Origin of the sequence: Nocardia sp. NPDC002869, assembly GCF_046764065.1 — a bacterium.
Taxonomy (GTDB): domain Bacteria; phylum Actinomycetota; class Actinomycetes; order Mycobacteriales; family Mycobacteriaceae; genus Nocardia; species Nocardia rhamnosiphila.
On the sequence record NZ_JBKOOL010000031.1, the window covers coordinates 1 to 42,492 of the forward strand.

The window sequence follows — 42,492 nt, forward strand, 5'->3', positions numbered from 1 at the left end:
CCCACACACAACCCCCACACACCCTCCACCTCGCGGGGGGGGGGCGGCCCCCGCGCGCGCCCCCCCGCCACGGCCGTTTCAGCCGGGCAGAATCCCGTCGATCAAGCGGTGCAGGCCGTAGTCGAAATCTCCGGCCGGGTCACCGGGCGCCTGGTACAGCTCGCCGACGACCACACCGATCCGGGCGGACAGTGGGAAGGCGGCGGCCGGCATGACCTGCTCGAGCACCGGGCCGTGCGCCGCCCACCAGTCGGCGTCGGGTTGTTCCCGGACGCTGCGGGCCGCGGCGAGCGCGGTCCGCGCGTTACCGGTCGCGAACTGCGACAGCACCGCGATCACCCGGTCCATCTCGATATCGTCGAGCCCCGTCCCGTCCACCGCCGCCAGGTGCCGCTCGTACCGCCGCGTCCGGCCGGGTCCCAGCACCATCCGCCAGGACGGCACCTCGAACAGCCACGGGTGGCTCAGATATTCGTCCCGGATCTGCCGGGCGACGGCCACCATCCGGTCCCGCACGGGCAGGCCGGCGGGGATGGGAGCATCCTCCAGCGCGACCGCGTCGACCATCAGGACGGTGAGCGCGTCCTTGCTCGGGACGTAGGTGTACAGGCTCATGGGCCGCAGGCCCAGCTCCGCGGCGACCGCGCGAACCGATACTTTCTCGTAGCCCTCGCGGTCCGCGAGCCCGATCGCCGCGGCCACCACCTCGTCCACGCTCACGGTCTGCCGGGGACCGCGGCCGCCGCGCCGGGGTGGCAGCTCGTGCCGCCACAGCAGTTCGAGCAGGACACGGGCAGGATCGGGCGGACGGGTCACCGGTACCTCCGGCCGGCCGCAGCCGATACGGGTACCGGCCGGCCCGGGCACCGCGCTGCCGTCTGCACGCCGTCGCTGCTCATCGCATTCCCTTCACCACGTCGAGATACCACCCGGGCACTGCGTGGTGCGGCCCGGAACAAATCCGGTGCGGTGCGCGTTGGCCATAATACTCCGTACACTATACGCTGATCATAGGGGTGCACTCTGCCGACCATCGAGACCACCTATCTGCCCGACCGTCATATGTTCGCCCTGTGGACATGGACCGGCCGGGAGCCCGGCCCGGCACCCACCGGAATCGGCGATACCGCGACCCTCGCCCTGGCCGTACCCGGCGGCACTCGGGCCCAGGCGCGGGCGGGAAGCATCACCCTGCAGGTGACCCCGGTCGACTGCGCGCTGGTGGACCCCGCCGGTCTCGCCGGATTCGCATCTGCCGAGCCGGGCCACTCCACCCGCGCCTGGCAGGCGATCCTCGCCGGCGAACCCGCGGACCTCCCCCTCGCCGGGCACGCGTTTCCCAACGCGGCGGGGACCGCGATACTCACCGGTGACCACGCCCGCTCGGTGCTCCACGACACCACGGCCGTCGCCGCGGGCCTGCGCGACGATCTACTCGCCGACCTGCGGCCCTATCAGGCGCGCGGGATCGGCTGGTTGCGCGACACCGTCGCCCGCCACGGCGGGGCGATCCTCGCCGACGAAATGGGTCTCGGCAAAACCGTGCAGACCATCGGTCTGCTGGTCGGGCGGGCGGACCACGGTGCGCAGCTCGTCGTGTGCCCGACCTCGCTGGTGGGCAACTGGGTACACGAGATACAGCGTTTCGCTCCCGCCCTGCGGCCGGTGGCCTGGCGAGGTGGCGAGATCGGCACCGCGGCCGGCGATATCGTCGTGACGGGTTACCCCGTGCTGCGGCTGCACGGTCACCGGCTCACCGGAAACGACTGGGCGACCGTGGTGTTCGACGAGGCCCAAGCGTTGAAGAATCCCCGCACACAGGTGTCGAAGGCGGCCCGCGCTCTCGACGCCGCGGCCGTCGTCGCGCTGACCGGTACCCCGGTGGAGAATCACCTCGACGAACTGTGGTCGCTGCTGCACCTCGTGGCACCCCGCCTGTTCGGGCATCGCGCCCAGTTCCGGCGGCGCTTCGTCAAACCCGTCGAACAGGGCTCGGCCACCGCGGCCGCGCGCCTGCAGGACGCGATCGAACCGATCCTGCTCGCCCGCCGCAAGGCCCAGGTCGCCGCCGCGCTCCCGGCCAAGATCCACAACGATCTACTGTGCGATCTCACCCCCGAACAGGAGAAACTCTACGATCAGTTGCTCGACCGCGCGGTCGCCGACGGCTTCGGTACCGGCACCCAGCGGCAGACCCGGGTGCTGGCGGCGCTCACCGCGCTGAAACAGGTGTGCAACCATCCCGGCCTGGTGGACGGTGACCAAGGCGAATTAGGGGGCCGCTCGGGAAAACTCGACCTGTGCACCGATATCGTCGCCGCCAACCTCGACAACGGCGCACCGACGCTGATCTTCACCCAGTACCGGGCCACCGGTGACCTTCTGGTCCGGCATCTGGCCGAACAGTTCGACCTCACCGCCCCGTTCTTCCACGGCGGGCTGACCCAGGCCGAACGCGCGGCGATCGTCAGCCGGTTCCAGTCCCCCGGCGGACCGCCGGTTCTGGTGCTCAGCCTGCGGGCAGCGGGTACCGGGCTCACTCTCACCCGCGCCGCGGATGTGATCCATTTCGACCGGTGGTGGAATCCCGCGGTCGAAGCCCAGGCCTCCGACCGGGTGCACCGGATCGGGCAGACCCGCACGGTCACCGTCACCACACTGACCTCGGCCACCACGGTCGAGGAACATATCGCGGGGATGCAGCGCCGCAAATCCGCGCTCACCGATCTCGGCGACGGCAGCGGTATCGCCGATCTCGCCCGGCTCGACGACGAGCGGCTCCTGGAACTGCTGCGACGGAAGCGAGGAAACTGATGGCGGACAATGAATTCGGCTATACCCGCTGGGGGATGGACTGGGTCCGGCTGGCCGAGCCGCTACGGCAGACCCGCCCCGAGCCGCTGCTCCCCCGGGCGCGCAGTATCGCCCGCAACGACGGGGTCCGGTCCGTGGTGGAAGGGCGTATCGTCCGCGCGCACATCCATCGCGGGGGCCAGGCGTCGGTCGTCCATCTCGAACTGGCGCCGCTCACCCGGACCGCGCACGCGGCTCTGTCCGCGATCGTCGGCGCCGGACCCGCTCCGCTGACCGACGAGATGCACGCGGCGGCCCTCGCGGCGGGCGTCTCGGTGGCCCCGGAACCCGAGGCGATCGACTGCTCGTGCAGCGCACGCACCGCACGCTGTCTCCATGTACTGGCCACGTTCTACGATCTCGCCCGGCGGGTGGACGAGGATCCGCGCCTGAGCCTGGATATGCAGGGCTACGGCCACCCCGATCACAGTGCCGCGCCGGGCGATTCCGGCGACGGGTCGGAAATACCGCGCTGGATACCGCTCCACACACTGGATCCCGCGATGTTCTTCGACGTGTGAGCCCGGACACCGACGCCGAGGGGGCCGCGGCCGGTTCACATCCGGCGCAGCGCCGCGATCCGCTCGCCGAGCTGGTCGGCGGTGGCCAGTGCGGTGGGCGGCCCGCCGCACTGGCGCCGGAGCTCGCCGTGGATCACCCCGTGCGGCTTACCGGTGCGGTGGTGATGCATCGCGACCAGGCTGTTCAGCTCGCGCCGCAGTTCACCCAATTTGTCGGCGGTCGCCACCCGCTCGGCGGCATTACCCGCTGCCGGAGACGCGGGAGCCGGTGCCTCCGGTTCGGTCTTGGACCGGTCGGCGATCTGCCGGGCCTGCCGCTCGCGCAGCAGGGCGCGCATCTGATCGGCATCGAGCAGACCGGGAATGCCCAGATAGTCGGCTTCTTCGGCGCTACCGGCGAAGGTCGCGGTACCGAACGAGGATCCGTCGTAGATCACCTGGTCCAGTTCGGCGTCGGCGGCCAGCGGCACGAATGCCTTCTCCTCCTCGCCCGGTTCGTCCTGCTGCTTGTTCGCCTCGGTGAGCAGGTCGTCGTCGAGACCGTCCTTCTCGCGGTGCGGTTTCCCGATGACATGGTCGCGCTGCACCTCGAGCTGCGCGGCCAGATCCAGCAGCACCGGAACCGACGGCAGGAACACACTCGCGGTCTCGCCCGGCCGCCGGGCGCGGACGAAACGGCCGATGGCCTGGGCGAAATACAGCGGCGTCGAGGCGCTGGTGGCGTACACACCCACGGCCAGCCGCGGGACGTCCACGCCCTCGGAGACCATCCGCACCGCGACCATCCACGGCTGGGTGCCCGCGCTGAACTCACCGATCCGGGCCGAGGAGGTGGGGTCGTCGGAGAGCACCAGTACCGGCCGGTTACCGGTGAGATGCTCGATCAGTTCCGCGTAGGCGCGGGCCCGTTCCTGATCGGAGGCGATCACCAGGCCGCCGGCATCGTGCATACCGCCCTCGCGCAGCTGCGCCAGGCGCATATCCGCGGCGCGCAGTACCGCGTAGATCCAGTCCCCCGCCGGATCGAGCGCGGTGCGCCAGGCCCGGGCGGTCTGTTCGGCGTTCAGCGGTTCACCGAGCCGGGCGGTGTACTCCTCACCCGCGCTGTCACGCCAGTGCGCTTCGCCGGAGTAGGCGAGGAAGACCACCGGCCGCACGACCCCGTCGGTGAGCGCCTCGGTGTAGCCGTAACTGTGATCGGCCCGGGACCGCGGCAGCCCGGCCTCGTCGGGTTCGTAGGTGATGAACGGGATCTGGCTGTCGTCGCTGCGGAACGGGGTACCGGTGAGTGCCAGCCGGCGGGTGGCGTCCCCGAAGGCCTCGGCCACCGCGTCGCCCCAGCTCTTGGAGTCGCCGGCGTGATGGATCTCGTCCAGGATCACCAGGGTGCGCCGGTTCTCGGTACGCACCCGGTGCTTGAACGGGTGCGCGGCGATCTGAGCGTAGGTGACCACCACGCCGTGATAGTCCCCCGAGGTGCCGCCGGTGGTGTTGGAGAAGTTCGAATCCAGTGCCAGTCCCGAGCGCGCCCCCGACGCGGCCCACTGATGTTTCAGATGTTCGGTCGGCGCGACCACGGTGACCTGGTCGACCGTGCGATCGGCCAGCAATTCCGCGGCGACCCGCAGCGCGAAGGTCGTCTTACCGGCCCCAGGAGTCGCCACAGCGAGGAAATCACGCGGTTTGGTCGCGAGGTACCGGGTGAGCGCGCGCCGCTGCCACGCGCGCAGGGATGCGCCCGGAACCTCCGTCGCAATAGCACCGCTCGCATCGGTCACGGAGACAAACACTAGCGGCCGTGGCGGCGATGGCGCCAAACCGGAGTGGGCCGCGCGACCGGTGTCACACACCGTGGGGGGCGGTTTCCGGGGCGTGCTCGGTAACCGGCGATTCACCGATCGACCCCCGACACGTTGCCCGCCGCCATACCGCTGGGCGCCCGGGTGCGCGATGCTGGACAGACCATGCACAGTTACGGACGCGAACCCGGCGCGGACCCGTCGGGTACCGCGTGGGCCCGGCGCGCCCTCGCCCAGATCGGCCGGCTGGTGGTCCGGGTGGCCGTCAAGGCCTGGGACGACTCGATCTTCGCGAAATCCGCGGCCGCCGCCTTCTGGCAGACCCTGTCGCTGGTACCGCTGCTGTTCGGCCTGCTGGGCGGGCTGGGTTACGTCAGTGGCCTCTTCGGGCCGGACACCGTGGAGATCGTGGAATCGAAAGCACTGACCTTCAGTCGCGACCTGTTCAGTCAGAGTGTGGTCACCGATCTGATCGAGCCGACGATCCGCGATGTGCTCGGGCGCGGCCGGGCCGCGTTCGTCTCGGTGGGCTTCGTACTCTCGCTGTGGGCCGGGTCCTCGGCCATGGCGACCTTCGTCGACGCGATCGTGGAGGCGCACGGCCAGCAGGACGCCCGGAACCCGATCTGGCAGCGCATCTTCGCCCTGCTCCTCTACGTCCAGTTCCTGATCGCGGCGATCTTCATCCTGCCGCTCGTCGCGCTGGGCCCGGTGCTCATCGGGCGGGTACTGCCGGATTCGTGGCTGGAGCCGGGCCTGCGCCTGATCGACATGTTCTATTACCCCGCAGTGGGGTTGCTGCTCATCGTCGGGCTGGCCACGCTGTACAAACTCGCGCTGCACAGTTCGCTGCCCTACCACCGGCTGTTCTGCGGGGCGTTGCTGGCGGCGGTGTTCTTCATGGCGGCCAGCGATATTCTGCGCCACTACCTGGCCCTGGTGACCCGGACCGGGGTCACCTACGGTGCCCTGGCCACCCCGATCGCCTTCCTGCTGTTCACGTTCTTTCTGGGTTTCGCGGTGATCCTCGGCGCGGAATTCAACGCGGCGGTCCAGGAGTTCTGGCCGGCCCGGGCCACCCGGATGGAACAGTTCAAGGCATGGCTGGCCAGACGCCGCAGCGAAGCGCAGGGTGACGTAAAGGCCGCTCCGGCCGATCCGGGGGCACACCGGATCCCGCGCCGGGGCGGCGCGTGCCGCGGCGACGACAACGGCCCAGAAGGCGGTCCCGCGGGCGGGACACCGGCTCCGCTGGCCACCCGCTGACCTACCGGCCGGGCACCCGACCGACGGTGGACCGAACCGCGCCGGCGGACCGATGCTGCTTCCCGATCCGGGCGGGACAGGTTCAGGTCCAGCGAGTAGCCGCGGCGATCGTCCCGGATGCCGCGACACGCCCCGTCCGGCAACTCTGCCGGTGCGACCCCCACGACCCACCGTGTGGGCGAGCCGTCAGCACCGCGCTTGTAGTGACCGCCTGCTGCGACTCCGCGACGCGATGGCGCCGACCGGTCATGCCGAATGCACCACCGAACGGATCGGAGGCCGGTGGCTCGGCCGACGTCGAGCCGGGTGCGGTCAGTCGCCCTTACGGAGGCTCTCGTAGACCTTCTTGCACTCGGGGCAGACCGGCGAACCGGGCTTCGGCGAGCGCGTCACCGGGAAGACTTCACCGCACAGCGCGACCACCATGGTGCCCATCACGGCACTCTCGGCGATCTTGTCCTTCTTCACGTAGTGGAAGAACTTGGGGGTGTCGTCATCGGTGGTCTCGTCGGTGGTCGTATCGGGGCGGACCAGAGTATCGGTACTCACGCCCTCCATGATGCCGCATCACGGCACCCCGCTCTCGCGATCACCCCCGCGACCGGCCCGTACCGGCGTGTGGCGATGGCGGCCGCCCCGCGGTTCCGCCGGCCCGGGGCGGGCGGTCGACGCGACCGGGCGGCGCGAAAAGCGGTCGATGCGGCCGGAGAAGGCGCGGTCCCCCGGCCCACAGCCGACGGCGATCCGGCGCCTCCTGAAGGGGCCGGACCCGGCGGCGCGGCCGTCGTGCACGGTTACCGGTGGACGCGTTGTACACGGCGGCGGAGATAGTGCAAGACTCGAAGGTATGCAGCAGCACGGCGAAGACTCCGAGCGCGGCTCGGAGCACCTCGACGCCGGTGCGAGCGGTCCCGGTGAACCCCCCGGCACACCGCGGCCGGCCCGTCCCTCTCGTTCGCGCGGATACTTCCCCGGCGACGACGCCCGACACGCGGCGCTGATCACGAAGGCGGCCCCGTCCTTCGAGGAGCAGCACCGGGCCCGGGTTCGCCGGTACTCGATCATCATGGCGTTCCGGATCCCGGCGCTGATCCTCGCCGGGGTGGCCTACACGGTCTTCGGGAACGCCCTGATCTCGATCGTGATCATGGCGGCTTCGGTACCTCTGCCGTGGATCGCGGTCCTCATCGCCAACGACCGGCCGCCGCGGGACAAGAACGAACCCAGCCGCTGGGACCGCCCGCGTCCCGCGCTGGAGGAACGCCGGCACGACCAGATCGACGGCTAGACCGCTCGCCATCGCCGAGCCCGGCCACATCGCCACAGCGGTGCGGCCATCCGGCCGATCCCGCGAAGGTGGCAGAGTACCGCTGTGCCCACCTACGGATCGACCGTCCGATCACCGCTGACCGCCCTGTGCCCGCCCCTGCGCACCGCGCTGACCAGGGTCGGATACGACGCCGGCACCCTGCTCGAAACGCTGGGCGACGAAGCGCACAGCGCTTTGGGCCGCGGCGAACCGGTCCCGGTGCGCCGGGCCGCGCGCGCCGCCGGTGAACTGGGCGCGCTCGTCCGCCTGCTCCTCCTCGGTGACGCACTGGACGAGCGCGAGGCCGCCGCGGCACTGGCCCCGGTGCGGATCGATGAGGCCGTGGCGGCCGGACTGCTGACCCGCTCGGGCGGCGAGATCCGCGCGGCGCTGGACCTGCGCCCGGCCGATATCGGCGCGGGCAACCGCTGGATCCTGTCCGACCTCGACGATTCGATGCACCGGCGCACCCTGACCGAGGATCATGTACTCGGCGTAGGCCACGCCTCGCTCTCGCTGCTGCGGGCCACCCCGACAGCACCGGTCGGCTCGGTGCTGGATCTGGGCACCGGCTGCGGTATCCAGGCCGTGCACGCCGCGTCCTACGCCCGGTCGGTCACCGCCACGGATGTGAATCCGCGCGCGCTGTGGCTGGCCGAGGCCACCGCGGCGCTCAACGAGCTGGATATCGACCTGGTGCCCGGGTCGTGGTTCGAACCCGTCGCCGGGCGCCGGTTCGATCAGGTAGTGGCCAATCCACCCTTCGTGGTCGGGCCCGCCCGGGTCGAGCACACCTACCGTGATTCCGGGCTCGCCCTCGACGGCGCCAGTGAACTGGTGATCTCGGGTGTCCCCGAACTGCTGAACCCCGGCGGAACCGCCGCGGTGCTGGCCGCCTGGGTGCACACCGAGGACCAGGACTGGCGGCAGCGCGTCTCGAGCTGGTTGCCCGCGCACGGTATCGACGCGTGGGTCGTCCAGCGTGATGTCGCCGACCCCGCGCTGTACGTGGGCACCTGGCTGCGCGACGCCGGCCTCGATCCGCGCACCCCCGAAGCCCAGCAGCGGGCCGAGCAATGGCTGAGCGCGCTGCAACAGGCCGAGGTGACCGGTATCGGTTTCGGATTCGCCTACCTGCGCGCGGTGGATGCGCCGACCGAACTACTGGCCGAGGACCTCGCCCACGGCTTCGACGATCCGCTCGGCACGGAAGCGCTGGCCTACTTCCATCGATCCGCCTGGTTGCGCGATATCGCCGGCGATCCGGACCGGGCCCGGCGCTCGCGCTACCGGGTCGACCCGGCGACCGCCCTCGAGCGGGTTGCGCTGCCGGGTGCGCAGGGCTGGGAACAGCAGGTGATGCGCCTGCACCGAGGCAACGGGCCGCGGTGGCAGCACGAAGTGGACGAGACGACGGTCTCCCTGCTGGCGGGAATGCGGCCCGACGGCCTGCCGTTGTACGAACTGATCGAACTGCTGGCACTGTCACAGGGAGCGGAGGAGGTCTCCCGCGAGTTCGCGGATGCCGCTCTCGGAGTGGTCACCGGTCTGGTGAGGCACGGGTTGATCCACCCGGTACCGCACTAGGGGTACACCCCCACCGCGTGTTCCGCCACCTGCCGAGGGGCTCTCGTTCTCAGGAACTTCTCAGAACGTCACAGTGAAAACCGCAGTTCAGAGCGGTTTATTCGTGCCCGGCGAGGGAACTTTCCCTATGTCGGGTCCGTTGTTCGGAGTGAGACACCACCGACAGGAGGCAAGTCATGACAAGCCCCGCCACCACTCGTGTGCGCCCCCGTGATACGGACCTCGACGCTTCGAGCCCCGCCGCCGACCTGGTACGCGTGTACCTGAACGGAATCGGCCGGACCGCCCTGCTCACAGCTGCCGACGAAGTCGAACTGGCCAAGCGCATCGAGGCGGGTCTCTACGCCCAGCACCTGCTGGAGACCGGCAAGCGTTTGTCGGCGACCCGCAAGCGTGATCTGGCCCTTGTCGTCCGGGAGGGCCAGGCCGCGCGTTCGCACCTGCTGGAAGCCAACCTGCGTCTGGTCGTCTCGCTCGCGAAGCGGTACACGGGCCGCGGGATGCCGCTGCTGGACCTCATCCAGGAGGGCAACCTGGGCCTGATCCGCGCGATGGAGAAGTTCGACTACGCGAAGGGCTTCAAATTCTCGACCTACGCCACCTGGTGGATCCGGCAGGCGATCACCAGGGGTATGGCCGATCAGAGTCGTACCATCCGGCTTCCGGTCCATCTGGTCGAGCAGGTCAACAAGCTCGCCCGGATCAAGCGTGAACTACATCAGCAGCTCGGCCGGGAGGCCACCGACGAGGAACTCGCGTCCGAGTCGGGGATCGCGGTGGAGAAGATCGCCGATCTGCTCGACCACAGCCGCGATCCGGTCAGCCTGGACATGCCGGTGGGTAACGACGAAGAAGCGCCGCTGGGCGATTTCATCGAGGACTCCGAGGCCACCTCGGCCGAGAGCGCCGTGATCGCCGGCCTGTTGCACCACGACGTCCGCAGCGTCCTCAACACGCTCGACGAACGTGAACAGCAGGTGATCCGGCTCCGGTTCGGTCTGGACGACGGCCAGCCGCGCACCCTGGATCAGATCGGCAAGCTGTTCGGCCTGTCCCGGGAACGTGTCCGGCAGATCGAGCGCGAGGTCATGTCCAAACTGCGTAAGGGCGAGCGGGCGGATCGGCTGCGCGCCTACGCGAGCTGATAGCAACACCTCCCCAGGAGACGGTGACCGGCCGGTTTCGGCCGGTCACGCTGTATCGATACCCCGCGCCGCCCCTCTCCCGGCCGGACGATGCTTGCCGGTACCGGCGCCTACGCCCGCCGGCCGATTCCTCGCTATCGGCGGCCGTCACGGCCGGCGGCTCCGCGGGGAGACGGCCCCGGATGAGGTCCGGCGAATCGTTGCCCGATTTCCTACCCCAATCGACGTGGTCCGGTGTCGAAGCGGCTCGGCTGCGGGCCGATCCGGGCGCGGGCATAGAGAATCGCCGCCGATTCCGGGGCGGCCAGCACCGGCTCGAAGGACAGTTCCCGCATCTCGGTGAGATCATCGAACATCGCCGAGATACGCCGGGTGAGTTCGATGAGAGCCGCTTTGTCCACCCGGGGACTGGCCGGGGTTCCGTTCAGCAGCGGGGCAGCGCGCGGCGCATCGATCAGCGCGGCGGCCTCCTGGGCCGACAGGGGCAGCGCTCGATAGGCCCGATCACCGAGAAGTTCGATTATCGGCCCGGACAGCCCGAATTCGATGACCGACCCGAACGCCGGGTCGTCCTGCACCTTCAGTACACAGCCGACTCCCTTGGGCGCCATGCGCTGAATGTGCAGGAGCGGATCCCCGCACAGTTCGACCAGATCGCGATAGGCCTGGCGGACCGCGTCCGGGCGCCACAGGTCCAGCCGCACCCAGCTCATATCGGGGCGGCGCCGCCAACTCTCGTTGGTGGCCTTCGCCGCCACCGGAAAGCCCAGTTCCTCGGCCGCCGCCACGGCTGCCTCGGCGTCGCGGACCGCCCGGAACTCCACCACGGAGATGCCGTAGCAGTCGAGCAGCAGAACGGTCTCGTCGTCGGTGAGCCACCGCCCGGCCGGATCGGTCGTCCACTGCTCCATCAGCCGCACGGCCCGCTCGCTGTCGATACCGGCCGGTCGCCCGTTCTCGTCGCCGGTGTGGACGGTATCGGGGGCCGGGGAGGCGGGCAGATCGCGCCAGCGCGCGTAGCGATGCACTCTGGCCAGAGCGCGGACCGCGCGCGCCGGATCGGGGAAGGACGGAATGGATCCGCGGATCGCGGCCGCGCCGGCACCACGGACGGCCAGCAGATTCGGGATACCGTCTCCGTCGGCAAAGGTGGTGAGCACCGGTTTGGTCGCGGGCACCGAGGCCACAGCCGCCCGGATCGCCTCGGCATATCCTGTCTGCGGCAGCGGGATCGGCGGCGCGAAGATTACGATCACCGCATCGGTGTTCTCGGCTTCGAGTGCCGCGGCGACAGCGATCCGGAAGTCCTCGGGTGTGGCCTGCGGACCGAGGTCCACCGGTTCGACCACGGTGAGCCCCTCACTGCGCGCCGCGTCGGAGGTCAGCCAGTTGAGTGCGGTGCTGTTGCCCACAACGGCCGGCCGCGGCCCGCGGGGCAGCGGCTGATAGCCCAGCAGGGCCGCGCAGTCGAACATCTCGGATATCGAATCCGCCTGCACTACACCGGATTGCGCGAAGAGATCGCGCACGATGGACCGATCCAGCCCGCCGTCCGACATCCCGCGCGCGGCCAGCCGGCTGGGACTGACCGCGACGATCGGTTTGTTGCGGGCCACCCGGCGCGCGATGCGGGAGAATTTACGCGGATTACCGAAACTCTCCAGGTACAACAGGATCACATCGGTGTCGGCGTCGGTATCCCAGTACTGCAGCAGATCGTTACCGGAGACATCGGCACGGTTACCGGCGGAGACAAAGGTGGACAACCCCAGATTGCGCGTGGCGGCCTCGGCGAGGATGGCCACCCCGAGCGGCCCCGACTGACAGAAGAATCCGATCCGCCCACGGCCCGGCAACAGGGTGGCGAGTGTGGCGTTGAGACCGACCGCCGGGTCGGTGTTCGCGATGCCCAACGCGCTCGGCCCCACGACACGCATGCCGTGTCCCCGGGCGGCCGCGACCAGTTCGGCCTCCGCGCTGCGACCCTGCTCCCCCGTCTCACCGAACCCCGCCGACAGCACCAGTAGGCCCTTGACCCCCTTGGCCATACAGTCGTCGAGCACCGACCCGATGGCGGCCGCGGGGACCGCGACCACGGCCAGGTCCACCTCGTCCGGGATATCGCGCACCGTCGGATACGCGTGGACACCGCGGACCGAACGCCGCGCGGGGTTCACCGGGTACACCGCCCCCTGGAACGTTCCGTCCAGCAGATTGGCCAGCACCACACCACCGACGCGGGCGGTACTCGGGGTCGCGCCGATCACCGCCACCGACCGTGGAGCCAGCAGATTGCCCACACTGCGTGCCTCCGAGGCACGTTCCCGCGCGTCGCGCACCGAGCGCAACGCCTCGGTGGGGTCGATGGCGAATTCCAGATGCAGCACCGAGCCGTCACGGCTGCGCTCCACTTGGTAACCCGCCTCACGGAACACGGTGACCATCACCGTGTTCTCGGCCAGCACCTCGGCGACGAAGGTGTCGACCCGGTTCTCCGCGGCCGCGCCGGCCAGATGTTCGAGCAGGATAGATCCGAGCCCGCGTCCCTGGTGCTCGTCGGCCACCACGAAGGCGACCTCCGCCGCGCGCGAGCCGGTCCGGTCCAGAATCTCGTAGCGCCCGACGGCGATGATCGCGTCCCCCAGGACGACGACGAGCCCCACCCGGTCCCGGTAGTCGAGGTGGGTGGTGCGGTGCAGATCCTTCGGCGATATCCGCGGATAGGGCCCGAAATAACGCAGGTAGCGGCTGCGCTCGGACAGCGCGGTGTGGAATCGCTGCAGTTCGTCGGCGTCGCCCGGAGTGATCGGGCGCACCCGCACCACACCGCCGTCGGAGGCCAGGACATCGGACTGCCAGTGCAGCGGCGCCGGAGGCGGGTCGTCGGGAACACAGTCGGTGGGGTCAGTCACGCGGATCCTCCGGGTCGAGGCCGAGCGGGCCGAAGCACGCTCGGCGGGTGGCGAGAACGGCCGTATCGACGGCGCGCTGGGCGCGGTCGAACCGGGCGTCCCCGGTTTCGGCGGTCCCCCCGGGACCGTCCCAGCGCCGGAACGCGATATCCACCCCGTCGCCCATGGTTCGGGGCGGTGATACCCGCGGCCTGTCGGTGTGCACGAGATCGATCCAATCCTGCGGTATCGCGGTCGCCGGGTCCACTGGGCGGTCGAGTGCGATACCCAGGAGATGGGTCCAGGCCCGGGGCACCACCCGTACCAGGCCGTACCCACCGCCACCGACCGCCAACCACCGTCCCTCGGCATATCGGTCGGCCAGCTCCCGCATCGCCAGGAAGGCCGCCCGCTGCCCCTCGATACCCAACTCCAGCTCCGCGAGCGGATCCTCGCGGTGGGTGTCCACCCCGCACTGGCTGACCACCAGCTGGGGCCGGAATGCCGCCACCGCACCGGGTACCACCGCGTGGAAGGCGCGCAACCATTGCGGATCGCGGGTACCCGGCAGCAGCGGGAGATTGATCACGGTGCCGTCTCCGGAGCCGCTACCGGTCTCGTCCGGCCAGCCGGTATTCGGCCACAGGGTGGCGGGATGCTGGTGGATCGACACGGTGAGCACCCGCGGGTCCCGATAGAACGCATGCTGCACCCCGTCGCCGTGATGGACATCCACATCGAGGTAGGCGATCCGGTCGAAACCGTGGTCGAGCAGCCAGGAGATGGCCACCGCCGCGTCGTTGTACACACAGAAACCGGCGGCCCGGCCGGGCATGGCGTGGTGCATACCGCCGCCGATACTCACCGCCCGCCGCGTGGCGCCCGTGGCGATGGCACGCGCCGCGGCCAGAGTGCCGCCGACGATCACCGACGCGGCCTCGTGCATCCGGGGGAACACCGGATTATCGCTGGACCCGAGCCCGTACGGCGGATCGACCGGAAGGTCGCCCACCGTCTCCCGCGGCACCGCCGAGCGCACCGCCTCGATGTAGTCGCCGGTGTGTATCCGGAGCAACTCCTCGCGATCGGCCGCGCCGGGCTCCAGCAGTTCGATTCCGTCGAGTATTCCGAGCGAGCGCGCCAGCGCCATCGTGTACTGCAGACGGACCGGTTTCATCGGATGCTCGGGGGTCCACGAGTAGTCCAGGAAACGGTCGGTCCACACAACGGTCCCCGGTTCCCCGGAGCCGGAGTTCACGTCCGGCGGTGCAGTGGCCATGATCGCAACCGTATCGGGAAGGGTGAAACCCCCTCGCACGTTGTCATGCAGTAGAAATACATGTATGCGCGACTGCGGCGTCGGGCCGCGCGCCGAATGTATTCCCATCGCGTCAAGCGACCCGTTCGTTTCGACCGGGGTCGCTGGTGCGCAGGTAGAATTCGTGCCGACGAAGGGGCAACAGTGAAGGATCTGGTCGACACCACGGAGATGTATCTCCGTACCATCTACGACCTCGAGGAGGAGGGCGTAGTACCCCTGCGTGCCCGGATCGCCGAGCGCCTCGAGCAGAGCGGCCCCACGGTCAGCCAGACCGTGGCCCGGATGGAACGCGACGGGCTGCTGCTCGTCGCAGGTGACCGGCATCTCGAACTGACCGAGAAGGGCCGCAGTATGGCGGTCGCGGTCATGCGCAAACATCGGCTGGCCGAGCGGTTGCTGGTGGACATCATCGGGCTGGACTGGCAGAACGTGCATGCCGAAGCCTGTCGCTGGGAACATGTGATGAGTGAGGAGGTCGAGCGGCGGCTGGTCGAGGTGCTCAACCACCCCACGACCTCTCCCTACGGCAACCCCATCCCCGGCCTGGACGAACTCGGTATCTCCGCGGCCCAGTTGCTGGAGGAACCGCTGAAGCGGTTGTCCGAACTCCCGCAGGGCCGTACGCACGCGGTGGTGGTGCGCCGTCTGGCCGAACACATCCAGACCGATCCCGAGGTGATCGGCCGGCTGCGGGAGGCGGGCGTGGTGCCCGACGCCCGGGTCACCGTCGAGAGCAAACCGGGCGCCGTCGTCATCACGGTAGCGGGCCACTCGGGGTACGAACTGCCCGACGAGTTGGCCCACGCCGTTCAGGTGAAGCTGGTCTGATCGATGAAACTCCTGGTTACCGGCGGAGCCGGATATGTGGGTGGCGTCTGCGCGCTCGTGCTGCGGGAGCAGGGATACGAGGTGGTGGTCGTCGACGATCTGTCGACGGGTAATGCCGACGGGGTGCCCAAGGGCGTCGAATTCGTCGAAGGTGATATCGCCGAGGTCGCGCCGGATCTGCTGCGCACCCGGAAATTCGACGGAGTTCTGCATTTCGCGGCACAATCGCTGGTCGGTGAATCGGTACAGCGACCCGAGAAGTACTGGCACGGCAATGTGGTGAAAACACTCGCCCTGCTCGAAGCGATGCGCGAAACCGATACCCGGCGATTGGTGTTCTCCTCGACGGCGGCGGTGTACGGCGAGCCGGAACAGGTTCCGATCACCGAGGACGCGCCGGCTCGCCCCACCAACCCCTACGGCGCCTCGAAGCTGGCGATCGATCACGCCATCACCTCGTATTCCGTCGCGCACGGTCTGGCCGCCACCAGCCTGCGTTATTTCAACGTGGCCGGGGCCTACGGCGGTCTCGGCGAGAACCGGGTGGTGGAGACGCATCTGATCCCGCTGGTGCTGCAGGTGGCTGCGGGACACCGGGATTCGATTTCGGTGTTCGGCACCGATTGGCCGACCCACGACGGCACCGCGGTCCGCGACTACATCCATATCCTGGACCTGGCGCAGGCGCATCTGCTGGCCCTGGAGACCGCCGCGGCGAGCACCCACCGGGTGTTCAATCTCGGTAGCGGTACAGGATTCTCCGTACGCGAGGTGATCTCGGCGTGCGAACGGGTCACCGGTGGACCCATCGCCGCGGTCGACGCCCCGCGCCGCGCCGGTGACCCGGCCGTGCTGATCGCCTCCAGCCGGCGCGCGATCGACGAACTCGGCTGGAAACCGGAGCACAACGACCTCGACGAGATCGTCTCCACCGCCTGGAGCTATTTGCGGGGCCTCGGCTCGCGCGCGCACAGCGCGCGCTGATCCGGCCGCAGCCGACCTCACCACACCGCGGCCGGGTCGACGCCCAGAGCGGTGGCGGCGTCCCGGCCGCACTGCGCCAGATCGCGGAGGCGTTCGGGTCGCATACCGGCCTCCAGGGCGGTGTGCAGCAGTGCGGCCATGGAGTGGTGCGGCTCGGCATCCAGCGCCGCGTCCAAGGCGATCCCGGCGAACGGGCCGTCGCCCCGCACGTAGGCGAAATAGCCCAGCAGGGTCGCCGCTTCCGCCCGGTCGGCGCCGTCCAGCGCGCGGGTCAGCAGGGCCAGCAGGCTCTCGGCCGCTTCGGCATGCGCGGTATCGGCCACGGCGAAGACGGAATCGCGGACCTCCCGGTCACGCAGGGCCACCGCGATCTGGGCGAGCTCCCGGGCATCGAGTCCGGGGCCGGATTCGGCGTTCGCGATGAGCCAGAGCACGGTCATCAGTTCGCCACGCAGATAACCGGCCGGATCGCCACGCTGCGCGGCGGCCACATATCTGTCCTTGGCACGGCCCCTGGCCTCCGCCAGTTCACTCGACACTCGCGCGCGCAGGACATCGTCCGGGGCGACCAACGCGGTCAGTTCGTCCCGGCTGCGGCGGATCGGCCGGCCGTCCAGAACCCGTCCGAGGGTGACCGCCGAGGCCACCGGATCGGCGATCCGCCCGCGGCGTGGTGGACCCGTCACGCTCCACCACGGCTGTCCGGCCGCGATCGACCGAGCGGCCCAGGCGCCGCGCACCGGCACGGCGCGGGACGACAGTTGCCGTTCCAGTTCTCCGAATACCGGGATCCGTTGCGGTCCAGCGGGTTCGCCATCGGTGAGCGCGTCGTCCACCAGGACGACGAGCACTCCGACCACGCCCGGGCGGGCACACACCCGCGCGGCCGCGGCGGCCACCGTCTCGGTATCGGAGGGGGCACCGGTGCGGGGTTGCCGGAGGTCGAACCGCACCACGAGATCGATGACCGCGCTCTCCGCCGTGGGGGCCGCGCACAGGACGGCCAGTACCAGCGAACGCTCCGGCCGGAAGCCGAGCATGGCGGGAAGCGCCGCCAGCAGATCTCCCGGGTCGTCGAGCCGGGCGGGGCCGGTACGGAGCGGGCGGTCGTACTCGTCACCGGCCCGGTCGGCGCAGCGTGCCCGTGACGCCGCGGCGTACTCGTAGATACCCCGCCCGGGAAAGCGCGGGCGGGAAGCACACACACCGGGCGCGGCGGGCGCCGGAACCGGGCGGGGCACGCCGCGCGCGGCCAGCGCCCGCGCTGTGGGGCACCGTCCCGCGGCCCGGTCGGCGCTGGGTGGGCCGGGGGCCGGTCGGCCGGCACGGGGTGGGACCGACCGGGCGTCGGCGGCGGTGGGACGGGAGAACGGCGCAGCGGAGGTCATGGCCCGATCATGCGGTATCGGATCTCGCGCAGTACGGGCGTGAACTAGGAAAACACCGGTTCTCACGAAGTCTGTGGACAACTCGGGGTTGTGGACAACTCCGGTCGGCGGCCCGCCCCCGCGCCGAGACCGGGTTGCCGACTCGGAAATGGGGTACATCCAGGAGCGGAGTGTGCCAGACTCCCCGGTGCGTGCACCGGCCACAAGACCACACCGACTCCCCGACCCGCCGCCACCGGGACCGGGGAATTCACCGGCGGCGACCGCTGTTGTCAGCACAGAGAGCCGATGTACGGCCGCGTGTGGCCCTACATCTGCATGGGGGACAATGGAGGGCGATTCGCGGCTCGCGGCACGGCAGCGGATACCAGCAGTATTGCCCGACCCGCCCGCCACGGATCGCGCAGGAAGGAGTACGCGATGGACTACGAGTCGCGAATGTACGAACTGGAGTTCCCCGCTCCGCAGCTGTCGTCCGACGACGGCTCGGGGCCGGTCCTGGTGCACGGCTTGGAGGGGTACTCCGACGCGGGTCATGCGGTCCGGCTGGCCACGACCCACCTGCGGGAGAGCCTGGAGAGCGAACTCGTCGCCTCGTTCGATGTGGACGAGCTGCTGGACTATCGCTCGCGGCGCCCCCTGATGACCTTCAAAACCGATCATTTCTCCGAGTACGCCGAGCCCGAGCTGAACCTGTGGGCGCTGCGCGATACCGGGGGCACCCCGTTCCTGCTGCTCGCGGGCATGGAGCCGGATCTGCGCTGGGAGAAGTTCACCACCGCGGTGCGGTTGCTGGCCGAGCAGCTCGGTGTGCGCCGCAGTATCGGTCTCAGCGCCATCCCGATGGCGGTTCCGCACACCCGGCCGCTGGGGCTCACCGCGCATTCGTCCAACCGCGATCTCATCCCGGACAATCAGCGCTGGCCGGGTGAACTGCAGGTACCGGCGAGCGCGGCCACGCTGCTGGAGTACCGCATGGCCCAGCACGGGCACGAATCGCTGGGTTTCTCGGTACACGTCCCGCACTATCTGGCGCAGACCTCCTACCCGGAAGCCGCGCAGACCCTGCTCGAACATGTCGGTGAGAACGCGGGCCTCGAGTTCCCGCTCGCCGCGCTGGGTGAGGCAGCGGCGCGGGTGCGTGAGCAGGTCAACGAGCACATCGCCGGGAACGCGGAAGTGGAGACGGTGGTGCACGCGCTGGAGCGCCAGTACGACACCTTCGTCAGCGCCCAGGAACGGCAGTCCAGCCTGCTGGTCGGTGAGGGTGAGCTGCCCAGCGGCGACGAACTGGGCGCCGAATTCGAGCGTTTCCTCGCCGAGCAGGGCGGCTACTCCGGCGACGACGACGAACGCGGCTGACGCGCCGCGGCCGGTGAGACCCGGCACACGCCCACCGTGCCGGTGATCGGGGCGCGGCAGCCCGTAGGGTGTCCGGGGTGGATCTGACCGAACTGCTCGAGATACCGGGGACCGACGCCGACGCACTGTACGAGTCGTTCGCGATATGGGCCGCCGAGCAGGGTACCGCGCTCTATCCGGCTCAGGACGAGGCGTTGCTGGAGCTCGCGGCCGGATCCCATGTCATTCTCGCCACTCCCACCGGTTCCGGAAAATCGCTGGTCGCCGTGGGTGCTCATCTCTTCGCGCTGACCCAGGGGCTGCGCACCTACTACACCGCGCCGATCAAGGCGCTGGTGAGCGAGAAATTCTTCGCGCTGTGCGAAGTTTTCGGCGCCGAACGGGTGGGCATGGTGACCGGGGACGCCGCGGTGAACCCGACCGCGCCCATCATCTGCGCCACCGCCGAGATCCTCGCCAATCTGGCATTGCGGGAGGGACCCGACGCCGATATCGGGCAGGTGGTGATGGACGAATTCCATTTCTACGCCGATCCCGACCGCGGCTGGGCCTGGCAGGTGCCGCTGCTCGAGCTACCCCGCGCGCAGTTCCTGCTGATGTCGGCCACACTCGGCGAGGTCGATTTCTTCGCCGCCGACCTCGAGCGGCGCACCGGCCGCGCCGCCGCGGTGGTCGCGGGTACGGAACGCCCGGTGCCGCTGCACTTCTCCTACGCGCGCACGCCGATCACCGAAACGCTGACCGAGCTGGTCACCACTCATCAGGCCCCGGTGTATGTCGTGCATTTCACCCAGGCCGCGGCTCTGGAACGGGCGCAGGCGCTGACCAGCGCGAACTTCGCCAGCCGGGCCGAGAAGGACGCCATCGCGGAAGCTCTCGGCGCGTTCCGCTTCTCGTCCGGTTTCGGAAAAACTCTTTCCCGCCTCATCCGGCACGGTATCGGCGTCCATCACGCCGGAATGCTGCCCAAATATCGCCGGCTGGTGGAGCGCCTCGCCCAGGACGGGTTGCTGAAGGTCGTCTGCGGTACCGACACCCTGGGCGTCGGGATCAATGTCCCGATCCGCACCGTGTTGTTGACCGGTCTCACCAAATTCGACGGGGTGCGCACCCGGCGGCTCAAGGCGCGGGAATTCCACCAGATCGCGGGACGGGCCGGACGGGCCGGTTTCGACACCATGGGCACGGTGGTGGTGCAGGCACCCGAACACGAGGTCGAGAACACCCGGTTGCTGGCCAAAGCCGGTGACGACCCCAAAAAGATGCGCAAGGTCCAGCGCCGCAAACCACCCGAGGGATTCGTCTCGTGGAGCGAGGAGACCTTCGACCGGCTGGTCGCCGCCGCGCCCGAACCCATGGTGTCGCGTTTCGCGGTGACCAACGCGATGCTGCTGAATGTGATCGCCCGGCCGGGCAATTGTTTCCGGGCCATGCGGCATCTGCTGGAGGACAATCACGAACCGCGACCGGCACAGCGGCGCCATATCCTGCGCGCCGTCCGGCTGTACCGCGCGCTGCGGGATGCCGGCGTGGTACAGCAGCTCCCCGAACCCGACGAGCACGGCCGCTACGCGCGGCTCACCGTGGACCTGCAGCGGGATTTCGCGTTGGACCAGCCGCTGTCGCCATTCGCCCTCGCCGCATTCGAACTGCTCGACAGCGCGTCGCCGAGCTACGCGCTCGATATGGTGTCGCTGGTCGAGGCCACCCTCGAGGATCCCCGCCAGCTGCTGATGGCGCAGCAGCACAAGGCGCGCGGGGAGGCCGTGGCCGAGATGAAGGCCGAGGGTATCGATTACGACGAGCGGATGGAACTGCTCGAGGACATCACCTGGCCGAAGCCGCTCGCGGAGCTGATCGAAGGCGCCTACGAGACCTACCGGGCCGGGCACCCGTGGTTGTCGGAGTTCGCGCCGTCACCGAAATCGGTGGTGCGCGACATGGTCGAGCGGGCCATGACTTTCACCGAGCTGATCTCCTACTACGAACTCGCCCGCTCCGAGGGGGTGGTGTTGCGCTACCTCGCCGATGCCTACCGCGCCTTGCGCCGGACCGTGCCGGAGTCGGCGCGCAGCGAAGAACTCGACGATCTCACCGAATGGCTGGGCGAGCTGGTGCGGCAGGTCGATTCCAGTCTGCTCGACGAATGGGAGCAGTTGACCGGGGCGGGCGCGGAGACCGACGCCGAGCAGATCGCGTTCGGCGGGGAGAGCGTGCGCCCGGTCACGGCCAACGAGCGCGCGTTCCGGGTGATGGTGCGTAATGCCGTGTTCCGCCGGGTCGAACTGGCCGCCCGGCAGCGTTGGGACGAACTGGCGGAACTGTCCCCCGGCCCGGACTGGGCGGCCGATCTCGGCCCCTATTTCGACGAATACGACACCATCGGTACCGGGCCCGACGCGCGCGGCCCACAACTGTTCCGGGTCGAGGCGCGGCCCGGTTTCTGGCAGGTGCGCCAGACCCTCGACGATCCGGCGGGCGATCACGGCTGGGCCCTGGTCGCCACCGTCGACCTGGCCGAATCCGATGCGGCCGGTGATGTGGTCTTCGATGAGGTCACGGTGGTGTCGGGGTGATCCCGGGGACCGCCGCGAGCGAATGAGGCCGAAGGTGGCGCCGGAATTCAGCGGTCGGCACGTGCTGGCCGAGTTCGGTGGGGTGGACCGGGCGCTGTGCGACGATCTCGAGCGGCTCGAGGCCGTGCTGCGGCACGCGCTGTCCGCCGCGGGGGTGACCGTCTGCGAGGTCGTCGGTAAACAATTCGACCCGCACGGGGTGACCGTGCTGGCACTGCTGGCCGAATCGCATGCCTCACTGCACACCTACCCGGAGACCGGGGATATCTTCGTCGATGTGTTCACCTGCGGCACCGCCGCGGACAGTGCCGGTGCGGTGGCCGAGCTGCTGCGCGCGGCGCTCGCTCCCGAACACGTCCGGATCTCGACGGTGCTGCGCGGCCGGGCCACCGGCGGTCAGGCCAGCAGCATATAGGCCATACCGAGATCCATGATCAGATGCGGGAGCACGGCGACGGGCAGCCCGCGGCCCGCGGGCGGCGCGACCGGATGCGCGGCCCACCAGCGTGCCCGCCCGCTGCGCACCGAGACCAGCACCACGACGGCGTCCACCAGGAACAGAGCGGCGAAGACAGCGGCCGGCCCCGGGCCCGCGCTGTGCCCGCCATCACTGTGTCCCGCCATCGTGAACAGCATCACCGCGGCCGCGACCAGGTGGTACCCGATGGCCGCCGCACGCTGCCCCGCCCGTGGATACGCATCGCGGTACCAGCGCACGAGACGGTCGCCCAGCAGCAGGGTGAACACCAGCGTCATCGCGAGCAGCACACCGTGCAGGGCATGGCTGTGCACCCGGGTGGGGAACAGCACCATCACCAGCATGACCGCGCACATCAGCAGATGCGCGGCGTCGGATTCGTGATCACCGCCGTGCGCCGCGTCGCCGCAGCCCACGGCACCACCCTCGGACTCCCCCGTCGCGAGCACCGGTGCGGCGAACATCACCCGGGCCAGCACCACCAGCGCCGCCACGGCGAACGCCAGTGCCACCAGGGCCCGCACCCCGGCCTGGTCGAGTACGAATCCGGCCATGCCGCACCGCCTTTCACAAAAGCGCACCACGTCCATATTCGCACGACCGATCGGCCGCAGGGAGGTCTTCGATCCGCCGGACACCGCCCGCGTCACCGCCGGCCGCCGGGACCGGGCCGGGCCGCGACCCGGCCGGACGCCGGGTTTCGATAGGCTGGTCGATGCAATGACCAGGACCGCAGTCACGCACCGGGAGCTTCGTACCCGGTTGGCTTCTCTCACCCTCCGCGACGAACACCGGCTGCACCGGCAACTGGATCGAGTGCGCGGCGGCGACCTGTCCCGGATCGAGTCCGAGATCACGGCGGCCGAGGAACGTATCGCGGCCAGGCGGGCGGCGGTACCGGCGATCACGTATCCCGAGCAGCTGCCGGTCACCGGGCGACGCGACGATATCGCCGCCGCCATCGCCGCCCACCAGGTCGTGGTGGTGGCGGGGGAAACCGGCTCCGGTAAGACGACCCAGATCCCGAAGATCTGCCTGGAGCTGGGCCGGGGTATCCGCGGGGCGATCGGGCACACCCAGCCCCGCCGGCTGGCGGCGCGCACGGTCGCCGAACGGATCGCCACGGAACTGGGGACCGAGCTGGGCGACGCGGTCGGCTATACGGTCCGTTTCACCGATCATGCCGCCGAGCACACGCTGGTCAAGTTGATGACCGACGGCATCCTGCTCGCCGAGATCCAGCGGGACCGGCTGTTGCGCGCCTACGACACGATCATCATCGACGAGGCCCACGAACGCAGTCTCAATATCGATTTCCTGCTCGGCTACCTGAAACAGCTGCTCCCCCGGCGGCCGGATCTGAAGATCGTCATCACCTCGGCCACCATCGACCCGGAACTGTTCGCCCGGCATTTCGCCGACGCCGCGGGCAATCCGGCGCCGATCGTGGAGGTCTCCGGCCGGTCGTACCCGGTGGAGATCCGGTACCGGCCGCTGGCCCTGCCGGCGCCCGAGGAGGACGACGAAGAAGAAGATCACCGGCCGGTCGACCGCGATCCGGTCGATGCGATCTGCGCGGCGGTTACCGAACTCTTCGCCGAAGGGGACGGCGATGTGCTGGTGTTCCTGTCCGGTGAACGGGAGATCCGTGATACCGCGGACGCGCTCGCGGAGCTGAAACTCTCCCGGACCGAGATCCTGCCGCTGTACGCCCGCCTGTCCGCGGCCGAACAGCACCGGGTGTTCGCCTCGCACACCGGCCGTCGGGTGGTACTGGCCACCAATGTCGCCGAGACCTCGCTCACCGTGCCGGGTATCCGCTATGTGGTCGATCCCGGGACCGCCCGGATCTCCCGCTATTCCATGCGGACGAAGGTGCAGCGGCTGCCGATCGAATCGATCTCGCAGGCCTCGGCGCGGCAGCGGTCCGGGCGCTGCGGCCGCGTCGCCGACGGTATCTGCATCCGCCTGTACTCCGAGGACGATTTCGAATCCCGGCCGGCGTTCACCGATCCGGAGATCCTGCGTACCAACCTCGCCGCGGTCATCCTGCAGATGACCGCGCTCGGGCTGGGCGAGATGGAACGGTTCCCGTTCGTGGAGGCGCCGGACCAGCGCGCGGTCCGCGACGGTATCGCCCTGCTGGAAGAGCTGGGCGCCCTCGCCCGCGGCATGCCGGACAAGCGCCCGCCGGCGGCGGACTCGGAAGCCGGTGCCCGGGACGCGGAAACAGCGGACCGCGACGAGGCAGGAGCGGGTCGGAAGCGCCGCCGGGCCGAACCGGGGCCCACCCTGACGCCGACGGGCCGGGAGATGGCGCGTCTGCCGGTGGACCCGCGAATGGGCCGGATGCTCGTCGAGGCCCACCGCAACGGCTGTCTGGCCGAAATGCTGGTGATCGTGGCCGCCCTGTCGATCCAGGACGTCCGCGAACGGCCGGTCGATCAGCAGCAGGCCGCCGACGCGAAACATGCCCGGTTCACCGTGCCGAATTCGGATTTCCTGGCGTACCTGCGGCTGTGGGAGTACCTCACGGGGCAGCGGCGGGCACTGTCCGCGAACCGTTTCCGGCGGATGTGCCGCGAGGAGTTCCTGCACTACCTGCGGATCCGCGAATGGCAGGACCTGTACGGCCAGCTGCGCACCATCACCAAGGGGATGGGCTGGTCACTGCACGAACCGGCCGCCGAGCCCGAGGCGAAGGATTCCCGCCCCGCACGCTCCGAGAACGGTCCGCGGCGCGGACGCGGCCGCAACGGCGCGAAGCCGGAACGGGAAGCCGCCGAGCCCGTACGGACCGCCACCGCGGCCCCCCGGCCGGTCGAGGAGATGACCCCGGACACCGATCCGTGGGACGCGACCGCCGTCCATCAGGCGCTGCTGTCGGGCATGCTGTCGCATATCGGGGTCCGGGAAGCCGAGTCCCGGGAGTTCCTCGGCGCCCGTAACGCCAAGTTCATGATCTTCCCGGGTTCCTCCCTGGCCAAGAAACCGCCGCGCTGGGTGATGGCCGCGGAACTGGTGGAGACCTCACGCCTGTGGGGCCGGATCGCCGCCCGTGTCGAGCCCGAATGGGCCGAACGGCTCGCCGGAGATCTGGTCAAACGTATCTATTCCGAACCGCATTGGTCGTCCAAGCGCGGCGCCGCCCGGGCCTACGAACGCGTCACCCTCTACGGTGTTCCGCTGGTGACCGGCCGGCCGGTCGACTACGGACGTATCGACCCCGAGGTCTCGCGGGAGCTGTTCCTGCGGCACGCCCTGGTACAGGGCGAATGGCAGACCCGGCACGAGTTCTTCCATCGCAACCGGGCACTGCTCGACGATATCGCCGATCTCGAGCACCGGGCCCGCCGCCGGGACATCCTCGTCGACGACGAGGTGCTCTTCGAGTTCTACGACCGCCGGATTCCCGCCGATATCGTCTCGGTCCGGCATTTCGACACCTGGTGGAAAACAGCCCGCCGGCAGGATCCCCACCAGCTCGATTTCACGACCGAGACGGTGGTGAACGAGAACGCCAACCGGCTGGACCCCACGGATTTCCCGGACGCCTGGCGCCAGGGCGAGCTGTCCTTCCCGCTCACCTACCAATTCGAACCGGGCCAGGCCGACGACGGTGTGACCGTGCGCATTCCGGTGGCGCAGCTGGCCCATGTCCGGGCGGTCGGGTTCGACTGGCTGGTGCCGGGCATGCGCGCGGAACTGGCCGCGGCGCTGATCAAGACTCTGCCGAAACAGTTGCGGCGCACGGTGGTCCCCGCGCCGGATTTCGCGGCCGCCGCCCTGCGCGTCCTCACCCCGCGGGCGGAACCGCTGCGGACCGGGCTGGCCCGGGAGCTGACCCGCCTGGCGGCCACGCCGATCGCCCCCGGCGATATGGACCCGGCCGCGCTGCCCGAGCACCTCCGAATGACCTTCGCCGCCACCGATACCGACGGCCGCGTGCTGACCACCAGCAAGAGTCTGGCGCAGCTGCGGACCCGCCTGACCGACCAGGTCTCCGCCTCGGTGGCCGCGGCCACGGCCAATGCCGAACGCGCCCCCGCCACCGTGTGGACCTCGGAATCCCTGGGCACCCTGGACGCCACGGTGCGCCGGGAAGTGGGCGGCCAGACCATCACCGGTTATCCCGCGCTGGTCCCGGAGACCGGCGGAGTGGCGGTCCGCGTGCTCACCTCGCCCGCCGAACAGGCCCGGGCCATGCGGGCCGGAACCCGGGCGCTGGTGCTCAACGCGATCCCCACCTCGGTGCGCGGCGTCACCGCGGGCCTGTCCCCGGCGGATCGGCTGGTACTCAGCCAGAACCCGTACGGATCGGTCGACGCGCTGGTCGAGGACTGCCGCGCCGCGGCCGCCGACCAGCTCATCGCCGCCGCGGGCGGACCCGTCCGCGACCCCGCGCAGTTCGAGCGTCTGGTCGCGGCGCTGCGGCCGAAGCTGAACGAGGTGGTCACCCGGATCGTCCGGCTGGTCGTGCCGGTCCTGGCGGCGGCGCATGAGGTGTCGACTGCGTTGAACGGTGTCCGAGAAGCCGATATCGCCGAGGATGTCCGGGATCAGCTGGCGGAGTTGCTGTTCGACGGGTTCGTCTCCGAATGGGGCCCGGCCCGGCTGCGGGAACTGCCCCGGTATCTCCGCGCGGCGCAAGCCCGGCTCACGGCCCTGCCCGGGTCCGCGGTACGCGACCGCCGGGCGATGACGGACGTGGACGCCGCACTGGCCGCCTACGACCGGTTGCTGATCCGGTTACCGGAGTCGCGGCGGAACGCACCCGATGTCACCGATATCTGGTGGATGATCCAGGAGTTGCGGGTAAGCCTGTTCGCCCAAAAGGTGGGCACGCCGTATCCGGTCTCCACCCAGCGGGTCCAGAAGGCGATCGCGGCCGTGCGTCGCTGAGTCCGACCGCTCAGTCCCCGGGGCCGACCGCTGCCCGCGCCTGCCGCATATCCCGGATCTCGCGTTCGAAATCCTCGGCGGAGGTGAAAGATCGGTAGACCGAGGCAAAACGCAGATACGCCACCTCGTCCAGTTCGCGTAGCGGCCCGAGAATCGCCAGGCCGACCTCATGACTCGGCACTTCCGGTGCCCCCTTGGCCCGGACCGCATCCTCCACCTGTTGGGCCAGCAGGTTCAGCGCGTCGTCGTCGACCTCGCGGCCCTGGCAGGCGCGCCGGACCCCGCGGATCACCTTCTCCCGGCTGAACGGCTCGGTGACGCCGCTGCGTTTGACCACCGACAGGATCGCGGTCTCCACCGTGGTGAAACGGCGGCCGCATTCCGGGCAGGAGCGTCTGCGGCGAATGGCGGCGCCCTCGTCGGCCAGTCGCGAGTCGACGACCCGGGAGTCGGGGTGTCGGCAGTACGGGCAGTGCATCCGGGGTCCTTCGTCGCTGCGAACGCTCGCGGCCGAACCGGCGCCGGTCGCGGGTCCGGCGAGCGCGGGTACCGGGCCGGTGCCCGGGTACGGGTGGGCCGGTCACACGCACCGGCTCGAGTGCATAACACCTCGAGGATACCGGTACGGGGTGTGCCGTGCGCGCGCTCACCCCTGGTCCGGACACACGCGCCGCCGACACGCTACCGCGACCCGGGCGCGTCGGCGGCCGGACCGGACATCGGCGCGGCCGGAATTCCGGGCAGTGCCGGCCCGGGCGCCGGATCCGGGGCCCGCAGATGCGCCAGCGCGAGGAAGGCGACCACCACCGTCGCGGTGATCACGGCGGTCAGAGCCGTCGCCGCGTAACCGGCCCGGGCCCGCTCCACCAGATCGCCGGGTTCGGGTGGCCGGGGCCGTGGCGCCACCGCCGGCCCGCGGCGCACCACCGGCGCCGCCGGCCGGACGACCGGGCGGTACCGGTTCGCCCCGCCCCGGTGCGGCGCCGTCGTCGCGGCACATGGGCGGGGCGGATCGGGCCGCCGCGTGTCCGGCCCCGGCCTCTCGCCCTCGTCCGGGCGGGTCGTTCCGGTCTCCCCCGGCGGGACCGGACCGGACCGGACCCGGGTGGTGACGTCTTCCCGCGTGCCGGTGCCGGTCACGCTGATGGCGGTGTTCATCGGATAGACCTCCGTGCTGGTTGCTCGCGGAACCAATGGCGGTATTCGATCAAACGTTCGACGAACTGATGTTCGATTTCTACCACGCTGGAGGGATAATGTCAGTAGCAACGCCGGACATACCTCGAACAGATGTTTGATAGATCGGAGAGCGCCGACTAGATTCACTGCACGACATCAAACCTCGGGCACAGCCGGTCCGGGCCGTCTGCCGGGACGGCGGTCACCGGGCCGGAGACCGACGAGAAAGGGCGGTTGTGGTGAGCCAATCAGACGACACGGGTGACGGGGCCGGCCCCGGCACCGAACCGGGGGCGACCGGTGTGGATCTCACCGTGCGTCAGCGCAAGGTCCTCGAGGTCATCCGTTCCTCGGTGAGTCTGCGCGGCTATCCGCCCAGCATCCGCGAGATCGGTGACGCGGTCGGCCTGAACTCCACCTCCTCGGTCGCGCACCAGCTGCGCACCCTGGAGCGCAAGGGGTATCTACGTCGCGACCCGAATCGTCCTCGCGCCGTGGATGTTCGCGGTATGGACGAGGCGGTCCGCTCGGTGACCACCCTGCCCCCCGCCGATACCGCGGCCGCATCCGACGCGGCGGGCGATTCCGATCGGCCGATCCCGACCTATGTACCGGTGCTCGGACGAATCGCCGCCGGTGGACCGATCCTGGCGGAACAGGCGGTGGAAGACGTGTTCCCACTCCCCCGCGAGCTGGTCGGCGACGGTTCGCTGTTCCTGCTGAAGGTGGTCGGCGAATCCATGGTCGACGCCGCCATCTGCGACGGCGACTGGGTGGTGGTCCGGCAGCAGAACGTGGCCGACAACGGCGATATCGTCGCGGCGATGCTGGACGGCGAAGCGACCGTGAAGACGTTCAAACGCAGCGGCAAGGACGTTTGGCTGATGCCGCACAATCCGCATTTCGAACCGATTCCGGGTAACGACGCGCGCATCCTCGGCAAGGTCGTGACCGTGATCCGCAAGATCTGAGGCCGCCCACCGGCACCGGGCACGCGCCGGTGCCGGGCCTTCTCCCGGGGGCGGTGAGGAGCCCATGGCAACACCCCAGGTCGCGATCGCCAGGCCGCGATCGGCGCTTGGTTCCGGGCCGGTCCCGGACCGGTTCTGGTACGCCGCCTACGGGTCGAATACCGACCCGGAGCGCCTGCGCTGCTACCTCACCGGGGCCCGCCCCACCGGCGCGATGCACCGCCCGCTCGGTGCCCCGGAGGGTTGCCGCGACCGGACGGCGCCGGCGCGTTCCATCGCGTTGGTACTCCCCGGACTGCTCTATTTCGCCACCGAATCGGTGATCTGGACCGGCGGCCGCGCCTTCTACGATTCTGCCACCCCCGCCGAGACCCCGGTACGCGCCTACCTGCTGACCCGGGCGCAGTTCAGCGATATCGCCGCCCAGGAGATGTATCGTCCGGCCGGAACCGATCTGGACCCGACCGAGGCGGTGCGCACCGGCCGGTCACGTCTCGGCCCCGGTCGCTACGAAACCCTGGTCTGCCCGGGCGCATTCGACGGCATACCGATCCTGACCTGCACCGCCCCGTGGCGCTGGCGCGAGATCGGCGGAAATCCACCGGCCGCCGCGTATCTCCGCCGGATCGGCGCGGGTCTGCGGGCGGCGCACCGGTGGTCGGTCCCCGAAACAGCCGGTTATCTGGCCAGTCGCCCGGGTGCCGCAGGTCACTGGACTCCGGGCGGGGTGGCCGATCTACTGCGCGGCGGAGACGACGCATAGGCCCCGGTCCGCCGGCGATCGGCGCACAGTCCGTGTCGGCGCCCGGCACCGTCTCAACCGTCCGCGGTCCGCAGTGCCACCGAGATCGACCGGGCTCCCGCACGCACGATGTCCATATACCGGGCCCGATCCGCCGGACCGGCCTCCGCCCGCAACGGGCCGAGCTGGACCTCGTAGGGCGCTGCGTCGCCGTGGAACACCGGCGCGGAGACATAGCTGAGCGGTAGCGGGTGCCGGGTGCGGATATCGGCCTCGGTGTACGCCCGCGAGGTCAACCGGCCCAGCTGCCGCAGCGCCTCGACCCGCAACTTCGGCTGCAGGAGTTCGGCGCCGAGCGCGCCGAATAGTTCGGTCAGCAGATCCACCAGCCCGGCGTCGTCGGCTTCGGGCCGGAACATGGCGAATCCGTGCGCGGTGACGAAGTCGAGTAGTTCCGCCGCCCCGGGCCGCCCGTGCGTCGTTGCCAGCCAGCGCTGCCGTTCGGCAGGGGTCCGCCACGGCATCACCGCGGCCCCCGCGGGGTAGACGACCGGAACCGACTGCCCGACGGACAGGCCCGGCACTATCCGTGCACCCGCATAGTGTTTGGCGACGATGGTGAGCCGATCGTCGGAGATGCGGCTCAGGGTGGCTCCGCAAGCGGCGGCCTCGGCCAGCGCCGCGAGCTCGGCGCCCACCGCGACGGACGCACCCACGGGTTCGGCGGGTGACAGGCGGGCCAGCGCCGGTCCGCGCCGGTAGGCCAGGCTCGCGTCCCGGACCACCCAATGCGCCTCACACAACTCGGTGAGCACCGCGGTGACCGTCGCCCGGGCCAGCCCCAGACGTTCGGCGATCTCCGAAACGGTGAGTGCCCGCTCCGATTCCGCGAGCAGTTCGACCACCGCCACCACCCGGCGTGTCGGCGGGGACCCGGCCGTCGCCATATCCGATGCTCCCTTGTCGCCCGATATCCCGGGATCTACACTGCATCGACTATTCGATAAATGAACGTCGAATAGTCGATATCAGCATACTTCAGGAGGCGCCATGATTCTGGACCGGTTCCGGCTCGACGACCGGGTCGCCATCGTGACCGGCGCCGGGCGCGGACTCGGCGCGGCCATCGCCCTCGGCTTCGCCGAGGCGGGCGCCGACGTCGTGATCGCTGCCCGCACCGAATCCGACCTGACCGCGGTGGCCGAGCAGATCCGCCGGACGGGGCGGCGGGCCCATATCGTGGTCGCCGACCTCGCCGATCCCGCGGCCTGCGCCGCCCTCGCCGAGACCGCGTCGGCGGAGTTCGGGCGGCTCGATATCGTCGTGAACAATGTCGGCGGCGCCATGCCCACCCCACTGCTGGATACCACGCCCGACGCCCTGACCCGGGCATTCGGCTTCAATGTCGCCAATGCCCACGCCCTGGTCCGGGCTGCCGTACCGATCATGCTGGACACCGCCGACGGGGGGTCGATCATCAACATCACCTCGACGATGGGCCGGCTTCCCGGTCGTGCGTTCGCCGCCTACGGGACCGCCAAAGCCGCGCTCGCGCACTACACCCGGCTGGCCGCCATGGATCTGTGCCCGCGCATCCGGGTCAATGCCATCGCGCCCGGCTCCATCGCGACCTCGGCGCTCGAGGTCGTCGCCGCCGATGACGCCCTGCGTGGCGCCCTGGAGAAGGCCACCCCGCTGCGCCGGATCGGCGATCCCGCCGATATCGCGGCCACCGCGCTGTTCCTGGCGTCCCCGGCGGGCGGTTACCTGACCGGGAAAGTGATCGAGACCGACGGCGGCCTGATCGCCCCGAATCTCGATATCCCCATTCCGGATCTGTGAGGAGACAGCTGTGCCGTACCGCGTAGTGCACTGGGGCACCGGCAATGTCGGCCGTCACGCCCTGGCCGGGATCATCGACGATCCCCGGTTCGAACTGGTCGGCGTCAAGGTGTCCGGCAGCGCCAAGGAAGGCCGCGACGCCGGGGAACTCGCCGGGTCGGCGACCCGCACCGGGATCCTGGCCTCCACCGACGCCGCCGCGCTCTTGGCCGCGAAGCCGGATTGCGTGGTCTACACGGCGATGACCGACAATCGGCTCGTCGAGGCGCTCGCGGATCTGCGCACGATTCTGGCCGCCGGCGTGAATATCGTCGCGAGTGCCCCGGTCTTCCTGCAATACCCCTGGCAGGTGCTGCCGCCGGATATGCTCGCCCCCATCGAGGAGGCCGCTGCCGCGGGCGGTGCGTCGTTGTTCGTCAACGGAATCGACCCCGGCTTCGCCAACGACCTGCTGCCGCTGGCGCTGGCCGGTACCTGCCGGCGAGTGGATCGGATCCGCTGTATGGAGATCCTCGACTACGCGACCTACGACAATGCCGCGGTGATGTTCGACATCATGGGATTCGGCAAGCCCGTGGACGAGACTCCCATGCTCCTGCAACCCGGGGTGCTCTCCCTGGCCTGGGGCAGCGTGGTGCGCCAGCCGGCAGCCGGGTTGGGCGTGGAACTCGACGCGGTCACCGAAACCCACGAACGGATCCCCGCACCCGAGGACATCGAGATCGCGGCGGGCACGGTCGCGGCCGGTACCACCGCGGCCATGCGCTTCGAGGTCCGTGGGATGGTCGGCGACCGGGTCGTCACGGTGCTGGAACACATCACCCGGACGCGCGCGGATCTGGCACCCGACTGGCCTCGGCCGGCCCAGGAGGGCGGCTCGTACCGCGTCGAGATCACCGGCGAGCCCAATTACGCCATGGATCTCTGCCTGTCCAGCGACAACGGCGACCACAACCACGCCGGACTGGTGGCCACGGCCATGCGGGTGGTCAACGCGGTACCCGCGGTGGTGGCCGCCGCACCGGGCATCCGCACGACCCTGGACCTCCCGCTGATCACCGGGCCGGGGCGGGCAGACTGAAATACCTGTACCCCGACGGGATACAGGTATTTCGATTTCCGGCCGGCGCCCCGCAGCGGGACGCAGCCGGGACAAGGGCCCTGAAACCTCAGACTGTCAAGACAGTTTCAGCGACCGCCCGATGATCTCCTTCATGATCTCGGTCGTGCCGCCGTAGATGGTCTGCACGCGCGCGTCGAGGTAGGCCTGGGCGATCGGGTATTCGCGCATATAGCCGTAGCCGCCGTGCAACTGCAGGCAGCGGTCGATGAGATCGACCTGCTCCTCGGTGCTCCACCATTTGGCCATGGCGGCATCCTCGGCCGAGAGGGTGCCCGCGTTGAGCTCGGTGATGCACCGGTCGACCAGCACCCGTACGGCCGTGGCCTTGGTGGCCAGTTCGGCGAGCACGAACCGGGTGTTCTGCAGGGCGCCGATCGGCTTACCGAAGGCCTTGCGGTCACGGACGTACTGACAGGTGTAGTCCAGGCAGGTTTCCATCGCCGCGGCCGCCATCACCGCGATCGACAGCCGCTCCTGTGGGAGGTTCTGCATCAGGTGGATGAAGCCCTTGCCCTCTTCACCGAGCAGGTTGGCGGCGGGGATCCGGACATCGCTGAAGCTGAGTTCGGCGGTGTCCTGCGCCTTCAGGCCCAGCTTGTCCAGGTTGCGGCCCCGTTCGAAGCCCGGCATCCCCCGTTCCACCACCAGCAGGCTGAAGCCCAGGGCACCGGCCGAGGGGTCGGTCTGGGCGACCACGATGACGATATCGGAGTTGATGCCGTTGGTGATGAAGGTCTTGGCGCCGTTGAGAACCCAGTCGTCACCGTCGCGGACCGCGCGGGTCTTGATGCCCTGCAGGTCCGAACCGGTGCCGGGCTCGGTCATGGCGATGGCGGTGATGAGCTCACCGGAACAGAACTTCGGCAGCCAGCGCTGCTTCTGCTCGTCGTTGGCCAGCTCCAGCAGATACGGTGCGATGACATCGTTGTGCAGGCCGAACCCGAGACCGGAGTACTGTCCGCGTACCGATTCCTCGGTGATGATGGCGTTGTAGCGGAAATCCTTCACTCCGCCGCCGCCGTACTCCTCCGGCATCGCCATACCCAGGAAGCCCTGCTTACCGGCCTCGAGCCAGACCGAACGATCTACGACGCCCTGTTCCGCCCACTGGTCGTGGAACGGCGCCACATGCGTCTCCAGAAACTTGCGGTACGACTCCCGGAACAGATCGTGCTCGGGCTCGAACAGTGTGCGCTCCACACCAACCTCCTAGTGAACACTCCGGACGGGACCGCGCCGGCCCGTCGCTGTGACCTACCGTACCCGGAGTGTGAATCGGTGTTCACTTCACTGTCCGAATTACCTGGTGCTCCCCGCCCATGCTCCAGTAGTCGCACCGCCTTGCCATTCACGCGGCGGAGCCGTCACCTAGACGGGCAGCAGTTCGCGCAACCGCCCACCGAGCGTGCGGCCGCGGTCGACGGTCTGATGTCCGAGCAGGAACAGCAGTTCCTCCCGTACCGCCTTCTGCACCACCCGCGAGAGCTGCTCGGCGGCCTCGTCGATATCGCCGGTATCGCGCCAGGGCCCGGTTTCGATGGGCGTCCCGGCGGTGAAATAGAACCGTTCGGGACGCGGGATCGGCGTGAGACCGATACCGCGCACCAGCGGCGGGGTGAGCTCGGGGTCGAGGCCGAGCGATTCGACCAGCAGCCGCAGCGGCCGCAGCAGCCGGTCGTCCTTGTCGGCGACGATGTCATAGGCATCGTCGATCCCGATCATCGCCACCGGCACGATCGGTGCACCGCATTCGATCGCCATCCGCGCGAAGCCGGTACGGCCCTCCCACCGCAACGCGTACTTCTCCCCCTTGCGGCGGATCGCCTCCCGGCCCCCACCGGGGAAGACGAGAACCACCTCGCCCCGGTCGAGCAGCGTCCGGCAATTGTCCCGGGTCCCGCGCACCGATCCGTAGTAGTGCAGCAGGTGCCGCACGCCCGGTACGGAGATGAGCAGATTCTCGGCGAGACCGCGGATCAACCGGCCGCGCGTACGGAGCACTTCCGGTAGCAGTAACGGCGCGTCGATCACGCCGAGCAGGTTGTGATTGGCGACCAGTAGTACCGGCCCCTCGGCGGGGATATTGTCCAAGCCGAAGAAACGGGGACTGCTCCAGGCCCGGAGCGGCGCCAGAGCCGCCTCCAGGACCCGGAGGTCGATCGCACTCGGATCGACCGATACCGGCGCGCCGTCACTGAGCCCGGTTCGGTCCATGAGCGCCCTGCGCTGTCGGTCGTCGCCGCCGAGAGCGGTGCGGCCGTTCTGTGACATAAAACCCTCCTGAGGTCGACTCATACCGATTGTGAATCGCCAGGAGTCGATATCCCACAGGGTTATGCAATGTCCCACATTTTCGCGACCTGGATCAGCACGGGCGGGATGCCCGAACCCGTCACGCCGGCGGATTGCCCGCGTTGGCGTAGCCGGAAAGGGCCGCTGCCAGCGCACTCGGTACGCGTGCTTGGACACGGGTGCCGTTCTCGGTGTGCTCGGAGCGCGAAATCCTGCCGTCCGCATGAATTCTGGCGAGCAGATCGCCGCGAGTATACGGAAGAAGTACGCTCACTTCCACATCCAGCCCGCCGAGAACCTCGTCAAGCCTGGTACGCAACCGGTCGATACCGAGGTCCTTGTGCACAGAGACGAATTCGGCACCGGGCAGCAGGCCGCGCAGCCGGGTCAGCTCCACCGGATCGACCTCGTCGATCTTGTTGACCACCAGCAGTTCGGGCGGCGCGGGCTGTCCCGATTCCCGGATCACCTCGGTGACGACCTCCCGGACCGCCTTGATCTGCTCGGCGGGCAGCGCGTCGGAGCCGTCCACCACATGCAGCAGCAGATCGGCGCCGGTGACCTCTTCCAGGGTGGAGCGGAACGCCTCGACGAGCTGGGTCGGCAAGTGGCGGACGAAGCCGACGGTATCGGTGAACACCACCTCGCGGCCGTCCTCCAGTTCGGCGCGGCGGGTGGTCGGGTCCAGGGTGGCGAACAGCGCGTCCTGTACCAGCACACCCGAGCCGGTGAGCGCGTTCATCAGGCTCGATTTTCCGGCGTTGGTGTAGCCCACGATGGCCACCGACGGCACCCCGCTGGAGGTGCGCCGCGCGCGCTTGGTGTCGCGAGCGGTCTTCATCTCCCGGATCTCGCGGCGCAGTTTGGCCATCCGCTCCCGGATCCGCCGCCGATCGGTTTCGATCTTGGTCTCACCGGGGCCGCGCAGACCCACCCCACCGTTGCTGCCGGCCCGGCCGCCCGCCTGCCGCGACATGGATTCACCCCAGCCGCGCAGCCGGGGCAGCATGTACTCCATCTGGGCCAGCGCGACCTGCGCCTTACCTTCGCGGGAGGTGGCGTGCTGGGCGAAGATATCCAGGATCAACGCGGTCCGATCGACCACCTTGACCTTGACGACCTTCTCCAGCGCGGTCAGCTGCGCCGGAGTGAGCTCACCGTCGCAGATCACGGTGTCCGCGCCGGTGGACAGCACCACCGCCCGCAGTTCCTCGGCCTTGCCCGATCCGATATAGGTCGCGGGATCGGGCCGGTCGCGCCGCTGGATCAGGGCTTCGAGCACTTCGGATCCGGCGGTCTCGGCGAGCCGGGCCAGTTCGGCCATACTCGCCTCGGCCCGCGCCACACTGCCCTCGGTCCACACCCCGACCAGCACGACACGCTCCAGTCGCAGCTGCCGGTACTCGACCTCGGTGATATCGGTGAGCTCGGTGGACAGACCCGCGATACGGCGGAGCGCGCTCCGCTCGTCCAGCTGTAGTTCGCCGGTGGTCGGATCGCTGGACCAGCCGGCGCGCCGCGTGCTCGGCGTGGCTTCGTTCGCCTCGGATGCGCCCGAGTCGATATCGTCGGCGGTGACGCCCGGATCTGTCTCCGGCGAGTGCGCGTCGAACGATTCAGGGGACTTCATGGTCCCGGAAATGTCAGAGTTTCTCATACACCATCCATGCTGCCACTGATGCGCTGGTCGGCGCATATGATTTTCCGCCCGGACGCGGCTACAGCGCGTCCCACCACTGCGCGGCGAGCCGGCCGGTGGCGAGCAGTTCGGAGGGCCCGCGCAGCCACGCCGCGCCCGCGTCCACCCCGACGCGCACTTCCCCGCCCGGAATCCGGACGCCGACCTCGCCGGTCCCGTCCGCGAGATCGAACCCCTCGGCCGCCAGAGCCGCGGCGGCCGCGGCGACGGTTCCGGTGCCGCAGGAGCGGGTCTCGCCGACGCCGCGCTCGTAGACCCGCATATCGACCGTGCCGTCGGCATCGAGCCCGGTCAGGATCTCGACATTCACGCCGCGCGGGAACAAATCGGAGTCGTATCCGGGAGGCGCCGTGAGATCCAGTTCGGCCAGCGCACCGGCCGACAGATCCGCGACGCACGCCAGATGCGGGTTGCCGACATCGATACCGAGCCCGGGGTATCCCCACCCGGCCACCGTGGCGGTCGAGGCGCCGAGCACCCGCACCGGACCCATATCGACGGTCACCTCCCCCGCGACCGCACCGGCCGAATGCACGACGACCGGGCGCGCCCCGGCCCGGCTGCCGACCACGAACTCCGCGCCGTCGGCCAGACCGCGGGCCACGAGATAGTGTGCGAAGACACGCACCCCGTTCCCGCACATCTCCGCGATCGAACCGTCGGCATTGCGGTAGTCCATGAACCAATCGCCCGGGCCCACGCCCTCGGGATATTCGCCGAGTACTCCCGCGGCCAGCAATTCGCCCGCCCGGGCGACACGCAGTACACCGTCGGCGCCGAGCCCGCGGCGCCGGTCGCACAACGCCGCCACCCGGGACACGGTCAGGTCGAGCCGTACCTCCGGATCGGGCAGCACCACGAAATCGTTCTGGGTGCCGTGGCCCTTGGTGAACTCCACGTCCTTGTCGTTCCCACTCTGGAGCACGTCAGGCGTCTCCTGCACATCGGGGCTGTTCTGCACGTCGGTTCGGGTCTCCTCGTCCGCTGTTCTCACCGGGCAAACGTCCGGCGCTGCCGGGAAATTTCGTACAGCGCCACGGCCGCGGCCGACGGCGCCCCCAGCGAACTGGCACTGCCGCCCATCGGAATGGTGACCGTCCGATCGCAGGCCCCCAGCCAGGCGGCGCTCATACCGCTGGTCTCATTACCGACGACCAGAATCGTGGCGTCGATCAGATCCTCGTCGAAGATCGCGCGCTCGCCGTTCTCGTCGGTCCCCACGATCCGGGTGGGCACACCACGCGCCGTCTGCCGGTCCCGGAACTCCAGTACCTCGGCCGGTCCCGGCACCCGGAAGACCGGGACCGAGAACAGCGATCCGGTCGAGGCCCGGACGCAGCGCGGGTCGTACTGGTCGGCGCCGTGCCCGGCGACCACCACCGCCGACGCACCGAACGCGTCGGCGGACCTGATCACGGTGCCCAGGTTCCCGGGCGAATTCGGCCGGTCGAAGACGACGACCACGGGCGCCTCCCCCGGCTCGCCCAGTTCGTAGCCGGTCAGGTCGCCACCGGCGTACTCCGCCACCGCCACCAGTTCGGGCGGCCCACCGGTCTTCTCGCCCAGGTCGGCCATCAGCTCGGGCGCCAGTCCGACAGTGGGCACGGCGCTCGTCTCCAGGATCTCGCGCGCCCACGCGGACAATCCGGGATCACCCAGGCGATACAGCAGGGTTTCCAGCGGCCAGTCGTGCGCGAGCGCCTGCGTGATCGGCCGGACCCCGTGCACCAGGAAGCGGCTGTCCCGGTGACGTGTGGCGCGATTGTCCAGATAGGCCGTCCACACCTGGACAGCGGCGTTGCGGCGGTGGATCTGCCGGGTCACGAGCGGGTTCGCTCCTCGGGTAGGCGATCGGATGCCCGCGGACCGGGCGCCGGTGGATGGGACACCGCAGAGTCTGCCAGCAGCGCCAGGGCGGTCGCGGTCGAGTCCGGGGCGGCGCCGTCCACCCAGCGCACCCGGCGATCACGCCGGAACCAGGACCGCTGCCGCCGGACGTAGCGGCGGGTCCCGATGAAGGTGCGCTCGCGCGCCTGCGCCTCGTCGTACTCGCCGTCGAGACAGGCCAGCACCTGGGCGTAGCCGATGGCCCGCCGCGCGGTCTGCCCCTCGCGCAGCCCGAGGTCGGCCAGCCCGCGCACCTCTTCCATCAGGCCCTGTTCGAACATCGCCGCGGTGCGCCGGGCGATCCGTTCGTCCAGTTCGGCCGTCTCGCGATCCACCCCGAGGATGCGGGTATTCCAGCGCGGCGCACCGATCACCGGCGCGGACGCCGCGAACGGCCGTCCGGTGAGTTCGACGACCTCCAGCGCGCGCACCATCCGGCGGCCGTCGGTGGGCAGGATGGTGGCGGCGGCGGCCGGGTCGGCCCGGCGCAGCGCTTCGTGCACGGCGGCCACCCCCTGCCCGGCCAGCACCGCTTCCCATCTCGCCCGGACCCCGGGATCGGTGGCCGGGAACTCCCACTGATCGAGCAGCGCCTGGACGTACATCATCGAACCGCCGACCACCACGGGTACCCGGCCGCGGGCCATGATCGCCTCGATATCGGCGGATGCGGCGGCCTGGTACGCCGCGACGGTCGCCGTTTCGGTGATATCGAGTACGTCGAGCTGATGGTGCGGGATTCCGCGCCGCTGGTCCGGCGGCAGTTTCGCGGTACCGATATCCATACCTCGGTACAGCTGCATCGCATCGATGTTGACGATCTCACCGCCGAGCTGTTCGGCCAGGTCGAGAGCGAGATCCGATTTACCGGTCGCGGTCGGTCCGACCACCGCCACCGGGCGCGGGCCCCCGCTCACCGGGCCACGGCGGCCGGCCGCCACAGGCCGGCGAACCAGCCGACGCCGAAGGGCGCGCCCCGATACCGCTCGGTCGCCAGCGGCGGTGCGGTGTCGACCGCGAAGAGCCCGGCGAGCGCTTGGTAGGCGGCGCGGCCGGACATCATCAGGTCGGCGCACAGGGCGGGGTCCAAGGCGAGCAGGGCCTCCGCATCACCTGCCGCGGCCGCCGCGTCGACCGCGGTCTGCAGCGGCGCCGACCGCGGATCGAAATACCCGGGGGCGGCGGTGGACAGGGTCGCGGCACCGTCGGCGACCACCAGGACCCCCTGCGGCTCGTCCTCGGCGTCGAGTTCGGCCCGTAACTTCGCACCGAACTCCGCGCACTTGCGCACCGGCGTATCGGCGGCCAGCATCCGCGCCCGCGCCGGCACGTGCGGGGCCACCGCCACGCGTAACCAGCCGGCGACGAGGACGGCCAGCGGCAGGTCCGGGTCCGGCCCCCCGGTCGTCTCCGCACCCGGTCCACCCAGACTCACCCGCACATCCACACCGAAGCCGCGGAAGGTACCCGCCGTATCGGCGTCGTAGGTCTGCTCGGTGGGGCCCACCCCGAGCACGGTCCAGTGCGGTGTCGCCTCCGCCAGGGCCGCCCCCACGGCGAGCACGGCCGCGCGGAGTTCGTTCACCGCTGCCTCCGGTGGCTGCGCCCCGCCCTGCGCACCGGCCGGTTCGGAAGCGGAACCCGCGCCGGCCACCGGCGCGCCGCCACACAACTCGGGGACGAGGACGGGCGGCGAGGGGATCAGAGCCGCTAGACAGAACACGCCGTCAACCGTAGCCCGTACCCGCCGACCAGGGACGCGGCCGGTTCTCCGGCAGCGCCGCGCCCCGCCCGCGGTACGAGTGTCTCTCCCGGAAACCGGGTGGCAATTGCTAGGGTGCGAAGTATCCGGACCAGGTCCGACAGGTCCGGATCCGCAGGTCCGGCTGGTCGCCGCCGCTGTCGTCGGTGTGGTTACCGGAAGTGCGGCCGGGTTGAATGGTGGGACGTGCGGCCGCACGGGCAACGCACGCACGACACGTCGACCCCAGCACGGCCGAGACGGGCAGACGTAGCCAGAATCAGCGGGCGTAGCCAGAATGAGCAGAGCATAGCCAGAATGCGCAGCGCGTAGACCAGGCAGCCGTGACGCGCGGCAGGGACGAGGAGCAATGACCCACAGCAACGGAACCGCCACACCCGGCCCGGGCAAGCCCGGTCGCCCGTCCAGCGCTCCCAAGCCCGGTAACCGTCCCAAACCCGGCGCGGCGCACCCCACCCCGGCCGCGATGAAAACGTCCGGGCCCGCCACCGAACACCCGCATCCGGTGGTCGTACCGAGCGCCACCGATCCCAGCGTCTGGGGCCGGGTCGACGAGGACGGCACCGCCTGGGTCAAGACCGCCGACGGCGAGCGCATCATCGGTTCCTGGCAGGCCGGGGACGCCGCCGAGGGGCTGGCGCATTTCGGCCGCCGTTTCGACGACCTGGCCACCGAGGTCGCCCTGCTGGAGGCGCGGCTGGCCGCCGGCACCGATGCCCGCAAGACCAAGGCCGCTGCCCTCGCCCTCGCCGAAACGCTGCCGACGGCCGCGGTGATCGGCGATATCGAGGGCCTGGCCGCCCGGCTCCGCGCGATCGCCGAACACTCCGACGAGGCGGCCGCCCAGGCCAAGGAGGAGAAGGAGCGCACCCGGCACGAGCACACCGAGCGCAAGGAGGCGCTGGCGGCCGAAGCCGAACAGATCGCCGCCGAATCCACTCAGTGGAAGGCCGCCGGTGACCGGCTGCGCGAAATCCTCGACGAGTGGAAGACCATCCGCGGAGTGGACCGCAAGGTCGACGACGCCCTCTGGCGCCGGTATTCCAAGGCCCGCGAGGCCTTCAACCGTCGCCGCGGCGCTCATTTCGCCGAACTGGATCGAGAACGGGCCGCCGCCAAGACCCGCAAAGAAGAACTCTGTGTCCAGGCCGAGGAACTGTCCGAGTCCACCGATTGGGCCGGCACCGCCGCGGTGTTCCGGGAACTGCTGGTGGAATGGAAGAACGCGGGCCGGGCACCCCGGGAAGCCGACGAGGCACTGTGGCGCCGGTTCAAGAGCGCCCAGGACGTCTTCTTCGCCGCGCGCAACGCGGCGGCCTCCGAACGTGACGCCGAGTTCGCCGACAACGCGGTCGCCAAGGAAGAACTGCTGAGCAGCTACGAACCGGCCATCGACCCCGATACCGATCTGGAAGGCGCCCGGGCCGCACTGCGCGATCTGCAGGAACGCTGGGACGCCATCGGCAAGGTTCCCCGGGAGCGGATGCACGATCTCGAAGGCCGCTTGCGTGCCATCGAGAAGCGTGTCCGGCAGGCTGCCGACGCCCAGTGGCGCCGCACCGACCCGGAGGCGCTGGCCCGGGCCGCGCAGTTCCGGGAGCGGGTCGCCCAGTTCGAGGAGCAGGCGGCCAAGGCCACCGCCGCCGGTAAAACCCGCGATGCGGAGAAGGCTCTCGCGCAGGCGCAGCAGTGGCGGGAATGGGCCGACGCGGCCGAGGGCGCGGTCAGCAACCTCTGATCGGTCCGCGCTCCGCGATCCGTCCGCCGTGACCGGTGGCCACGGCG

Annotated in this window: 34 protein-coding genes; 17 read left to right on the forward strand and 17 right to left on the reverse strand. The window is 69.9% G+C overall.

Features of this window, described 5'->3' with window-relative positions:
• Nucleotides 1-78: 78 nt before the first annotated feature.
• Nucleotides 79-816, reverse strand: a complete 738-nt coding sequence (locus tag ACLML9_RS08660; protein ID WP_411945010.1) for a TetR/AcrR family transcriptional regulator — start codon at nt 814-816, stop codon at nt 79-81.
• A gap of 246 nt (nt 817-1,062) precedes the next feature.
• On the opposite strand from ACLML9_RS08660, the gene ACLML9_RS08665 reads away from it, so the two are divergent.
• Together ACLML9_RS08665 and ACLML9_RS08670 are read left to right on the forward strand one after the other, a co-directional pair.
• The gene (locus ACLML9_RS08665; RefSeq protein ID WP_411945011.1) at nt 1,063-2,814 is read left to right on the forward strand and encodes a DEAD/DEAH box helicase; all 1,752 of its coding nucleotides are present in this window, start codon (nt 1,063-1,065) and stop codon (nt 2,812-2,814) included.
• Nucleotides 2,814-3,374 carry a hypothetical protein gene (locus ACLML9_RS08670; protein WP_411945012.1) on the forward strand — a complete coding sequence of 187 codons (561 nt, stop codon included), beginning with the start codon at nt 2,814-2,816 and terminating at the stop codon, nt 3,372-3,374. The genes ACLML9_RS08665 and ACLML9_RS08670 overlap by 1 nt, the downstream gene beginning before the upstream one ends.
• 35 nt (nt 3,375-3,409) lie before the next feature.
• On the opposite strand, the gene ACLML9_RS08675 is transcribed toward ACLML9_RS08670, so the two are convergent.
• Nucleotides 3,410-5,152, reverse strand: a complete 1,743-nt coding sequence (locus tag ACLML9_RS08675; protein WP_411945013.1) for a DEAD/DEAH box helicase — start codon at nt 5,150-5,152, stop codon at nt 3,410-3,412.
• A 186-nt stretch (nt 5,153-5,338) separates the two neighbouring features.
• Here ACLML9_RS08675 and ACLML9_RS08680 point away from each other — a divergent pair, with 186 nt between their 5' ends.
• Entirely contained in the window at nt 5,339-6,439 is a 1,101-nt protein-coding gene (locus ACLML9_RS08680; RefSeq protein ID WP_411945039.1) for a YihY/virulence factor BrkB family protein, read from the forward strand.
• Between the two features lie 312 nt (nt 6,440-6,751).
• On the opposite strand, the gene ACLML9_RS08685 is transcribed toward ACLML9_RS08680, so the two are convergent.
• On the reverse strand, nt 6,752-6,988 hold the full coding sequence (locus ACLML9_RS08685) for a DUF3039 domain-containing protein (protein WP_411945014.1): 237 nt from the start codon (nt 6,986-6,988) through the stop codon (nt 6,752-6,754).
• 298 nt (nt 6,989-7,286) lie between these two features.
• Here ACLML9_RS08685 and ACLML9_RS08690 point away from each other — a divergent pair, with 298 nt between their 5' ends.
• From ACLML9_RS08690 to ACLML9_RS08700, 3 genes are all read left to right on the forward strand, one after another.
• Nucleotides 7,287-7,727, forward strand: a complete 441-nt coding sequence (locus ACLML9_RS08690; protein ID WP_411945015.1) for a DUF3099 domain-containing protein — start codon at nt 7,287-7,289, stop codon at nt 7,725-7,727.
• Nucleotides 7,728-7,811: 84 nt separating this feature from the next.
• Nucleotides 7,812-9,335: a methyltransferase gene (locus tag ACLML9_RS08695; RefSeq protein ID WP_411945016.1), complete on the forward strand. Its 1,524-nt coding sequence runs from the start codon at nt 7,812-7,814 to the stop codon at nt 9,333-9,335.
• A gap of 176 nt (nt 9,336-9,511) precedes the next feature.
• Nucleotides 9,512-10,480, forward strand: a complete 969-nt coding sequence (locus ACLML9_RS08700) for a sigma-70 family RNA polymerase sigma factor (protein WP_411945017.1) — start codon at nt 9,512-9,514, stop codon at nt 10,478-10,480.
• Nucleotides 10,481-10,692: 212 nt separating this feature from the next.
• Here the strand turns inward: ACLML9_RS08700 and ACLML9_RS08705 are convergent, their stop codons facing one another.
• Both ACLML9_RS08705 and ACLML9_RS08710 read right to left on the reverse strand, forming a co-directional pair.
• On the reverse strand, nt 10,693-13,392 hold the full coding sequence (locus tag ACLML9_RS08705; protein ID WP_411945018.1) for a GNAT family N-acetyltransferase: 2,700 nt from the start codon (nt 13,390-13,392) through the stop codon (nt 10,693-10,695).
• Nucleotides 13,385-14,650 (reverse strand): acetoin utilization protein AcuC, encoded by a 1,266-nt coding sequence (locus ACLML9_RS08710; protein WP_411945019.1) that lies wholly within the window; start codon nt 14,648-14,650, stop codon nt 13,385-13,387. Before ACLML9_RS08710 ends, ACLML9_RS08705 begins: the two co-directional genes overlap by 8 nt.
• Before the next feature lie 183 nt (nt 14,651-14,833).
• Here ACLML9_RS08710 and ACLML9_RS08715 point away from each other — a divergent pair, with 183 nt between their 5' ends.
• On the forward strand, nt 14,834-15,520 hold the full coding sequence (locus ACLML9_RS08715) for an iron dependent repressor, metal binding and dimerization domain protein (RefSeq protein WP_411945020.1): 687 nt from the start codon (nt 14,834-14,836) through the stop codon (nt 15,518-15,520).
• Nucleotides 15,521-15,523: 3 nt separating this feature from the next.
• Nucleotides 15,524-16,504, forward strand: coding sequence for a UDP-glucose 4-epimerase GalE (gene galE, locus ACLML9_RS08720; protein WP_411945021.1), 981 nt, complete (start codon nt 15,524-15,526; stop codon nt 16,502-16,504).
• 17 nt (nt 16,505-16,521) lie between these two features.
• Here galE and ACLML9_RS08725 read toward each other — a convergent pair whose 3' ends face one another.
• The gene (locus ACLML9_RS08725) at nt 16,522-17,892 is read right to left on the reverse strand and encodes a DUF4192 domain-containing protein (protein ID WP_411945022.1); all 1,371 of its coding nucleotides are present in this window, start codon (nt 17,890-17,892) and stop codon (nt 16,522-16,524) included.
• A gap of 420 nt (nt 17,893-18,312) precedes the next feature.
• On the opposite strand from ACLML9_RS08725, the gene ACLML9_RS08730 reads away from it, so the two are divergent.
• From ACLML9_RS08730 to speD, 3 genes are all read left to right on the forward strand, one after another.
• Complete coding sequence (locus ACLML9_RS08730; RefSeq protein WP_030521636.1) at nt 18,313-19,254, forward strand: PAC2 family protein; 942 nt, start codon at nt 18,313-18,315, stop codon at nt 19,252-19,254.
• A gap of 77 nt (nt 19,255-19,331) precedes the next feature.
• A complete protein-coding gene (locus tag ACLML9_RS08735; protein WP_411945023.1) occupies nt 19,332-21,830 on the forward strand; it encodes a DEAD/DEAH box helicase in 2,499 nt (832 codons plus the stop codon).
• A 34-nt stretch (nt 21,831-21,864) separates the two neighbouring features.
• Nucleotides 21,865-22,245, forward strand: coding sequence for an adenosylmethionine decarboxylase (speD, locus tag ACLML9_RS08740; protein ID WP_411945024.1), 381 nt, complete (start codon nt 21,865-21,867; stop codon nt 22,243-22,245).
• Here speD and ACLML9_RS08745 read toward each other — a convergent pair.
• Nucleotides 22,227-22,862, reverse strand: coding sequence for a DUF5134 domain-containing protein (locus ACLML9_RS08745; RefSeq protein WP_411945025.1), 636 nt, complete (start codon nt 22,860-22,862; stop codon nt 22,227-22,229). The genes speD and ACLML9_RS08745 overlap by 19 nt on opposite strands.
• 166 nt (nt 22,863-23,028) lie before the next feature.
• Between ACLML9_RS08745 and hrpA the strand changes: the two genes are divergently transcribed.
• Nucleotides 23,029-27,210, forward strand: a complete 4,182-nt coding sequence (gene hrpA / locus ACLML9_RS08750) for an ATP-dependent RNA helicase HrpA (RefSeq protein WP_411945026.1) — start codon at nt 23,029-23,031, stop codon at nt 27,208-27,210.
• 10 nt (nt 27,211-27,220) lie between these two features.
• On the opposite strand, the gene nrdR is transcribed toward hrpA, so the two are convergent.
• Both nrdR and ACLML9_RS08760 read right to left on the reverse strand, forming a co-directional pair.
• Nucleotides 27,221-27,688, reverse strand: coding sequence for a transcriptional regulator NrdR (gene nrdR, locus ACLML9_RS08755; RefSeq protein WP_357054722.1), 468 nt, complete (start codon nt 27,686-27,688; stop codon nt 27,221-27,223).
• A 203-nt stretch (nt 27,689-27,891) separates the two neighbouring features.
• Complete coding sequence (locus tag ACLML9_RS08760; protein ID WP_411945027.1) at nt 27,892-28,368, reverse strand: hypothetical protein; 477 nt, start codon at nt 28,366-28,368, stop codon at nt 27,892-27,894.
• A gap of 257 nt (nt 28,369-28,625) precedes the next feature.
• On the opposite strand from ACLML9_RS08760, the gene lexA reads away from it, so the two are divergent.
• A complete protein-coding gene (gene lexA, locus ACLML9_RS08765; RefSeq protein WP_411945028.1) occupies nt 28,626-29,360 on the forward strand; it encodes a transcriptional repressor LexA in 735 nt (244 codons plus the stop codon).
• Between the two features lie 64 nt (nt 29,361-29,424).
• A complete protein-coding gene (locus tag ACLML9_RS08770) occupies nt 29,425-30,123 on the forward strand; it encodes a histone deacetylase (protein WP_411945029.1) in 699 nt (232 codons plus the stop codon).
• 53 nt (nt 30,124-30,176) lie between these two features.
• Here ACLML9_RS08770 and ACLML9_RS08775 read toward each other — a convergent pair whose 3' ends face one another.
• Nucleotides 30,177-31,049 (reverse strand): helix-turn-helix domain-containing protein, encoded by an 873-nt coding sequence (locus ACLML9_RS08775; protein WP_411945030.1) that lies wholly within the window; start codon nt 31,047-31,049, stop codon nt 30,177-30,179.
• Nucleotides 31,050-31,152: 103 nt separating this feature from the next.
• Between ACLML9_RS08775 and ACLML9_RS08780 the strand changes: the two genes are divergently transcribed.
• Both ACLML9_RS08780 and ACLML9_RS08785 read left to right on the forward strand, forming a co-directional pair.
• Nucleotides 31,153-31,944: an SDR family oxidoreductase gene (locus tag ACLML9_RS08780; protein ID WP_411945031.1), complete on the forward strand. Its 792-nt coding sequence runs from the start codon at nt 31,153-31,155 to the stop codon at nt 31,942-31,944.
• Nucleotides 31,945-31,954: 10 nt separating this feature from the next.
• Complete coding sequence (locus ACLML9_RS08785; RefSeq protein WP_411945032.1) at nt 31,955-33,025, forward strand: diacylglycerol kinase; 1,071 nt, start codon at nt 31,955-31,957, stop codon at nt 33,023-33,025.
• 96 nt (nt 33,026-33,121) lie between these two features.
• Here ACLML9_RS08785 and ACLML9_RS08790 read toward each other — a convergent pair whose 3' ends face one another.
• The 7 genes from ACLML9_RS08790 to ACLML9_RS08820 form a co-directional block, all read right to left on the reverse strand.
• A complete protein-coding gene (locus tag ACLML9_RS08790) occupies nt 33,122-34,267 on the reverse strand; it encodes an acyl-CoA dehydrogenase family protein (protein WP_411945033.1) in 1,146 nt (381 codons plus the stop codon).
• Between the two features lie 168 nt (nt 34,268-34,435).
• Complete coding sequence (locus tag ACLML9_RS08795; RefSeq protein WP_411945034.1) at nt 34,436-35,338, reverse strand: lysophospholipid acyltransferase family protein; 903 nt, start codon at nt 35,336-35,338, stop codon at nt 34,436-34,438.
• Nucleotides 35,339-35,459: 121 nt separating this feature from the next.
• A complete protein-coding gene (hflX, locus tag ACLML9_RS08800) occupies nt 35,460-36,989 on the reverse strand; it encodes a GTPase HflX (protein WP_411945040.1) in 1,530 nt (509 codons plus the stop codon).
• Nucleotides 36,990-37,077: 88 nt separating this feature from the next.
• Nucleotides 37,078-37,956 (reverse strand): diaminopimelate epimerase, encoded by an 879-nt coding sequence (gene dapF / locus ACLML9_RS08805; RefSeq protein ID WP_411945041.1) that lies wholly within the window; start codon nt 37,954-37,956, stop codon nt 37,078-37,080.
• 92 nt (nt 37,957-38,048) lie between these two features.
• On the reverse strand, nt 38,049-38,882 hold the full coding sequence (locus tag ACLML9_RS08810) for a TrmH family RNA methyltransferase (protein ID WP_411945035.1): 834 nt from the start codon (nt 38,880-38,882) through the stop codon (nt 38,049-38,051).
• Nucleotides 38,879-39,862, reverse strand: coding sequence for a tRNA (adenosine(37)-N6)-dimethylallyltransferase MiaA (gene miaA, locus ACLML9_RS08815; RefSeq protein ID WP_411945036.1), 984 nt, complete (start codon nt 39,860-39,862; stop codon nt 38,879-38,881). Before miaA ends, ACLML9_RS08810 begins: the two co-directional genes overlap by 4 nt.
• Nucleotides 39,859-40,668 (reverse strand): hypothetical protein, encoded by an 810-nt coding sequence (locus ACLML9_RS08820; RefSeq protein ID WP_411945037.1) that lies wholly within the window; start codon nt 40,666-40,668, stop codon nt 39,859-39,861. Before ACLML9_RS08820 ends, miaA begins: the two co-directional genes overlap by 4 nt.
• 388 nt (nt 40,669-41,056) lie before the next feature.
• Between ACLML9_RS08820 and ACLML9_RS08825 the strand changes: the two genes are divergently transcribed.
• Complete coding sequence (locus tag ACLML9_RS08825) at nt 41,057-42,445, forward strand: DUF349 domain-containing protein (RefSeq protein ID WP_411945038.1); 1,389 nt, start codon at nt 41,057-41,059, stop codon at nt 42,443-42,445.
• Nucleotides 42,446-42,492 lie beyond the last annotated feature (47 nt).

Excerpts from the sequence above, each read along its gene's own strand:
- ACLML9_RS08760 (WP_411945027.1), bottom strand. The coding sequence starts at position 28,368 with ATGAACACCGCCATCAGCGTGACCGGCACCGGCACGCGGGAAGACGTC.
- galE (WP_411945021.1), top strand. The coding sequence starts at position 15,524 with ATGAAACTCCTGGTTACCGGCGGAGCCGGATATGTGGGTGGCGTCTGC.
- ACLML9_RS08780 (WP_411945031.1), top strand. The coding sequence starts at position 31,153 with ATGATTCTGGACCGGTTCCGGCTCGACGACCGGGTCGCCATCGTGACC.
- nrdR (WP_357054722.1), bottom strand. The coding sequence starts at position 27,688 with ATGCACTGCCCGTACTGCCGACACCCCGACTCCCGGGTCGTCGACTCG.
- ACLML9_RS08665 (WP_411945011.1), top strand. The coding sequence starts at position 1,063 with ATGTTCGCCCTGTGGACATGGACCGGCCGGGAGCCCGGCCCGGCACCC.
- ACLML9_RS08745 (WP_411945025.1), bottom strand. The coding sequence starts at position 22,862 with ATGGCCGGATTCGTACTCGACCAGGCCGGGGTGCGGGCCCTGGTGGCA.
- hflX (WP_411945040.1), bottom strand. The coding sequence starts at position 36,989 with ATGAAGTCCCCTGAATCGTTCGACGCGCACTCGCCGGAGACAGATCCG.
- ACLML9_RS08825 (WP_411945038.1), top strand. The coding sequence starts at position 41,057 with ATGACCCACAGCAACGGAACCGCCACACCCGGCCCGGGCAAGCCCGGT.
- ACLML9_RS08710 (WP_411945019.1), bottom strand. The coding sequence starts at position 14,650 with ATGGCCACTGCACCGCCGGACGTGAACTCCGGCTCCGGGGAACCGGGG.
- ACLML9_RS08670 (WP_411945012.1), top strand. The coding sequence starts at position 2,814 with ATGGCGGACAATGAATTCGGCTATACCCGCTGGGGGATGGACTGGGTC.
- ACLML9_RS08725 (WP_411945022.1), bottom strand. The coding sequence starts at position 17,892 with ATGACCTCCGCTGCGCCGTTCTCCCGTCCCACCGCCGCCGACGCCCGG.
- ACLML9_RS08690 (WP_411945015.1), top strand. The coding sequence starts at position 7,287 with ATGCAGCAGCACGGCGAAGACTCCGAGCGCGGCTCGGAGCACCTCGAC.
- ACLML9_RS08680 (WP_411945039.1), top strand. The coding sequence starts at position 5,339 with ATGCACAGTTACGGACGCGAACCCGGCGCGGACCCGTCGGGTACCGCG.
- ACLML9_RS08795 (WP_411945034.1), bottom strand. The coding sequence starts at position 35,338 with ATGTCACAGAACGGCCGCACCGCTCTCGGCGGCGACGACCGACAGCGC.
- hrpA (WP_411945026.1), top strand. The coding sequence starts at position 23,029 with ATGACCAGGACCGCAGTCACGCACCGGGAGCTTCGTACCCGGTTGGCT.
- ACLML9_RS08730 (WP_030521636.1), top strand. The coding sequence starts at position 18,313 with ATGGACTACGAGTCGCGAATGTACGAACTGGAGTTCCCCGCTCCGCAG.
- ACLML9_RS08775 (WP_411945030.1), bottom strand. The coding sequence starts at position 31,049 with ATGGCGACGGCCGGGTCCCCGCCGACACGCCGGGTGGTGGCGGTGGTC.
- ACLML9_RS08770 (WP_411945029.1), top strand. The coding sequence starts at position 29,425 with ATGGCAACACCCCAGGTCGCGATCGCCAGGCCGCGATCGGCGCTTGGT.
- ACLML9_RS08700 (WP_411945017.1), top strand. The coding sequence starts at position 9,512 with ATGACAAGCCCCGCCACCACTCGTGTGCGCCCCCGTGATACGGACCTC.